The sequence below is a fragment of the Vibrio sp. Vb1574 genome (genome assembly GCF_033338675.1).
In genome coordinates, this window is record NZ_JAWOTC010000041.1 from 1 (window position 1) to 46,528 (window position 46,528).

Consider the following 46,528-nt stretch of genomic DNA (forward strand, 5'->3'; position numbering starts at 1 on the left):
ACTCAGAAGTGAAACGAAATAGCGCCGATGGTAGTGTGGGGCTTCCCCATGTGAGAGTAGGACATCGCCAGGCTTTAGTTTTAAGAAGCCCGCTCGAAAGAGCGGGCTTTTTTGCATCTATAGAGTTTTAAAATTAGCCCACTTTATACCTAAAAAGTGTTCATCTAAGGTGCGATATACTTGCTCTCTGCAACCTTCCAAAAGGCTTTAACAAGCGGATTCTCCAGCTGAGTTTTGTTGCAGCAAACACCAAGTTTAAAAGGTTTAATTGGTAAGACTTTTAAACGATTTATCTTTTCTCTTACCGGACTGTTGTTGATTACAACATCAGGTGCGATACCTACTCCACACCCCAATGCAACCATACTTACGATGGCTTCATGTCCGGAGGTTTGTGCGTAGATCTTTGGCTTTATTTTCATTTGTTTGAGCCAAGTATTGGCCCTGTCCCTTGCCGTTCCTGCTTCTGGGAGTATGAATGGAATGACCGACCAGTCTGGTTTTTCTTTTTGTAGCTCTTCAGCAAACGCACTAACCCCAACAGGTACGATGACAGAAAGTGGGATTTCACTGATCGTTTCAAATGCGATTTTATTTGGCATCTGTTCTGACTTGGCTGATATGGCAATATCGGCTTCATCTGCTAGTATTTTGTCGATCGCTTGAGCTGGATCGCCGGTTGATAGTTTGAACTCAATGAAAGGGTTCTGAATACGAAAGTCAGAGATTAGCTCCGGAAGATGGCTGTAGCTTGCAGTAACAGAACAAAAGAGACGGATTTCTCCTTTCAATTCATCCTCGGTTCCCTTCAGGTGACTCTGATACTGCTGCCATTCGCCAAGAATCTTTAAGGCAACTGGGACTAGCTTTTTACCTTGGATAGTTAAATCAACGCTACGGTTGTCGCGTAAAAACAATTGTTGGCTGGTTTCCTCCTCTAATTTTTGTATCTGTCGGCTTAAGGCTGAAGGGCTAATATGCATTGCCGCTGCGGTCTTGGCGAAACTTTTACTCTCACAGAGATGAATGAAAAGTTGCAGGCTTTTGATATTCATTAAATTTTCATTTCCATGTTGCATAAATTGCAATAACTAATTGTGAATATATCACTTTAAGCAATCTCATGTCTGTTTTAGTATGAAGTTATTCGGTAAGGCAATTACTGACCTCAATGGAAGAATCTCAAAGGAGCACCCAGATGGCTAATTATTTCAATACCCTAAACTTGCGCGAGCAGTTGGACCAATTAGGTCGTTGTCGTTTTATGGACCGCAGTGAGTTCGCTTCAGAAGCGGATTATCTGAAAGGTAAGAAAGTAGTCATTGTAGGTTGTGGTGCTCAAGGTCTTAACCAAGGTCTGAACATGCGCGACTCTGGTCTAGACGTTGCTTATGCGCTTCGCCAAGCCGCGATTGATGAGCAACGCCAGTCATTCAAAAACGCAAAAGACAACGGTTTTGAGGTAGGTAGCTACGAAACGCTAATTCCACAAGCTGATCTAGTAGTAAACCTTACTCCAGATAAGCAGCACACAAACGTTGTTGAGACGGTAATGCCGTTAATGAAAGAAGGCGCAGCACTAGGTTACTCTCACGGTTTCAACGTTGTTGAAGAAGGCATGCAAATCCGTAAAGACCTAACGGTAGTAATGGTTGCACCTAAATGTCCAGGTACGGAAGTTCGTGAAGAATACAAGCGCGGTTTCGGTGTACCGACTCTTATCGCTGTTCACCCAGAGAACGACCCAAAAGGTGAAGGTTGGGATATCGCGAAAGCTTGGGCTGCTGCAACCGGTGGTCACCGTGCTGGCTGTCTAGAGTCTTCTTTTGTTGCTGAGGTGAAATCTGACCTAATGGGTGAGCAAACTATCCTTTGTGGCATGCTACAGGCTGGCTCTATCGTGTGTTACGAGAAGATGATTGCTGATGGTATCGATCCTGGCTACGCAGGCAAGCTTCTTCAATACGGCTGGGAAACGATCACGGAAGCTCTGAAGTTTGGTGGTATCACTCATATGATGGATCGCCTAACTAACCCTGCGAAAGTAAAAGCATTTGAACTTTCTGAAGAGCTAAAAGAGCTGATGCGTCCGCTATACAACAAGCACATGGATGACATCATCACAGGTCACTTCTCTAGCACGATGATGGCTGACTGGGCAAACGACGATGCAAACCTACTAGGCTGGCGTGCAGAAACGGGTGAAACTGCTTTCGAAAACTACCCAGAAACTGACGTAGAAATTTCTGAGCAGGAGTACTTCGATAACGGTATCCTGATGGTTGCTATGGTTCGTGCGGGTGTTGAGCTAGCATTTGAAGCGATGACCGCTTCTGGCATCATCGATGAGTCTGCTTACTACGAGTCTCTACACGAGCTGCCACTTATCGCAAACACTATCGCACGTAAGCGTTTATACGAGATGAACGTGGTTATCTCTGATACGGCTGAATATGGTAACTACCTATTTGCTAATGTAGCAACGCCGCTACTGCGTGAAAAATTCATGCCTTCTGTTAGTACAGACGTCATTGGTAAAGGTCTAGGTGAAACTTCTAACCAAGTGGATAACGCGACTCTTATCGCTGTGAATGAAACAATCCGAAACCACCCTGTAGAATATATCGGTGAAGAACTACGTGGTTATATGACAGATATGAAGCGCATCGCGGTTGGTGGCTAATTTTCTTTGCTTCAAAGTAGAGAAAATATTAAATGAACTCTGGCCAGACTGGAGTGATAAATACAAAATAAAACACAACATCTAATCAAAAGGCTTGGTCGCCGTTGACCAAGCCTTTTTGTTTTTAGCCGATTTATCTGCGCGCCGATAAGAAAAACGCTCCTTTGTGAGGAGCGCTTTGATACTTATTTTTCAGCAAGCTTTTCTTCAAGTTGCGCCAACTTCTGTTCCATTTCTGTTAGCTTTTGACGTGTACGTAGTAAAACTTGAGTTTGAACATCAAACTCTTCGCGACTTACAACATCTAGCTTGTTTAGCTGGCCTTGGATTACTTGACGAACTTTCTGATCGACATCAGAGCCCAATTCTTTTACAGGTTGAGGCATTGAGTCGTGAATCTGTTTAGCAATTTGCTCTAATTTCTTTGGGTCAAACATAGTGGCTAAAACTCCTTTTGATTTGTCCTCATTTTAAGTAAATGATACGTGAAAGTCGCCATTTAGATGGCAAAAAAGAGAGCAGCAATAAAAAAGGCCACCGAAGTGACCTTTTTGAATGCCTTAATAGCTTATCTGTTATCCGCTAATTCACGATGAGCTGCTTTCGCTTCGTCAACTCGCGCTAACTTTTCCAAGTCTTTGTCTTCAACAAATACTGGCAGAGGTTTGTGTTTTTCAGCTAGGTAGCTGTAAATCACAGGTAGTACGAATAGTGTGAACAGTGTACCGATTGCAAGGCCAGCAACGATGACGATACCGATACTGAAACGTTGCGCGGCACCTGCACCTGTTGCGTACATCAACGGGATCAAACCTGCGATCATCGCTGCAGTGGTCATTAGGATAGGGCGAAGACGCACTTTCGCAGCTTCCATCACCGCATCAATACGAGACCGTTTATTATGTAACTGCTCTTCTTTGGCTACTTCACAGATCAAGATACCGTGCTTGGTTATTAGGCCGACCAGCGTGATCAAACCAACCTGCGAGTAGATGTTCATCGAGGCTGTACCCCAGGCCAATGCGATCAAGGCACCACAGATTGCCAGAGGTACAGATACCATGATGACAATAGGGTCGCGGAGTGATTCAAATTGAATCGCCAGAACGAGGAAGATGATCGCAAGTGCAAGACCGAAGGTTGCATACAAGGCACTACCTTCCGTTACAAACTGACGAGATTCGCCCATGTAATCGTGGTTATAGCCTGCAGGCAGCTTGGTTTGTGCAATATTCTCAAACCAGTCGATTGCGTCACCCATAGCAACACTAGGCGATGGTACTGCACCCACAGTCGCTGAGTTTAGCTGGTTGAAGTGTGGCAAAGAGCGAGGCTCAGCCACCACATCGATAGTAATCAGACTGCCTAATGGAACCGCTTTACCATCTACAGAGCGTACATAGTAGTTCTTCATCGATTCTGGGTTTAGACGCCATTTACGCTCAACTTGAGGAATCACCTCATACGAGCGACCATTCAGGTCGATTCGGTTTACATAACCATCTGCCATCATGGTGCTGAGAGTGATGCCAATGTCTTGCATCGTCACACCGTAGGCACCCGCTTTGTCTTTATCGATCTTGATCTTCATCGTTGCTGAATCGTAGTTCAAATCCAGGTCGGAATAGACAAACATTGGGCTACTTGCAACATCGGTTAGAATATCGCTAGCGATAGTAAACAAGCTCTCGAAGCTATTTGGTGTTGTAATTACAAACTGAACAGGTAGACCTGAGCCTGCACCTGGAAGCTCTGGCATTTGGAATGCAGTGACAGACATACCAGGCACACTTGATACTAGGCCACCCACACGTTTCGTGATTTCAGATTGGCTTGCCTCTCGTTCACTCCAAGGCTTCAATGTTGCTAGGCCAAACGCTTGGTTTGAGTTTGGTACACCATTAAAGACCTGTGCGTATTCCACCTCCGGTTGATCTGAGAGTATTTGGTTTACGTCATCCATGGTATTTTGGATATAGTCCAAGTTCGCGTTTGATGGGGCGGTACCCATCAGCATGACCACACCTTTATCTTCAGATGGTGCTAGTTCGCTAGGAATAAACTTGAACAAGACCGGTAAGCTTGCAAATACAATGATTGCAAACGCAATAACAACCGGACGATGAGCCATTACCGCTTTCAACATGCCTTCGTAACGAGTGGTCATGCCATCAAGGATATGGTGAACTTTTTGCTCAAACTTGCTTGGCTTCTCGTTCGCCTTCAGCATCTTCGAACACATCATTGGTGATAGTGTCAAAGCGATGATGCCGGATACGAATACTGAACCTGCCAGTGTCAAAGCGAACTCTTTGAACAATGAACCGGTGATACCACCCATCAATGCGATCGGCGCGTACACTGCACCTAGCGTCAATGTCATCGCGATAACTGGAACCGCAATTTCACGCGTACCAATAATTGCAGCTCGGAATGGCGATTCCCCTTCTTTGATGTGACGGTCAACGTTTTCTAGTACAACGATCGCGTCATCCACCACCAGACCGATGGCAAGCACCATCGCCAGTAGCGTCATCAAGTTCCAAGAGAACCCCATTGCCTGCATCACCATTGCCACACCAATCAATGAAAGTGGAATGGTCACGATAGGAATGATTACCGCGCGGAATGAGCCCAGGAACAGTGTGATAACCACAAGTACGATTACTGCTGCTTCAAGAATCGTTTTCACTACTTCGTGAATCGATTCGTTGATGGCGATAGTTGAGTCGTACATTACGTTCATTTTGATGTTACTTGGTAGGTTGCGCTCAAGCTGAGGCAACAGTTCAAGTACGTCTGCTGCAATGTTGATTGGGTTAGCACTTGGCGCTGCGTTGATCGCTGCAACCACAGCTTCTTGACCGTTTGCACTTGCGCGATAAACGTCGTGACTCTTCTCTAGCGTTACTTTAGCGATATCACCTAGGCGGATGACATCCCCTTCACCAGTTTTCACGACCAATGCTTCAAGTTCAGCAACGTTTGATACCTGAGTATCTGCGCTACCGTTATAAAGCACGAACTCACCCGTCGCTTGACCGGTTGCAGATTGGTAGTTGTTGGCGTTAAGAACGCTCATCACATCGGTTGCGGTCAACTTCAAAGCGCCCATTTTGGCAGGATCTAGCCATACGCGCAGTGCGTACTTCATACCACCATACAGGTCAACTTTGGACACACCGTTTACGGTGAACAACTGCGGGTTGATTACACGTTCAAGGTAGTCAGTGATCTGGCTTGAAGATAACTCGTCACTCGTAAAGCCGATGTACAGTACCGCCGTTGTCGAACCTGTCGACATGGTTACGGTTGGGTCTTCGGCTTCTTTTGGTAGCTGTGAACGTACCGAGTTGGTTTTCGCCAGAATGTCAGACAACGCCGCATTTGGGTCAGTATTCAACTTCATGTTGACAGTAATGGTCGATTTACCCAGTACCGATTGCGAAGTCATGTAATCAATATTATCGGCTTGCGCTACCGCTTGCTCCAATGGCTGAGTAATAAAGCCTTGGATCAAGTTGGCACTTGCACCGTAGTAACTGGTGGTCACGGTTACCACCGTATTCGTCATTTCAGGGTATTCACGAACCTGCATTTTGAACACCGCTTGCAAACCAAGCAATGCAATCAAAAAGCTGATCGATACCGCTAAAACTGGACGTTTTATAAAAACATCTGTAAAGCGCATGATGCCTCCAACTTAAAGCATTGGTGTTTCAGCAGGTGGGGTAGTTGCATCGCTTTCGACAATGCTTACTTTCGCATGGTTACTCAAACGGACTTGACCCGATGTCACCACTATATCACCTGGCTTCACGCCTTCTAGAATGTGTGCGATATCTTTAGAGCGTTCGCCAACTTTTACCACATGCTGCTTAACGCGTTTTTCGCCATCTTCTTCTGTTACGATGTAAACATTGTCGCCATACAGCGTAAATGTGATCGCGGTTTGAGGTAGAGTGACCTGATTTTCTAATTTAGGCAGAATGATGTTTGCACGCGCGAACATACCACTACGCAGTTTGCCGTCACTGTTAGGGATATCCGCTTGAACTTGAATCAAACCACTTTGTACGTTTACAGCTGGTTCAATCGCAGAAATAGACCCTTTGAAAGGTTGGTCTGGATAAGCGTCAACAAAGATATCCACTTCTTGATCGATATTGATACGTGAAATATCGGTTTGTGGCACGGTGAAGCGCAAGCGCATCACGCTGGTATCTTCAAGGCGAACAATGTCGGTGCCCGCCTGTAGGTACTGACCGAGGTACACGTTACGAATACCTACCACACCATCAAATGGCGCTTTGATTTCGCGTCGGTCGATGGTCGCTTTCAGGCTTTCAATGTCTGCTTTTAAGGAGAAGTAGTTTGCTTCTGCTTCGTCATACGCTTCTTTAGAAATAGATCCTTTTTTGAATAGGCCTTGGTAGCGTTTGTATTTCGCTTCTGCCGCTGGCAACTTAGCTTGCGAGCTCTTCAAATTTGCTTTTTCGACTTCAGAATCAAGCAGCACTAATGGCTGACCCGATTTAACTTGAGTACCGGAATCAAATGCGATTTTATCGATAACACCGCTGGTCTCATTTGCTACCGTCACGCCTTGGTTTGGCTCGATAAAACCAATTGCTTCGATGACTGGTACCCAATCCACCGCTTGCACTTCTGTCACGGTTACTGGGAACTCAGGTTCAGGACGGTTTGCCATGTATTCAGCGATCTTTTGTTGCTTAAATAAATTGAAACCTATCACGCTGCCGAACAAGAGAACGGCGATAAGTAACATAAAGAAAGTCCACTTTTTCATTCTATTAAGAACTCCAAGTTAGTGTTTAATAATTGCATCCCAACTGGCTTCAATAGCGGCCTCTAATGCCGTCTTATCCAGTTGATAAAATCCCAAAGCGTGTTTCCGAGCAAGTGCAACACTTGCCTCAAAACTTAATCCAGAAAGTACTTCGTTATCGAGAAGCTTGAATACTCCCTCGTCTTTACCCTGATTAAAAAGAAGATCTACTTGGGCAAACATTTGTCTCTCAAGTTCCCGAGCTTTGCTACTATTTGAACAGGGTAAAGATTCATATTGGACTCGGTTGCTGATCGCACTTAAGTTCGAGCTCGCTAGATTCCAAATATTGAGCCACATGGTTCGATAACGCTGTTTTAAAGGCATCTCTTCACTAACACCTAGTTGCACCGCAGTAGCAACACGCTTAGCAACGTTAAGGCGTAGTTCCTCTAAAAGATGTTCTTTATCTGAGAAATAACGGTAAATCGTCCCTGCTGCGACACCTGCCTCATTGGCGAGCTTTTGCATGGAAAGCCCTTGAAAGCCAGATTCAGCAATGAGTTGTTCAGCAGCGACTAAGATTTGTTCTCGTTTATCTACAGCAGGGTTATCCTTCATAATGTCACCCTTTAGTGAATGAACGTTCATTCATTATAGCTTAAATACCCGCTATTTATGCAACAGAATATTGCACTTAATTGGTGTGAAAATTACAAGAAATCAGCATAGCTTTCACGAGGCCACCCCTTTATCATAGGCGCCACATTCATCACCCGCAGAGAATTTCTATGAAGCTGAACCCTAGTCAAGATGAAGCCGTGAAATACGTGTCTGGTCCATGCCTAGTGCTAGCTGGTGCTGGCTCGGGCAAAACTCGTGTTATTACCAATAAAATCGCTTATCTGGTTCAGCAATGTGGTTACAAAGCGCGTAATATTGCTGCGGTGACGTTTACCAACAAAGCAGCACGTGAAATGAAGGAGCGTGTAGGTCAAACGTTAGGGAAAGGTGAGTCTAAAGGTTTGATGGTATCAACATTCCACACTTTAGGATTGAACATCATCAAGCGTGAGTACAAGCATTTAGGGTTGAAAGCGGGCTTCTCACTGTTTGATGACCAAGACCAGCTAGCGCTGCTCAAAGAACTTACCGAAAAGCAGCTTGATGGTGATAAAGATCTGCTACGTCAGCTTCTGAGTTGTATTTCCAACTGGAAAAACGACATGTTGACGCCAGAGCAAGCCAAAGCGCGTGCGCAAGGTGAACAGCAACAATTGTTTGCGTTCTGTTTTGATATGTACCAAAAGCAAATGAAAGCCTATAACGCGCTCGATTTTGATGACCTAATTTTGATGCCCGTTTTACTCTTACGTAATCATGAAGATGTTCGTCAGCGTTGGCAGAATCGTATCCGTTACCTACTGGTTGACGAGTATCAAGATACCAACACGAGTCAGTATGAGCTGGTCAAATTAATTGTCGGAGAACGTGGGCGATTGACGGTTGTAGGGGATGACGATCAGTCTATTTATTCATGGCGTGGTGCGAAACCTCAGAACCTCGTGTTGCTGGGTGAAGATTATCCAAATTTGCGTTTGATTAAGCTAGAGCAAAACTACCGTTCAACGAGTCGAATCCTGCGTGCGGCCAACATTTTGATAGCTAACAACCCTCACGTCTATGAGAAGTCCTTGTTCTCTGAAATTCCTGACGGTGAAAAACTCAAAGTGTTGTTGGCTAAAAATGAAGAGCATGAAGCAGAGCGCGTAACGGGTGAACTAATTGCGCATAAGTTCCTAAACCGTACCGAATATAAAGATTATGCGATTCTATACCGTGGTAACCACCAATCACGTTTGATTGAAAAGTCTCTGATGCAAAACCGTGTACCGTATAAAATTTCTGGCGGCACCTCGTTTTTTGCGCGCGCAGAGATTAAAGACATCATGGCGTATTTGCGCGTTTTGGTTAATCCGGATGACGACAATGCATTTTTGCGCATTGTGAATACTCCACGACGTGAAATTGGCCCAGTAACGTTAGAGAAGTTAGGCAGTTATGCCAATATGCGAGGGAAGAGCCTGTTTGAGTCGAGCTTTGAAATGGGGCTCGAACAGCACCTAACGGGACGTGGCCTAGAAAACCTGCGTCGTTTCACCCAATGGCTAGTGGCGATTGCTGATCAAGCTGAGCGTGGTGATACCGTCGAAGCGGTTCGTTCGCTAGTTCGTGATATCCATTATGAAGATTGGCTATACGAAACTTCAGCAAGTCCGAAAGCCGCTGAAATGCGAATGAAGAACGTTTCTGATCTTTATTCATGGATAGTGGCGGACCTAGAGGGTGACAACTACGATCAAGAAGAGAAAACGTTAAAAGAAGTCGTTCAACGTTTGACCTTGCGTGACATGATGGAGCGCGGTGAAGAAGATGAAGACAGTGATGCAGTACAACTGATGACCTTGCACGCATCAAAAGGCCTTGAGTTCCCATATGTATACTTAATTGGGTCCGAAGAAGGTATTTTACCGCACCAAACCAGTATTGATGAAGATAACGTGGAAGAAGAGCGTCGCCTGATGTACGTTGGTATTACTCGCGCGCAACGTGAACTGACTTTCACTATGTGCAAAGAGCGTCGGCAGTTCGGCGAGTTGATCAAACCGACTCAAAGCCGCTTTTTGGATGAGTTGCCATTTGATGACGTTGAATGGGAAGTAAACAAAAAGCCAGTATCAGCAGAAGAGCGTATGGCGAAAGGTCAAGCACACATTGCCAATATTCGAGCAATGTTTAAGAAGTAAAGTAACCCTGTTCTCACTGACTAAAAACAAAAAGGCTTGCCAACTGGCAAGCCTTTTTCGTTGATGTCTTTACTTATAGACCTTCAATCATGTGGTCAATTGCTGCGATGATTTCATCGTCAGAACAGTCCATACAGGTTCCTTTGGCTGGCATCGCATTGAAGCCTTCTAATGCGTGCTTCACTAACGTATCTTTGCCTTGTGCAATACGTGGTGCCCAATCATCGGCATTACCTGTTTTAGGTGCGCCGTTTACACCAGATGCGTGACAAGCAATACAAAAAGTACCATAAACTGTGGCGCCATCACGTGGACCGGTTGGCTCTTCTTTCACTGGCTCAGAACCCGCTAGATAAACATCACCGACAGGTTGGATGCGTTCTGCGATCGCATCGTATTCAGTTTGGCTGATGTCAGAAGCTAAAGCTGCCGTAGAAAACGTTAAGGCAGCGAACAAAACGCTAATCATTTGTCGAGACATATCCATTAAACCCACTTCACATTCCCGAGGTAAGTGACTTACCTATTTATATAGTTAGAGTATTAATGCCGAGCAGAGAAATCATTAAATTCCACTGAATGGCATAGAATGATTAGACAACTTGGTTGCAGCTGTTAAATCAATGTAAATAATGGGTGATTATATCCCGATAACTTGTTGCAATAAACAACAAGTTATCCATGACAGGGCGTGAATCACATCAAAAATCCACTTTAACGGAAGATAACTGTCGAAAAAGAGACCAAACGATAAAAAAAGTAAAAAAAGTACTAGACGGCATAGTGTGATATCCGTATTATTCCACTCCGCCGATAGGGCATGCGCCCGTAGCTCAGTTGGATAGAGCGTTGGCCTCCGGAGCCAAAGGTCGAAGGTTCGAATCCTTTCGGGCGTACCATTGCCTCGGAGGATACATCGGTAAAAATCAGTGGTGGCTATAGCTCAGTTGGTAGAGCCCCGGATTGTGATTCCGGTTGTCGCGAGTTCAAGTCTCGTTAGCCACCCCATTCTTTCTTTTTTAGATTGAATGCGGTAGCATTGCTCCCAATCTTGATTCAATCAAGATAAAACATCGTCGGTGAATAGCGCAGCTTGGTAGCGCATCTGGTTTGGGACCAGAGGGTCGGGGGTTCGAATCCCTCTTCACCGACCACTATTTAGTTTATGGCTCTAATAGAGCGGTAAACAGCAAAAATTGATGGTGGCTATAGCTCAGTTGGTAGAGCCCTGGATTGTGATTCCGGTGGTCGCGAGTTCGAATCTCGTTAGCCACCCCATTAATTAAGGTGACTTCTTAGTTGAAGTGTCCTGTCTGATTTGAGAAAATCAGCAAATACAGTTCGGTGAATAGCGCAGCTTGGTAGCGCATCTGGTTTGGGACCAGAGGGTCGGGGGTTCGAATCCCTCTTCACCGACCACTATTTAAAGCCTCAGTCGAAAGACTGGGGCTTTTTTGCATCTCTCCTGAAAAGAATCGGCATTCCATTTCAATTTTTCCCAAAAGTGTACAGCTCTAGGGGCTTTTGACCACCTATGATCCAAATGCTTTTCGAGCTGACAAAATAAACCCCAGAGCAGTGTCTGGGGTTTTGTAGTTTTCTAATCCGCTGCTTTTATTGGGCGAGTGTTTTAAGGATTTCTTTCAGTTCTACCGTTTCTTGGATTTCAAAACTTGGCGTTATATCCGTTGAGTTGCTTGCGCCTGTCGCATTCACCCATACACTCAAAATGCCCATATTGTTAGCGCCAGCAATGTCAGCAGGTAAAGAGTCGCCCACGTGTAGAGCCTCTTCTGGTTTTACTTCGACCAAGTCGAGCGCTTTTTGGAAAATACTTGTAGCAGGTTTCTCTTCTGGCTCTTCTCCTCCCACAATAATATGGTCCACCCAGTTGCTCATTTGTGTCGCGTTTAATTTAGGGTGTTGAGAAAAAATCGGGCCGTTAGTGATCACGACGAGTTTGTAATGTTGACGAAGGTCGCTGAGCATTTCTTTTACACCAGGGAAGAAAGTGAACGCGCCCATACGTGCAGAGTCAAAGTAGTCTTGAGCTTGTTGAGCCTCTTTTGCAGTGATGCTGACGCCTTGCTCCGCCAAGATGTTTTGGATCAGGCCACAACGGAAGGCATTTTCATCGGGTAGCAGAGCAACAAGGTGAGGGAACTCAGCATTCAGCTTTTTGTATACACCCTGTAAGTAGCGCTGCAAAAAAGCTTTTGGCTCAGTCACTTGTGGGTAGGTTTTATGAATCCAAGTTGTAAACGCTTGTCCTGCAACTTTATCGGCTTGTGACGTTGCACATAAAGTCTCGTCCATATCAAAAAAAATCGCTTTAAGCACAGGGGCTCCTTTTATTTACGGCTTGGCTTTGACACTGTTCATCTATTATCCCACTCTCAATTGTGTCGTAAAGGGTTAAAACCGGCGAGTTTTCTTATGACGTACGAATGAAGATAGCGGTACTTTCCTTTGCTTAGTCAATAAACCGCTTAAGTGGCGCATAATCTGCATTGGAGCAGGATTTGTGTGGTTTTGCTGTTTTGTTCACGTTTTGACCTATCCTTTCTCTTCCTAAGTTTGGCTTTTTGTATTTGCCGACTATTTTATTAATAGTTTTTTATGTTGAAAAAACACTTTTTGCATATGATATTGTTTGTTAAATGTTAATAAATGCACATGAATAATATGGTTAATGATCTTGTTTAGCTCATGTTTGCTTTTAGAGCATTTTTCTAGTTTTATTGGTGCATGACGCACAAAAATAGTGTGATATGAAAATGGTTAAATACTTGTTAATGCATTTTTATTCGCTAATTGTGCGTTTATTTAATGTTTTTTCGGCGGAATATACTTTAATTGTTGCTTTTTTGTGTGATTTTTGCCAAATTATTTCCGCATTAAGATTTCAGAGTATTATTCTGAATTTGAACGGATTCATTCAGGTGATGAATGGTGCCTTTGGCATGATTCGATACCACAGACAAGGCAGTAGAGGTCTGAAATGTCACTATTAGAAGTGAAAAACCTTCGTATTGAATACCCATCCCGACACGGCGTTCACGCTGCCGTGAAGTCACTTTCTTTTCATATTGAACGTGGTGAAATCGTGGGTGTTGTTGGCGAATCAGGTGCGGGTAAATCCACCGTTGGTAACGCCGTTATTGATTTGCTTAGCCCTCCAGGTCGCGTTGCTAGCGGCGATGTTTTCTTGGATGGAGAAAAAATTTCTGGCCTATCACCAGAAGCGATGCGTAAGGTTCGCGGCTCGAAAATAGGTTTTATTTTCCAAGATCCGATGACCTCGCTCAATCCACTTTTTACTGTTGAGCAACAGCTGAAAGAGACGATCCACGCCAACATGAAGGTCTCTGATGAAGAGGCGTATCAGCGCGCGCTTTCTCTTATGCAGCAGGTTGGTATTCCGCAACCAGAAAACCGCTTAAAACAGTACCCGCACCAATTCTCTGGTGGTATGCGTCAGCGTGTTGTCATTGCCATTGCTTTGGCTGGTGAGCCTGATCTCATCATTGCGGACGAACCAACTACGGCGTTAGACGTTTCTATCCAAGACCAAATCCTCAACTTGATCCGCGAGCTGTGTATCAAGAACAATGTCGGCTGTATGTTGGTTACTCACGATATGGGTGTCGTCTCCAACGTCACCGATCGCGTGGCGGTAATGTATCGTGGTGACTTGGTGGAGTTTGGACCAACAGCCAAAGTATTGGGCGATCCTGATCACTCTTATACTCGCAGTCTAATTTCAGCGGTACCACGTTCAGACAGAAAGCTAGATCGTTTCCCGTTAGTAAGCTATATCGAAGAAGCGGCGGAAATGGAGCCACTCGATATCAAGAACCACTGGTTAGGACAAAGCCAAGATGAGCGTGAGTACACTGGCCCGCTTTTGGACGTGAAGAACGTCAATCTTCGCTTTGTTACCAAAGACTCTTTGTTCGAGAGCCGCCGAGAATACGTGCAAGCATCTAATAATGTGAGCTTTGAAGTGCACGAAGGCGAAACCTTTGGTTTGGTGGGCGAGTCTGGTTCAGGTAAATCGACCATTGCACGTGTGATTGCTGGTTTATACCAACCTAACTCTGGTCAGGTGAAATTCGAGGGCATTGACCTGACCGCTTTAACCTCTGAGAAAGAGCGCCGCCCGATGCGTCGTCAAATGCAGATGGTGTTCCAAAACCCATATACTTCAATGAACCCTCGTATGAAGGTATTCGATATTATTGCTGAGCCAATCCGTTTCCATAAATTGACGAAAAACGAGTCGGAAACTCGCCAAATCGTGAATGACCTATTGGATCATGTTGGTTTGGGTCGAATGGCTGGGCTTAAGTACCCTCATGAATTCTCCGGTGGTCAGCGTCAGCGTATTTCTATTGCGCGTGCGTTGGCGACTCGTCCTCGACTTTTGATTTGTGATGAACCGACCTCAGCACTGGACGTATCGGTACAGGCACAAATTCTAAACTTGCTGAAAGATCTGCAAAGTGAGCTGAACTTGACTATGTTGTTTATCAGCCACGATTTACCTGTTATTCGTCAGATGTGTGACCGAGTAGGTGTGATGCAAATGGGTACACTTTTAGAAGTGGCACCAACAGAACAGTTATTCACGGCACCTCAACACGAATACAGCAAAAAATTGATTTCTCTGATGCCGGAGTTTACTGGCTTGCGAGAAGAGATCGAAACGGCATAAACCAAGCAATTCGCTTGGCTAACCTTTAGTCATAACAAAGACGCAAACACAACAACAAGGGATCCGTATCCCCGCATGAAGGAGTTATGCAAATGAAAACCATGAAAAGCAAATTAGCAGTGGCGCTAATGGCTGCGGGCCTAAGCTTTAACGCAATGGCAGCAGATATCAAAGTTGGCTATGCAGCTGACCCAGTATCGCTTGACCCACATGAGCAGCTATCAGGTGGCACACTGCAAATGTCACACATGGTATTTGATCCGTTGGTTCGCTTTACTCAAAAAATGGATTTCGAGCCTCGCCTAGCGGAAAGTTGGGAACGTATTAACGATACGACTGTTCGTTTCAAACTGCGTGAAGGTGTGAAATTCCATTCTGGCAATACTCTAACTGCTGACGACGTCGTGTGGACGTTCCAGCGTTTACAAAGCTCTCCTGACTTTAAAAACATCTTCGACCCGTACGAGAAAATCGTCAAAGTGGACGACAACACGTTCGATCTTGTAACTAAAGGTCCTTACCCACTAGTGCTGCAAACCGCAACGTACATTTTCCCAATGGACAGCAAGTTCTACACTGGCAAAACTGCGGACGGCAAAGACAAGTCTGAGCTAGTGAAGCACGGTAACTCATTTGCATCGACTAACGTATCTGGCACGGGTCCATTCATTGTGACTTCACGTGAACAGGGCGTAAAAGTGGAATTTGAACGCTTTAAAGATTACTGGGACAAAGAGTCGAAAGGTAACGTTGATAAGCTAACGCTTGTGCCAATCAAAGAAGACGCAACTCGTGTAGCAGCGCTGCTTTCTGGCGGTGTTGACATGATTCACCCTGTAGCGCCAAACGACCACAAACGCGTTGAAGATGCTGACGGCATCGACCTAGTTACGCTACCTGGTACTCGTATCATCACGTTCCAACTAAACCAAAACAGCAACGAAGCATTGAAAGACGTTCGCGTTCGCCAAGCGATTGTTCACGCAATCAATAACGAAGGTATCGTGAAGAAAATCATGAAAGGCTTCGCAACGGCCGCTGGTCAGCAAAGCCCGGCAGGTTACGTGGGTCACGATGACAAACTGGTTCCTCGCTACGATCTGAAGAAAGCGAAAGAGCTGATGAAAGAAGCGGGTTACGAAAATGGCCTGACGCTAACGATGATCGCACCAAACAACCGTTACGTGAATGATGCGAAAGTAGCACAAGCGGCGGCGGCAATGTTGTCTAAGATCGGTATCAAGGTTGATCTGAAGACCATGCCAAAAGCGCAATACTGGCCAGAGTTCGACAAGTGTGCGGCAGACATGCTGATGATCGGTTGGCACTCAGATACGGAAGATTCGGCGAACTTCAACGAGTTCCTAACCATGACTCGTAACGAAGAAACGGGCCGTGGTCAGTACAACTGTGGTTACTACTCAAACCCAGAAATGGACAAAGTGGTTGAAGCTGCGAACGTAGAAACGGATCCTGCGAAACGTGCAGAAATGCTGAAAGGTGTAGAAGCAACACTATACAACGACGCAGCATTCGTACCGCTACACTGGCAAAGTGAAGCGTGGGGTGCGAAGTCTAACGTGAAAGCGGCAGACATCGTTAACCCAATGGTAATGCCTTACTTCGGTGACCTAGTGGTTGAATAATCACGGTTAGTCGACTTTGAGGAGGGATGGATTTCCCTCCTCAACTTAAAGCACTCGACTCAGTTTTGTTTCAGTCGGATTGAGTTGGTTATTTAGACTGAATTTTCTCTCTAATTTAGAGATCTATGGATAGTTAAGGGGCAAGGAATGTTTTCGTTTCTGGTCAAGCGCCTGTTTCAGGCACTGATAGTGATGTTTGTGATCAGTTTGGTGGCGTTTGCCATTCAGGACAACCTGGGTGATCCGCTGCGTGAGCTTGTAGGTCAGTCGGTTTCGGAATCGGAGCGTCAAGCGCTACGCGACGACTTGGGCCTGAACGATCCCTTTATCACAAAGTACACGCGCTTTGTGGGTAATGCACTGCAAGGTGATTTGGGTACCTCATATTTTTTCAAGCGACCTGCGGTTGAGGTGATTCTCGACAAGCTGGTAGCTACATTAGAGCTCGTGTTTGGCGCGACGCTTATCATCATTGTTTTCTCTATTCCGCTTGGGGTGTACTCTGCGATTCATCCTAAGAGTGTTTTTACCAAATTTGTCATGGCGATGAGCAGTGTCGGTATCTCGATTCCGGTGTTCTTAACCGCAATCATGCTGATGTATGTCTTCTCCATAGAACTCGGTTGGCTGCCTTCCTACGGGCGGGGCGAGACCGCTAATGTGCTCGGTTGGGAATCTGGCTTCTTTACCATTGATGGTATCAAGCACCTCATCCTACCTTGTATTGCGCTAGCGTCTATCATGTTGCCGTTGTTCATCCGCTTGGTGCGTTCAGAAATGCTGGAAGTTCTGAGTTCGGAATACATTAAGTTCGCCAAAGCAAAAGGTTTGAACTTACAAAAGATTTATTACCAACATGCACTTAAGAACACCATGCTACCAGTATTGACAGTAGGTGGTGTGCAGATTGGTACCATGGTGGCCTACACCATTCTTACTGAAACCGTGTTCCAATGGCCGGGCACTGGCTTCCTTTTCCTAGAGGCAATCAACCGTGTAGATACACCGCTGATCACTGCCTACGTTATCTTTGTTGGTCTGATCTTCGTGGTAACCAATACCATCGTTGACTTGCTGTACGGCATCATCAACCCAACTGTGAACCTAACTGGAAAAGGAGCTTAATCATGAGCCAATCAAATTTAACACCAGCTCCTGCTCCATCAGCGTGGCAGCGTTTCAAAGAGTCAGATTTTCTGTATTACTTCAAACGCGACAAAGTGGCGATGGCGAGTTTTACCGTCTTTATGATGTTCTTAGTATTGGCATTGGCTGCACCGATTCTTGCGCCAACAGACCCGTACGATCTGACGTCTATCGACATCATGGATTCTGAGTTGCCACCTTCGTGGATGGAAGATGGCGATGAGCGTTTTGTTCTTGGTACTGATGAGCAAGGCCGTGATATTTTATCGACCATTCTTTACGGTTCTCGTTTGTCTTTGACGATCGGCTTTTTAGCCGTCGGTCTTCAGTTGATTCTGGGTATCATCATTGGTTTGTCGGCGGGTTACTTCGGTGGTCGTATCGATAGCTTCTTGATGCGCTTTGCGGATGTTCAACTATCGTTCTCGACCATGATGGTGGCGATCATCGTCTCTGCAATCTTTAAAGCCAGCTTTGGCAGTGATTTTTACAGCCAATATGCGGTGGTCATGCTGGTGGTGATCATCGGTGTGGCAGAATGGCCGCAATACGCACGGACTATTCGTGCCTCGGTATTGGCAGAGAAGAAGAAAGAATACGTCGAAGCGGCGCGTGTGATGGGCTTTAAAGCTCCGCGAATCATGTTCCGTCACATTCTGCCAAACTGTCTATCGCCAATCTTGGTTATCTCGACGGTACAGGTAGCGAACGCGATCATGTCGGAAGCGGCGCTGTCATTCCTAGGTTTGGGTCTGCCAGTCGATCAGCCGTCACTGGGTGCGCTAATCAGCATCGGCTTTAACTACATCTTCTCTGGTGCATGGTGGATTACTGCTTTCCCTGGCATCGTGCTAGTAACATTGGTTTTGGTTATCAACCTGTTGGGCGACTGGCTACGTGATGTATTCAACCCGAAACTGTACAAAGGATAAGAATTTTCCCACCAAGCGTTGTAAATTCACTTAATTCCTTCCTAAACTGAGAGCCGGATGCAAATTCCGGCTCTTTTTTTGCTAGTTATTCTTTGTTCACATTTTTTTGGCGCTTTTCCGCCATGATGACCTTACCCACTAATTTAGAGTGAAGTGTATGGAAATGAAGAAGGCCCAACGCCCATCTAACGTCTTCCAAGCAAGCCTGGCTTTGGGTTTGTTGCTGGTATGCGCCCAGTTTTCTAATCCAGTTGAGGCGGAGGAGTTCCTTTGCCAAGCCACTCAAGCCAGCGAGAAAGAATTACCGATGCTTGAGAAAACGTGCCCAATTGGTAACGGAGTATGGGGAAAGAAAGTGCCGCAGGGGGGCAACTACCTTTACTGGATTCAATGCGGATTGCTACCCAAGCCTATGTCTCTCGCGAAAGCTAAGCCTCTCTATAGTAAAATCACGACCGACGTATGGATGAAGCCTGAATCCAAAGGCTATCGCTGTTTGATTGGACCTTACAAGGCATTGTCTGATGCGAGGGATGACTTACGAGGAGTCAAAACCTTGTCGAATTACAAAGAGGCGTTCATCCGAGTGGTTGGGAAAGGGACGAAACAACCAGTAACACCACCTACACCTACTGTATCGTCGAAATCAGCCGCATCTTCGGTTAAGCCAACACCGACGGTGACCCCGAAACCCGCGCCAGTTCCTGCTGTGCGAGCTGATACCGACGCCTTTAAAGCGCGGGCAGAGAAGCCAGATACCAAGGCAAAAAGTTCACGTGATAGCTCTTCGTCTACGCCTGTTGCTAAGACCAAAGCGAAGCCAATTGTCACCGGAAATGATGACATTGAAGTTCGCTTGAGTACTTCAGTACAGGGCAAAACGTACGTGGTCCCATATTTACTCGATCACCATAATCAGTTTTACATGGAACATGGTAAGCCGTGGAACCGCCTCAACTACGAAAACTCGCACAAAGTATGTCAGCAACTGGGTATGAACTTAGCTAACCCTGCAGAGTTTAAAGCGCTGAGGGCGTCTGGGGTGATGGAAAAAAATCAATGGCCACTGCAACTGCCGTATTGGGGCAAAGATAAGAAAGGTTTGTTCGCCGATCGTGAGCCCAATCAGCTCACCGGGACCTCATTATTGAACGTGGTGTGCGTGAAATAACGACTCAGATATTGTGGTCAAAATATAGAAGAAAGCCCCGAGTTCGGGGCTTTTTTGCGGTCTCAAATATTATCGCTATTTGAGTGGCGTTTCTTTGTGACAGTTAGAGCAGATATACACTTCTTTGATGCCGACCAATCGTTCCCAAAGTGTTCTGCGTCTTCTGCGCAAATGCACGCTATCACAGCAAGGGTTAACGATGGTTGCTTTAGTCATCATCACCAGGCTCCAAAATCGGTAGTGAACTCGCGATGCTTGTCATGGCTTCTTTGCTGTTAGAGTACAGACCATATTCCGGTGCGGATTCATGACCGTTTTGTTCTTTACTCCAACGAATACCAATATAAAAGTCACCAAAATCGCGGTTGATGTAACGATGACGAGTTTTGTAATCTGACTCTGAGCCTGTTTCTTCTAGAATCAGCAGTTCACGGTCTTCATCATTCTGGATTTCCCAATTACCTGGAGTTTGGAATCCTGTTGGCATGAACGAAGTGTAGTTGTAAGTATCAGTGTCGTATTCGTACGCACCTGACGAGTATTTCAGGACTGTGTCGTCGCCTGTGCCATTACTTTCTACCATCAAGTCATGCTCTACTGTGCCGTGTTTGATGTGTTCTGCAACCGAAAGTGATTCTGCAAATGGGGTATTGCTTGAGTCCATCCAGAACAGCTCATCATCTGATATTTTAACGATCATTTGAGTGCCGTTATGCTCGGTTTTGTGCTGGTACAACATTTCATACTCGTCGCCGTAGCTGTTGTATAGCTTACCGTCTTTCAGCTCAACGTCGTTACAGTCTTTATTGTTGTATTCCGTGTAACCAGTTTGTTGGTCCAGATCGGCAAGAATGGCGTAAGCATCGTGTTCCCATGTGTCTTTTAGGAAGTCACTGATGTTCGCTTTGTACTCTTGATTCATCTCATCGTGGTTTGAACCCCAGCAGAATAGTAGGCCTGCAGAATCTTGCATCAGCATGGCGTAGCCGATTTCACCGTCTTTTTGAGCGAAGCTACCCATTTTCCATTCTTGACCGTTGAAGTGCTCGTGAGTGAAGCCCAAAGTCGGTACTACTGGTGGTGGCGTGACGCCTTCGATAACCGTTGGCATGCTGAGCGCAATTTGTACCGCGGTATGGCCATCTGTTGCGCTAATCGCCAGTACTACTCCAGCTTCACCTGCTTTTGTTGGTGTGCCTTTAATGGTGATAATTGCATTACCATCCTCAGATACTGTTAAACCTTCAATGTCTACATAGTCCGCTGAGTAGTCGGTAATTTGACCGTCTTTATCTTGGAACAAACCAGAAATATCGAGTGTTTGTTCAAACACTTCACCTTGTTGTAGGTACCAACCATCAACGATGGACTGCAGACGCGCTTGTTCTGTTTCTACAACCATTGGTGGTAAGTTTGCCGATTCGATTTCGAACTTAAATACGGTGCTTACCGTACCCAAAACCTTACCTGACGAATCAATGTCTTGCGCCGTTAGAACAATCTCAAAATCACCAGCTTTCTCTACGATTGCAGTTGGATGTAGAACAATCAGGTTGCCAGTTTGCACAACTTCAATGCCTGTGCCTGCAAAGCTGTGCGTCAGTTTGGTTGTCACAAGGTTTTGGTCTTTGTCTGCAAATAGACCTTCAATGTCTAGCTCTAAGCCATCAAAGTCCACGCCTTGTACGATTTTTGGTAGTTTTTCTAGCTTATCTTTAGCTGCCTTTTCGACGATTTTGTTTATGGTTAGCTTGTTATTAACTACCGTTTCAGGTGCTAAGGTGTCGCTGTCTGGGGTCGCGTCAGTGATGATTGGACGTAGATTTGGGTCATTGATGTTTTCGCCAGATGCAACAAGACGTTCCACTTCTTGGTTTGCCGCTTGAGCAAACTCCGTGGCTTTTTTCTCGTAGTTCGTTGGGTTTTGTGCTTTCGAGTCGGTCAGAATCTGAGCGGTTTTATGTAGTTCGGCGTTTTTTGTCGCACCTTCAACAAAATCACTGTACAGATCAATTGGTGCTTCTTCTGAGCCTCCTAGCGCTTGGTTTACTTTCGCTTTCGCATCTTCTTCACTAATGGCTGGATCTTTTGCCATTTCAATCGCCACAAGATCCGTGATAGGTGAAATCACGTTTGACGATGTTGGTGCACGGAATACGATTTCGTGCGCCATAGCTTGGCCTGGATGATCCATATCAACCGTGTATTTGCCAGCGTACTCTTTCGCATCCAAGGCGATGAGCTGTTTCTGCTTTGAACCGTTTGGTGTGATGGTCTGTAGCGCTAGAGTGCTTTCTGGTTTTGCATCCAATTTCAGTTGACCTTTCTCATCGGTCAGACCAAGGAATGTTTCTTGAGTGTCCCATTGGCCGTTGTTGTTCGTATCTTCAAAAACAACGGCATGCTTGAAGTAGCCGTCAAAACCTGTGATCACAACGCCGTCGTTAGCACTGTTTGAACCACCATCTGAACCGCCACAGCCTGTAAGAGCGATAGCCACTGACGCTGCTAGTAAACTCACCTTATTCATTATTTATTTGTCCTTGTTTCGTTTCCGAATGAGAAAGTCGCTTTTTTTATTATTTTTTTCTTTATATCTCACTAGTGAGATATAAGAGAGTGGTGTCTTTTTAATGACTATTGAGCTTAGGTTCAAGACACGAAAATCCGCACAAAACCCGTAAAATTTATTTCTATTTTTTGTCTATGATGGAAAATTTATAATTTGATCACGGTTCCAGTTTTATTTTGGGAATGATTGTTTTGTTAATATAACCACCGGTAAAAAAGGTTTATTGGGTGTCTCTAAGGACAGGGGCGTGATAAATCATGTTGATCTTAAATTCCTCAACGCGATCAGCAAATTGAGGGTGAGGTTTAAGCACATAACTGTAGACTTCGCCTGGAATGAATATGTCGTAATCTGTGTATTCAAGGTTGTAAAACATAAATGTTCGTTGCCAGTAATTATCTGGCCAGTCAGCACAATGTATTGGTGTCACGTTGTCAAAATCCATTGAGCTAGAGATAATATCGGCAAACTCTCCTCGCCCAGCTACGATAGAGCTGTACCAGTAAAATAAATAATCATGACAAAAGAGGTCATGTTGATTTGATTTCATATTGAGATCAGAGTCCAGTTTGTGCACTGGTTCGTTACCCTGAACACTTCTATCAAATATGTAGTTGCTAGCAGTCCCGTTTATGTAACCTCCTCCTGAAATTGGGAAGAGGTAGTCAAACGACGTTCCTTGATATTCGTACTCGCCAGTGTGGACATTGATGCGCTTTTCCATGGACTGCTTGTTCTTTTGCATGGTATAGCTTTCGAATTGTTTACCATCAAACACGGTGATGAAGTAGTTCCGAGTATCTTCATGAACCTGAGATGGGTATTCTTTTTTGATGGTCCAAATTTGGCGTACACCTTGGACATAAACGATCAACGAGTCATCACTGATTTTGTACTTGCCCACTTTTTTCAAGTCTCCCTTTTCAGGACACTGGCGTTTGTTGTGTGAGGCGGCATAACTTACTTCGCCCCCCTCAAACTGAAAGGCCTCGCAATACACCACTTCATACGCGTACGCGATACCTGCAAGATTTTGTGTCGTCTCTAGGCGATAAACTACATCGCCAACTAACGAGTGTTCTGTGTCATTTTGATCGGGTGTGATAACGGGTAACTCAAAGCGCGTTGTGACCCATGCATGATCGCTATTACCGTGATAATCATCGCGCGCTGCTACCGCCAAATATGTGGTGGTTTTTATTTCCTCAGGCGCTCCTTGCACCATCATTTGTCCTTGGTTGAGGACTCTTAACCCATTGGCGTTTTCAAGCCAAATCTGAGTGGTGAGGAGATCGCCATCTGGGTCTTCAAAAAGCTGGTTAAGGTTGAGCGAATAACTCACCGGAGAGTTTTGTTTCAGCTCCCAAGCATAAATAATGGTTTGTAGCTGCTGTTCCACAGTGAGGTTGATGATGGGTTTATTATTCTCTGATGGGTCCTCTTGTGGTCGGCTGTTCTTATCACCCAATGCTGACTCGTAAAACGTGTTGTCTTCTGTGGTATGAAATGGATTCGTAACAGGGCCTGGTTGTCCTAAAAGGGCGGAGTTAAATGCGTCATCTCCCGCTTTTTTATGAGTGCGATCCAACGCAGAACCTGTCAACGCTTGCTTTACTTCAACTAAAGATGTGCGCTCATATTGACGATGTGCTTGCTGGGTTGACTTGTCGGCGTTGTCTGACGAGTCTTCCACAGATGCCAAATTGTGTTTGTTTGAAATGAAGTAAATACCGAACAAACCGACGCATACTGCGCCGATTATCCAAAGCTTTTTGTTCATGATTACGTGTGCGCCATTCGTGATTGTAGCCAACTGCGAGAGAATTTGAGGTCTTTCTCTATCAGGCTTGCGCTGCATTCGAGTAGCTCACTGATTTCTTGGTTTTTCATGCCCATTAAATACTTGAGTTTGAGTGCGCTCGATTGGCGTGGATAGCGGCTACTGAAACTATCCAGAGCTTTATCCATGATAATCAATTGCTCGAAACGATCTTCTTCATCTCTCATCAATGTAATGTGTTGACGCTTTTGTGCTTGGTGCGAGCGTGCGTTGTCGATCAAGATTTGACGCATCACTTTGGCGGCCATCAAAAAGAAATCGCGCTTTGTTTCAATTTCACTCATGTCGCAGTTGGACATTTTCAGGTAAGCATCATGAATTAATGCCGTGGTGCTGTTGACGCTGTCTGCCAGTACTTTGTTGTCGGTGCCGTACTTTTCTGCATTTCGTTCACGCTCGTGCTGGGCGATCTTACGCAACTGTAAATAAGCAAACTGATAGAGCTCGCTCTCAGCTCGTTTATCACCAGATTGCCATTGTTGAATGATTTGTGTCAGTGCTACTGCTGTTGCCATGGTTATACATCCTCGCTCACTTTGACAAATTCAGAAATGGTGTGGGTTTCAATGCGATCGGAACCGTCTTGGTTGCGCAGAACATTTTGTTGATAGCGATATAAAATGCCTTGCTCCCAAGTTGCACCAGCTGGCAAGTATTCCCAGGTGGTGTAATTGATTTCAGATGGGGTTGTTGACCAACGTACCATGACGTTCATTTGCGCGAGTTCGGCTTTGGGGGCGCTATTGTTGACCCACCACATGTCGGCAAATTCGCGGGTAACATCTTGGGTGTACAGGCTTGTATCGGTTGGGCAGGTGTCCGTATTTTGCGGCAGTCGCATGACTTGTTGGTGGCGCATCAATAGGCACGATTGTGTCATGGACTGTTGGTGGTATTCGGTTTGCTGCCACACACCGAGGTAGTCAATGTCGTGTTCGCTAGTATTGGGATACGTAAACCAGAGCATTTCTGTGCGGTTATTGTGTTGGATGTTTTTTTTACGCCCGAGACCTTGTACTTTTTCCATCAATAACTCGGTGCTCGGATCAAAATTGAGGGCAACGGAGCGGTACTTCCAGTCGCCTTCATCATCGAAGTCTTCGAGAGAGAAGCCATTCAAGTCGTTGCGGGTGCACCCTGTGATTGAACAACCAACAATATTAAACCAATCCGCAAACTTGCTTATCGGTTCGACGACATCTTCCGTGATAGGGCGTTTCATCGAGAGGAAGCAGCCTTGAAAATGATCGCCAATGCTTGGGTGTTCAATCAATGAGTCTTTGGTGATGGTGAATCGAGTTTCACCAATAGGAGGACGATATTTGGGATGATGCTGATAGCGTAGATCGTAAGCACAAGCGCGGCCTTGCCAATCCTTCTTTTTGATGACGATGTTTTTGAACGTCATGTCGCGAGGTTCAAAAATGATCTCATCAGAGGAAAAATTTTTTTCAATGTACTGCTGGCTTTCGTTTAGGTGCTCAATCGCCTCATTGACAGATACCCAATCGAGATTGAGGTAGCGTTTAGCGTCATCCAGGTAATTGAGATCAAGGCCTTTGAGCTGGCTTTGAAAGTGAGGATCAGACAGCACACGGTTTGCTAGGACAATTTCCTCACGATTCTCAGGCGTGCTGTCGAGAGAAAGCAGCAGACGCGTCATATTGATGCTGCGGCTAGGTTTGGTTGTCGCCATCGTCGGCGTCAGCACTTCTTGGCTTGATAAGGTCGTCAGCAGATAACCTTTATCATCGTTACCAAGGAAGAAGCTAATTACATCACCGGGTTGGTAATGAAATGCTCCTTGCTGAGTGACGCCAGTGATATTGGAACTGGTTTTGTAATACAGGCCAGTCACTGGGGCGTCGATAAAGTAGCCTTGCTTCAAGGTTGAAGCTGGTGGGTGTGAAGTGGCAACTGAAACGTCTGCTGCCAACGTGGACGTAGCCGTCAATGCAGACAGCCAAAATACCACTGAACGTGTATACATCTTGTTTTAAGCCTTATTGGTTGGTGCTGTCCTTAGACGCACAATTTGGCTGACAACTCATTGGTGTAGTTAGGTGCTTCTCTGGCACCGGTGTCATCATCGCCAACAACATTTTTTGTTTTATATGTTTGGGGATATCTGGGTTAGAGAGTATCCGCCTTCGTGTTAACTCCATCATGGAGTTCACTGAGAGATGTTCGACATTTTGCCCCTTCGCGTGGAAGATGAGGCGAGTCATTTCGTACATCATATCTTCTGCAATCTTCTTCTCTTGTTGCAGCTGGATATTCTTTTGCATCATGGCGCTGCCAAATAACACACCAGAGAGCACAATGATGCCTGACAATACCGAAGCAAGGGGACGTCGTTGTACCAAGCGAAAGGCGCTATACAATGGCCAGTTTTTTTTCTGCTCGATTGGACGGCGTTCGATAATTCGTTCGATATCAATGCGCAATGCTCGAACATTGATATATCGCATTTGAGTGGCAGGACGCGTTGCGCGTCTTATCACCCAGTAAACATCAGACCAAATTGTTGGTGATGGAAACATCAAAGCGAGAATTTTGCCTAAGGAGTACACGTCGCTTTGCTCTGTTAGAACCTGTCCTGCTTGCTGCTCTGGGCTGGCAAAATTTTGGCTAAACGCAATCAGCGCTGAGGGTGAATCTTCTCGGTTGGAGTGCGCTTTTTGAGTCAAGTTGAAGTCAAGCAGCTTGGGACGCTTGCTACGATCAATCAGTATATTTTCTGGTTTTAGATCGGCATGCAAAACCTGGTGCTGATGGGCGTGCTCCATCGCCTGACAGATCTGCTTAAACAGCAGCAGCTTCTCCGTTTTTTCTAGCTTATTTTCAGATAGGTACTCATCCAAAGTTTGACCAAACACCCGCTCCATCACGATGTAAACCGAATCTTGATGGAGACCGCCGTCAAACACTTTCGCGATGTAAGGATGGTTTAGACGCGCGAGAAGTTGAGCTTCATCGAAGAGTGCGCGTTGCCCTAACACATTGCTCAAATTGCTTTGAATAAACTTGATAGCCAGATCTTGCTCGAACGTTTCATCTGCACGTAGAGCTGCGTATACGACACCCATGCCACCACGCCCCAACTCATGAGTTAGGCGGTACTTACTGATGATTTCTCCGCTTAGATCGACGTCTTGGTTCGTTGCCTGATGAGCACCAAAATAAAGTAACTGCGTTAGTTGTTCTTCCGGTGTCTCGTTGGCTAAAAGAGGAACGAGTTGTCGATACAGCTCAGGTTGACTTCGTTGCAATGCTTGGAGGTATTGCTGCTTTTGGGAGTCGTCCAGATCAAGCAGGTGGTAGTAAATCTGGGTTTCGCTAGAGCCTAACTGCACTGTGACTAATGTCTTATTCTTTTAGGTACGGCATTTTATAAGAACTTTGATATAAATGTCATTTATTTATTCGGTTTTGATTCACAATCCATGAAACGCAATTTGATGGCTAATGGAGTAATAACGTCATGATTTTGCGAATTATTTTCACTGAACTTGTCGGCAGAGAGTCTATTCGTCATAATGTTACTTGTAACATTACTGATAAATCACATATTTATGGCTCAACAGAATAAGAAAACTCGTACGACATTGCAGGATGTCGCAGACCAGGTTGGCGTCACGAAGATGACCGTTTCACGCTATATGCGTAACCCTGAATCGGTGGCAGAAAAGACTCGGGCCAAGATTGCGACTGCGATTGAAGAGATGGGTTACATCGAAAACCGTGCACCGGCGATGTTGTCAAAGTCCTCCAGTAAAGCCATTGGTATTTTACTGCCGTCTTTGTCCAACCAAATTTTTGCTTCCTTTGTTCAGGGCATAGAGATGGTGACCAAAGCCAATGGCTATGAGACGCTTTTAGCGCATTTTAGCTACGATGAGCTTGAAGAAGAGCGCAAGATCGCGTCATTACTCTCTTATCAAGTCGATGGACTTATTCTAACTGAAAGCCATCACACGCCGCGTACATTACAGATGATCAAAAATGCGGGCATTCCGGTGGTCGAAACCATGGAACTGCCATCGGAGCCGATTGATATGGCGGTTGGACTCGATCATGAAGATGCGTCGTACACCGTGGTTAAGCAGATGCTAGATACGGGGAAGCGTACAATCGTCTATTTTGGCGCGCGTCTGGATACGCGAACCAAATTGCGGATGCAAGGTTACGATCGCGCGATGACAGAAGCAGGGCTAGAACCCAAACATGTATTAACTGGTGATCATTCTAGTTTTTCTTTAGCGCATGATTTGCTCGAACGCGCACTGGAAACGCACCCAACGCTCGATGGGGTGTTCTGTACCAACGATGACATCGCAATTGGCACCATGCTGAGTGCGCAGCAACGTGGCATTCAAGTTCCACAGCAATTGGCAGTGGCGGGCTATAACGCGCTGGATATCGGTCAAACCATCAGCCCGAAACTGATCAGCGTTGATACGCCGCGTTTCCAAATTGGTGTAAAGAGCGCAGAGCTATTAATTGCGCGCCTGAAAGGCGAAACGCAAGAAGAAAAAGTCTTCGATATGGGGTATCAGATCACGTCGGGAGAGAGTGTTTAACTAATTGTTAACTGCTCTTTGTATTCGCTCATCAATGGTATTGGTAGGTTAGGGTATGGCACATCAGCTGGATGCATTGGATCTCAACTTAATGCGTTTATTAAAAGCCGTGGTGGAAAACCGCAGCATCAAGCTGGCCGCAATGCAGCTTGGCATTTCTCAACCGAGCGCCAGCCGCGGCGTGATGAAGTTGAAGCAAGTGTTTGATGACCCGCTTTTTGTGCGTAAAGCACATGGGGTAGAGCCATCACCCATGGCGATTCGTCTCGCCGCCGAGTTCGACAATATGGTTGCACCACTGGAAAAAGTGGTGCAAGAATTTGAAGTGTTCGACCCACTGCAATACCAAGGGCAGATTGCGATTGTAACTGACCCTTATTTGATGGATGAACAAGGGCAGCGACTGCTCACTGGCTGTCATCGAGCCTTTCCCAAAGCGCACTTTGCCTTTTCCAGCTGGAATACTTACTCGCACGATGAAATGTTAGAAGGCGAGCACGATTACTGCATTCTTGACCAAGAGACCGAGCTGTCGAAAGACATTTACATGCGCCCGTTATTCGTTGAAAAACGAGTGATTTTGGCGCGCAAAAACCACCCAACGTTGTCGAAAGTCAGCAATGATTGGGACACGGTGTCCAAACTACCACTCGTCTCTTTGCCTGCGCCTGCATCATATAAACCGCTTTGTACCGTGGAGTCCGAGTATCGACGTATGGGTTATGAGCCAGTAGTGTTACTGAAGTCCTATAATTTGCGTTTGGCTTGCCAAATGTTGCAAGAAACCGACGCGATTATGTATGCCAGTCAAAGCTCGGCATTGTTGATGCCAGAACTCGCCTCTTACGCAATGCCACCGGTTAATCGTGAGTTCAGTCAGTTTGTGGTCTCTGGCGGTTTCCTTCAAACCAACCGCAACCATCCTTTGCACAGACACCTACATAAAGTGGTGCGACAAACCCTCAATACGCCGCTGATTTTTACGCAGTGACGTCACCTGATGGCATCAGCTGAATGAGAGAGCAGATGCTTTAACCTTATCAATGTTGTGTGATTACATAGACAACTTATTTCTTAAGATATTCAAAAATGAATATCTCAATTACCTGTCTCTTTTTCCTACCCAGCGCTAACCTTATCTCAAATAGTCAGGAGAAGTGGCTCATTTTTATCTTTTTAACTTTTTGAATGTCGATACAGGTACGTGGCATTCACCATTCTCCGTTATGCATTTTTTTAATTTCTGATGGAGGATTAATCATGCTAGTTGCACGTCTATTTTTATTGCTCGCCATCGTTGCCGAAGTGGCTGGCACCAGCACTATGTCTCTTATCGGACAAGGGCACGGGTGGTGGGGCTACATCGTAATGTATGTGCTGATCGCAATCTCTTACTACTTTCTCGCGTTTGCCGCGAAGAAAATATCTATCGGTGTGGCATACGCTGTCTGGGAAGGGTTAGGTATCTCGTTGATCACCGTGGTGTCGATCATCGCCTTTGATGCCAACTTAAACCATCAAGAGTTGTTTGGTTTGATGTTAGCCGTTGTTGGCATTGTGTGTGTGACCTTAGGGGAATCACATGGTCAACCTAACGCCAAGAAAAATGCCGATAAACCGGCAAAAGAACGTTCATTTTCTACTAGTACAAGGTGCGAATCATGAGTCAATTTTTTACGATGTCATTTGGATTTGTCGTGATGGCTGCCTTGGTCGATATCATGGCCAATATGGCGCTGACACGCTCAAAAGGTTTTAAATATAAAGGCTGGGGCATTGCGGCGATTGTGTTGGTACTGACAGCATTCACGCTGTTGGCACAAGCGGTGAAAGAGATCGACTTAGCCATTGCTTATGCCTCTTGGGGTGCGATCGGTATCTTGGGTACCGCAGTGGGTGGAGCCTTGCTGTTTAAGCAGAAACTCAAGCCAATCGGCTGGTTTGGTATCTTTGTGGTGATTGCTGCCGTCGTGGTGATGAAGACCGCTTGATGTAATTTAATGAATGCTAGATATCGTCATTCTGAGTAGCAAGAGACGAGTGTGATTCAGAATCTACCAACAAAAAGTGCTGTGGAAGAGGGGTTTTCTCTGGCTTCACAGCACCTTGATATTAGATTCCTGATCTCGCCTAGGCTCGTCGGAATGACGGACTCATTCATTTTTAAAAAGAACAGAGGCCAATCCTAAAGTTCGTCATTTTGAACAGCAAGAGACGAGTGTGATTCAGAATCTACCAACACAAAAGTGTTTCGGCAGAGGTGTTTTCTCTGACTTCACAGCACGTTGATATTAAATTCCTGATCTTGCTTAGGCTTGTCTAAATGACGAGGTTTTTCTTCTCGCCTTAAACAATGAAGCTTGCGCCTTCTTCTGCGCTAGAGACGTTTTGGCGGATCACGCTAAACAAGCCTCGTCCCCAAGTTTGTTGGGTCGATTCGGTATCGAAATGAATCAACTCGCGACCAGTGGTATCGCTTAAGTTGTTCAGTTCGCCCGTTTGGCAATCCAGATGAATCAAATCACCGTTGCGCACCAAACCAATCGCGCCACCACGAATGGCTTCTGGAGAAACGTGAATCGCAGACGGAATTTTACCGGATGCACCAGATAAACGACCGTCCGTCACTAGCGCGACTTTAAAGCCCGCTTTTTGCACGTTCCCTAAAATTGGCATCAGCTTGTGCAGTTCAGGCATGCCATTTGCCGCTGGGCCGTTGTGTGTGACCACAACGATGCAATCTTTGTTCAGCTCGCCACGTTTGTACGCGGCCTCCACTTCGTGTTGGCATTGGAATACGATCGCTGGTGCAACAATCACGCGTTGCTCTTCTTTCACCGCAGACACTTTCACCACGGCTTTGCCTAAGTTGCCAGTCAGTACGCGAGTGCCGCCAGTGTTTTGGAAAGTGGCGTCCGGTTTGGCGATCACGTCACCGTCTTGGCTGCCTTGGCACGGTGTCCAAGTCAGTTGGCCATCGACAAGACTCGGTAGCGTCATTTGGTCTTCAAATTCACCAAACACGGGTTTCACATCGCGATGCAAAAGCCCGGATTGGTTCAAGCGGTGCAATAACGCTGGCACGCCCCCCGCGTCTTGGAACGCGTTCATATCGGCTGGGCCGTTCGGGTAAACGCGAGCTAACAAAGGAACCACATCCGACAGATCGCTGATGTCTTGCCACGTGAGCAAGATGCCAGCAGCACGTGCCACGGCGATCATATGAATGGTGTGATTGGTGCTGCCGCCAGATGCAAGTAGAGCGATGATGCCGTTGACCAAGCTCTTTTCTGTGACCACCTCGGCCAACGGACGGAAGTGTGCAGAACCCGCCGTCATTGAGGCGATTTTCAGAGCCGCGTGATCGGTTAACGCTTTACGCAGTTGGGTATGGGGATGGATGAATGCCGAACCTGGCAGCATCAAGCCCATGGCTTCGAACACCAACTGGTTGGTATTGGCGGTGCCGTAAAACGTACACGTACCCGCAGAGTGGTAAGCGCGACACTCCATATCCAGCAGAGCGTCTTTGCCGACTTCTCCCGCTGCGTATTTTTGGCGCACGTCGACTTTCTCTTCGTTGCTGATGCCCGTAGCCATCAGACCCGCTGGTACAAACGCAGTCGGTAGATGCGCGTAAGACAGCGCGCCCATCAGTTGCCCCGGGGCGATTTTGTCACAGATACCAAGCAGTAATGTGGCATCAAAGACATTGTGACTCAAAGACAACGCCGTTGATTGCGCAATTAAGTCACGCGAAAACAGCGACATATCCATGCCTGCTTGACCTTGAGTCACCCCATCGCACATCGCTGGCACACAACCTGCGACTTGCGCTGTATGGCCGTAGTCCGCCAGCACTTGTTTGATTTGCACTGGGTAATCTTGGTACGGCTGGTGGGCGCTCAACATGTCGTTGTAGGCGCTGATCAGCGCGACATTGGCATGAGTAAAATCGAGAATATTTTTCTTTTCAGAAGAGCAAGAAGCGGCGACTGCATGGGCTAAGTTACCACAAGATAAACCAACACGGCCTTTGCCAGCTTCGGCTTGCACTTCGGTGCGAGCAAGAAAGGCAGCGCGCGCTTCACGGCTGCGCTCGGTCAAGCGTTGTGTGACCTCAAGAACAACAGAGTGAGTCATTACGCCACCTCGATCGCTTGCATTTTGATTAGCTCAGCGGCAGAGCGTTCCACCACGTCGCTGATGTCTCCGTCGATACTGACGATCAGAGTTTGAGGCTCGTTGTCTGGGCGCTCTAGTGTCTCGAATTGGCTCTTCACCATGTTTTCTTTCATGAAGTGGCCTTTGCGCATACGCATGCGATTAAGGATCAACTCCCTATCGCCATCAAGGAACAGGAAGGTCACGTTGTTGTTGCCTTCGCGGATCTGATCGCGGTAAATCTTTTTCAGTGCTGAACAGACAATAATGCCGTGTTCGTTTTTGCTTTCTAGGCTGTACGCCGCATCACGAATGCGTTCTAGCCATGGCTTGCGATCATCATCGTTCAGAGGCTGGCCCGAAGCCATTTTCTGAATGTTCGCTCGTGGATGAAGATCATCACCATCAATGAATTTACGCCCTAGCTTTTTCGCTAGATGCTCACCAATTGTGCTTTTACCACTAGCACAAACGCCCATAACGATGACACTACTACCAGCCATAACTTATCCTCATAACCAAATTTGCGCGTGATCTCAATTTTTGAATTCACTTTAAAATATGGGTTTATCTTATTCATGTTATCGGTAACATGTTACCGGTAATTGAAATAAATGTGAACCATAACACAAACAATAATTCTTAAAGGTGAACCTATGGAGCAATTAACCCAAGCCCCAGATCCTACGTTCCTACTGACGATTGCAGGCCTTGCCATTGCAGCGTTACTCGTTCTGATCATTAAACTGAAAGTCCATGCTTTTGCTTCCCTTACTATGGTGAGTTTAGGTACGGCAATCGCCACTGGCGTTCCTTCAGAGAAAGTCGTATCGACCATGATGGGCGGCTTCGGCGGCACGCTGGCTTCCGTGGCATTGCTGGTTGGTCTCGGTGCGATGATCGGTAAAATTCTTGAAGTGACTGGCGGTGCGAAAGTGCTGGCAGACACTTTGATTGGTCGCTTTGGTAAAGAGCGCGCACCATTTGCTTTGGGCGTCGCTTCATTACTGTTTGGCTTCCCAATCTTCTTCGATGCTGGCCTTGTAGTGATGATGCCAATCATCCTAAGTGTGGCGGCTCGTTTTGGTGGCTCACCAATTAAATACGCGTTGCCTGCAGCTGGTGCTTTTGCGGTTATGCACGCGTTTGTTCCACCACACCCAGGTCCGGTTGCAGCGGCAGAATTCCTTGGTGCAAACATCGGTCTGTTATTGGTGGTGGGTATTCTGGTGGCTATTCCAACTTGGTACCTTGGCGCTTACCTATTTGGTTTGTACGCGGGCAAAAAATTCGATATCCCACTATCTAAAGCCTTCTTTAATGGCGAAGCAATGGTGGATGAGCGCAACGCACCAAAATTTGGCACGGTTATGACCATCCTTGTGCTGCCAGTCCTGCTAATCTGTTTGGATACGGTATTGAACACACTGACGGTTGCAGGTTTGATTGATGGCAAAACGGCACTGGTTGAGTTCCTACGCATGCTAGGTAAAACCCCAGTTGCGTTGCTGATTACTTTGATTGTCTGTCTGGCTGTGTTTGCCAAAGACTACGGCATGGCAAAACTAGAAAAATTATGTGGTGAGTCATTGGCTCCTATCTGTGGTGTTATCCTAGTCACGGGTGCAGGTGGCATGTTTGGCGGCGTACTGCGCTCAAGCGGTATTGGTGATGCACTGGCTGACGTTCTTACAGACACAGGTATGCCTGTGATTGTGGCGGCGTTTGTGATTTCAACCTGTCTGCGTGTTGCTCAAGGCTCGGCAACCGTAGCGCTAACCACTACGGCGGCTCTTATCGCGCCAGTTGTGGCAGCATCAACAGGTTTGAGTGAACTCGACCTTTGCTTTATCGTAATCGCGATTGCGGGTGGTGCAACGGTACTGTCTCACTTCAATGACTCTGGTTTCTGGTTGGTATCTCGTCTGCTTGAGATGGATGAGAAAACCACATTAAAAACTTGGACGGTAATGGAAACGTTACTTGGCGGTATCGCGTTTATTATCGTCGCAACATTAAGCTTTATTCTTTAGAGGTTCCCCATGACAACACTTGAACAACGATTAAGAGAAATCAAAATCGTCCCAGTTATCGCAATCAACGACGTAGCACATGCTCTGCCACTGGCAAAAGTGTTGGTAGAAAACGGTTTACCATGTGCGGAAGTGACATTCCGCACCGAAGCGGCGGCGGAGTCGATTCGCATCATGCGTGAAGCGTACCCAGAACTGTTGATTGGCGCGGGCACCGTTCTGACCACAGAACAAGTGGATATCGCCATCGAAGCGGGCGTGGACTTTATCGTTAGCCCAGGCTTCAACCCAACCACAGTGAAATACTGTCAGCAACGTGGCGTGACTATCGTACCGGGTGTAAACAACCCAAGCTTGGTTGAGCAAGCGATGGAAATGGGTCTGCGTACGTTGAAGTTCTTCCCTGCTGAGCCATCAGGCGGCGTAAACATGTTGAAAGCACTCACGGCGGTTTACCCAGTTGAATTCATGCCAACAGGTGGCGTAAGCCCATCCAACGTGGAAGATTACCTAGCGCTGAAATCGGTTGTAGCTTGTGGCGGTACTTGGATGGTGCCAACCGCAATGATGGACAACGGCGATTGGGAAGGCATTGCTGAATTGGTTCGCGCAGTTAAGTAAAACGCACAAACGGCCCCGAAATACCCCCGAACGTTAGAAAACGTGATACGAAAAAGGGTCATCAAGTTACTTGATGACCCTTTTGCTTTTGGGAATGAAACGGTTTTAGAAGTGATGCTTCATAAAGCGCTTAATAAAGCGAATGAAATCTGCTTCGGCTAGCTTCGCGCACTTCAATGTTTGGGCGTGAGACAATTCTACATCTCCCAAGCCTTCTGCCATGTTGGTGATCGCACACACTGCCAATACGGGTAAGCCGCAATGCGCCGCAGAAATCACTTCTGGCACGACCGACATGCCCACCACATCACCACCGATGATTTGCATCATGCGGATTTCGGCTGCGGTCTCAAAGTTGGGGCCTGTGTAAGAGACAAACACACCTTCATTCAGGTGAATGCCATTGGCTTTTCCGACTTCAAACGCTTCTGCGCGCAGGTCTTTGTCGTACGCATTGGCGAGGCTGAAGAACCTCGGGCCGTACTCTTCATCATTCGGACCGATCATTGGCGATTCAGGCATGGTATTGATGTGATCATGAAATACCACCAGAGAGCCGACATCAATACGCTCAGGGCGAAGTGAGCCTGCCGCGTTGGTGACGAGCAGAAACTCACAGCCCAGCTTTTTAAAGGTGCGTACGGGCGTGGTCATGACCTTCATTGAGCCGTGTTCGTAGTAGTGACCGCGACCTTTCATGCACACTACGTCTACGCCGCCCATGGTGCCAAGTACCAACTCACCAGAGTGGCCTTGCACGGTGCTAACCGGAAAGCCTTCGAGCTCTTCGTATGGAATGACCACTTTGTCTTGTAGCTCGTCTGCCAATACGCCTAAGCCAGAGCCTAAAATAAACGCCGCTTTAGGTTGGAAGTTTGGTTTGCGTTCGCGAATGGTTTGTAGCGCGCCGATTACTGGATCGTGATTCATGTTAGTCACCTTCTGGTTGTGTGTTGATTCCATTGTGTGACTTTCTGCGCTGGTTATCTTTGCTTTATTCGCTACTATCATCCTTAAAAAGAGGATGATGAAATTCGCTAGGACTCAATGCATGAAGTCAGAACCATTTGAGCGCGTGACGCTGAAGATGCTGCGTTACTTTTACGAGGTCGCACAAACCAAGCATTTCACTAAGGCGGCCGAGAACCTCAATATCACCAATTCGCCGTTGAGCAATCGCATCAAAGAGTTGGAAGAGGTGCTTAACGTCAAACTGTTTGAGCGTGATTCAAGAAACGTCATGCTAACGGAGGCTGGACGATTGTTGGAGTCCAAATGCCAACTGATTTTTCAGACCTTAGATGTCTCGCTCAATCAAGTGCAGCAAGTGGGTTTGAACCAGAGAAATATCTTGCGAGTTGGTGTGGTAAGTAGTGCATTTTGGGGCGGATTTGATCGTTTGTTACAGCGCTTCCATGCTGAGCATAGCACTTATCACGCCGACATTTTTGACCTTAACCCAGAGACGCAAAAGAAGCATCTGAGTGAGAAGAAAATCGACGTGGGCATTGTACGTTTTGCCGATGCACTCAACATTTATCCGTATCAGTCGGTGTCTTTGGGCAAAGATGTGTTTGTGGTGGCGGTGTCGGAGCAACATGAGTTAGCCAGCAAATCTTTGCTGCGACTCCAAGATTTAAAGACGTGTGAGTTTGCGTTTATGAGTTTGGCGAATTCTGCCTCGGCAAACTTCATCATTAATGCCTGTCTGCAAGAAGGCTTTTCACCCCATATTGGCAAACAAGTGGTGGAGCCAAGCACCTTGATGGCGTATGTGGCAAACAGCAATACCGTGACGTTGGTGCCGTCGACGTTTTCTCAGCATCATTGGCATGGGATTCGTTTTATCAAGCTGAAAGAATCACTGCGTGCAGACTTGTGTCTGATTCATGACGGTAAGCAGGAGAGTGCTATCAAAGCCGAGTTTATTCGCACGTTATTGGAGAACGCGAGTTAAGCATGGGCTAACAAAAAAAGGTCACCCTAAGGTGACCTTTTCAAATGATTCGCTGAAATCAGCAATGCGATTAGCGCGTAATTAACGCATCGTTACGAACTCTTCAGAGCCCGTTGGGTGGATAGCCACAACAGAGTCGAAGTCTGCTTTGGTTGCGCCCATCTTCATTGCTACGCCGAAGCCTTGGATCATTTCATCTACCGTGAAACCGATGCCGTGTAGGCCAACAACCGTTTCTTCTTCGCCCGCACATACAAGCTTCATCTTACATGGTTGACGGTGCTTAGTAACAGCGGTGTACATCGCAGTAAAGCCAGATGTGTAGACTTTGATGTTGTCTTTGCCGTACTTCTCTTCTGCTTCTTGCGTTGTTAGACCGATAGTGCCGATTGGTGGGTGGCTAAATACCACAGTTGGTACCAAATCGTAGTCCATCTTCGCGTTTGGTTTGTTGTTGAAAAGACGCTCAGAAAGTTGACGACCCGCTTTCACTGCTACTGGTGTTAGTTCGATACCGCCTTCCATGATGTCACCCACACAGTAGATGCCTTTCACGTTAGTTTCTTGGTATTCGTCTACCTTGATGTAGCCTTTTTCGTTCGTTGCCACGCCGGTTGACGCTAGGTTGATTGCGTCTGTCGCTGGGTGACGACCGATTGCCCAAATCAGTTGGTCAACGTTTTGGCTTTCACCGTTTTCTAGGTGCAGAGTTAGGCTGCCATCGGCTTCTTTTACCACTTCTTTTGGTACAGAGTGGGTGTGCAGTTTTGGACCTTCTGCGTCCATCACTTCAACCAACGTATCGATGATCATTGGATCGAAGCTACGTAGTGGTGACTCTTTACGTACGAACAGGTGTGTTTCTGTACCTAGCGCGTGCAGTACGCCAGCAATTTCAACTGCGATGTAGCCTGCGCCCACAACCGCAACGCGTTTTGGTTGCTCTGCTAGGTCGAAGAAGCCGTTTGAATCGATGCCGTATTCAGCGCCTGGAATGTTTGGAATAGTAGGACGACCACCAACCGCGATCAGGATGTGATCTGCTGTGTAGTGTTCACCGTTTACTTCGACAGTTTTTTCGTCAACAAACTTAGCAAAGCCTTTAATCACGTTTACTTTATTGTTGCCAAGAACGCGATCGTAAGATTGGTGAATACGACCAATGTACGCCTGACGGCTCTCAACCAGTTTGCTCCAGTTGAAACCTTTCACGTCGACATCAAAACCGTAATCTTCTGCGTACAGGTTCATTGCTTCTGCGATTTGCGCGCCATGCCACATCACTTTTTTCGGTACACAACCTACGTTTACACAGGTACCGCCAAGGTCTTGAGCTTCGATTAGCGCAACTTTCGCGCCGTACATCGCCGCACGGTTTGCAGATGCGATGCCGCCACTGCCGCCACCGATACAGATATAGTCAAAATGAGTCGCCATTACTTTCTCCAAGAGCTTATAAATTTTATCTGGTACATAGATAGATTGGGATGACCTTGTCCGAACTCAATGCCACCGTTATCCCACTATCATAAATCGAATTCGACTAATTCCTAAATGGGAAAAAGCGACAATACTTATGACAAATAGCGATGAGAGGCACAAAAAGAAGAATAAGCACGACTGGAGGGAGAAGGTGAGAGCATAAAAAAGCGCAACGAGAATATCGTTGCGCTTGAAGATATCGGTACTGAAGTGCTTACTCTGGCACAATCCAGTCCACTTTCCAGTGGCCAGTTGCTGGTGCAATCGCGTCTTGCAGGAATGGCAGAATCTCTTTCATCTGGCTTTCCAGTTTCCATGGCGGGTTAATCACAATCATGCCGGATGCCGTCATGCCGCGCTCGTTGGTATCTGGTGCAACACCTAACTCGATTTGCAGAATTTTACGAATGCCCAGTGCTTCCAAGCCTTCGATCATATCTTCGATGTCGTGACGGTTTACCACTGGGTACCAAATCGCGTAGATACCGGTTGCCCAACGTTTATGGCTCTGATGAATCGCTCGTACCACATCGCGGTACTCTTTCGCGAGTTCGTATGGTGGGTCAATCAGCACCAAACCACGACGCTCTTGTGGCGGTAAGCTTGCTTTGAGGCGTTGGAATCCGTCTTCTTTGAAGATGCTCACTTGGCGATCACGATGGAATTCTTGCTCTAACAATGGGTGATCGGCCGGGTGCAACTCGGTCAGCACCATGCGATCTTGTGGGCGGATTTGCGCGCGCGCTACACGTGGTGAGCCTGGGTAGTAACGCAGCTTCTCGCCGTTGTTGAGCACTTTAATGGCATCGATGTAGCTTTTGATGTCTTCAGGAGTGCTTGGGTTATCCCAAATACGTGCGATGCCTTGTTTGTATTCGCCCGTTTTTTCAGACCATTCGTGAGTCAGATCGTAACGGCCCACACCCGAGTGGGTATCGTGATAAACGAATGGCTTATCTTTTTGTTTCAGCGCATCAAGAATGAGGCTTTGAACGATGTGTTTGACCACGTCGGCATGGTTGCCAGCGTGGAAGCTGTGGCGGTAACTTAACAAATTAAACTCTCGAAACACTCTTTGGCTGAGTGTGGTCTGTGATTTTCACTCTATGGCGGTATTATACTCAAGTAACTTAAAGATGTAGAACTTCCAATCAAATCTGTTCCTCTGATAAGGGGACGCTATTGAAATTTCTTTAAGTCACCCACACTTACTATTGGTAATCGAATTGAACTAGGTGAGTTTCTCGCACTCAAAAGGGTGTGAAATTTCATTTAGGTATAACAAGACTCAAGGACAGAGTAGCGCTGGTTGACTATATGATGGTCATCGCGGCATAGAGAAAGGGAACGGAGCTCCCCCAATCCATGTTGCTGGCTCGTCTGTACATTGAGTTGGCCTATCTACACAAAATAGACAGGCAATCACAGAGTCAAAACACAAAAGGAATTATTCATGTCTAATCCTCTTCTGACGTTTACGGACCTACCTCCGTTTTCTCAAATTAAACCAGAACACATCAAGCCAGCCGTTGAGCAAGCGATTGCTGACTGCCGAGCAAAAATCGATGAAGTTCTACAAGACAACGCTCACCCAACTTGGGACAGTGTGATTGCGCCAATTGAAGAAGCGGATGATCGCTTAAGCCGCATCTGGTCGCCAGTGGGTCACATGAACTCGGTAGTGAACAGCGAAGAGCTACGTGAAGCTTACGAAAGTTGCCTACCAATTTTGTCAGAGTACGGCACTTGGGTTGGTCAGCATAAAGGGTTGTACGAAGCGTACAAAACCATCAAAGCGAGCGAAGAATTTGCAACGTTAACTCGTGCCCAGCAGAAAACCATCACTGATGCACTGCGTGATTTCGAGTTATCAGGCATTGGTTTGCCATCCGATGAGCAGCACCGTTACGGCGAGATCAGCAAACGTATGTCTGAGCTGAGCTCTAAATTCTCTAACAATGTGCTGGATGCCACCATGGGTTGGACCAAGCACATCACAGACGAGAAAGACCTAGCAGGTATGCCAGAATCGGCGCTGGCAGCAGCGAAAGCCGCTGCAGAAGCAAAAGAGTTAGATGGTTACCTAATTACGCTAGATATCCCATCTTACCTACCTGTCATGACGTACTGCGATAACCAAGAGTTGCGTAAAGAAGTGTACGAAGCGTACGTGACGCGCGCTTCTGATCGAGGTCCAAACGCAGGCAAATGGGATAACTCAGAAATCATTACTGAGCAGCTAAAACTGCGCCATGAAATTTCACGTATGCTAGGTTTCAATACTTACAGTGAAAAGTCGTTAGCAACAAAGATGGCTGAAACGCCGGATCAAGTGCTGGGCTTCCTGAATGACCTAGCGACACGAGCGAAACCGCAAGGTGAACGTGAAGTCGAAGAGTTACGTCAGTTTGCGAAAAGTGAGTTTGGTGTTGAAGAGCTGAACGTTTGGGATATCGCTTACTACAGCGAGAAACAAAAGCAGCACCTGTTCCAAATTTCGGATGAAGAACTGCGCCCATACTTCCCAGAGTCAAAAGTCGTGAGCGGTCTGTTTGAAGTGCTAAACCGCGTGTTTGGCATGACCGTTACTGAGCGCGAAGGCGTAGACACTTGGCATGAGTCCGTGCGCTTTTTCGATATCTTTGATGCTGAAGGCACACTCCGTGGCAGCTTCTACCTAGATCTCTACGCTCGTGAACACAAACGTGGCGGCGCGTGGATGGATGATTGTCGTGGTCGTCGCGTTACGCTATCTGGCGAGCTGCAAACGCCGGTTGCGTATCTAACGTGTAACTTCAACCGTCCTGTAGGCGACAAACCAGCACTGTTCACGCACGATGAAGTCGTGACGCTATTCCATGAGTTTGGTCATGGAATCCACCACATGTTGACGCAAGTTGATACAGGTGCTGTTTCAGGTATTAATGGCGTGCCTTGGGATGCGGTTGAGCTACCAAGTCAGTTCCTAGAAAACTGGTGTTGGGAAGAGGATGCGCTGGCGTTCATTTCTGGTCACTATGAGACAGGTGAGCCGCTACCGAAAGCGATGCTAGACAAAATGCTCGCAGCGAAAAACTTCCAATCTGCGATGGGTATTTTGCGTCAGCTAGAATTCGGCTTGTTCGATTTCACGCTTCACACCGAATATGACCCAGAAGTGGGTGCGCGTGTACTGGAAACTCTGGCGAAAGTGAAAGAGAAAGTCGCGGTAGTTCCTGCGGTTGAGTGGGCGCGTTTTTCACACAGCTTCGGCCATATTTTTGCCGGTGGCTACAGTGCGGGTTACTACAGCTACCTGTGGGCTGAAGTGCTGTCGTCAGACGCGTATTCTCGCTTTGAAGAAGAAGGCATCTTCAACAAAGAGACGGGTCTAAGCTTCCTGAACAACATCCTAGAAATGGGGGGCAGTGAAGAGCCAATGGAGCTGTTTAAGCGCTTCCGTGGCCGCGAGCCACAAATCGATGCACTGTTGCGCCATTCGGGTATTGCGGCGTAAATTGAGCAAAAAACATCAAGGCCAACCGTTCAGTTGGCCTTTTTTGTACATTTTTTATAAAAAATTTTACGGATTTACGTTGCGGTTGATCGGGTTCTGCAACGATATCAATGTCTCTGTGGACTGAACCTCATCAATGGCTTGCAGCTTGTCGATCAGTACAAATTGCAGCTCTTCAATCGATTTGCACATCAATTTGACGAATATGTTATACGCGCCCGTGGTGTAGTAAGCTTCAACGACTTCGTCGAGCGCGTTGAGTTTTTCTAACGCGGAGTGGTAATCACGAGCTGCATTGAGGTTAATACCAATAAAGCAGCACACATCGTAGCCAAGCTTTTTGGTATTGATGATCACCTCCGTTCCCTCGATGATGTCAGCCGACTTCATCTTCTCGATACGCACATGGATAGTGGCAGGGCTGACATCGAACTGCTTTGCCATTTCTGCGTAGGGCGTTCTGGCGTCAGCCATCAGTGTTTTTAATATTGCGCGGTCAAGGTCGTCGAGTTTCGGCAGGCTCGCATTCATACTATGATTTCCGTTAGGGATAGAGTTTTACCTCCCTTTTATACTCATAGCGGATAGGATTCACAAGGTTTGGCAGGAGTAACTGCGGGTTAACTCCGAGCTATGGAGATAATGTGCAGCGTTTTCTGGTTATTGCCGCGCTATGTTGGAGCGCGTTTGCTACGGCCTCAGATCCGAAGGTGTTGGTCGTGCACTCCTATCATCAGGGTTTTTTCTGGACGGACTCCATACAGCGAGGCATCGAGCAACAGCTGGGCGATCGAGCGCTGGACATGCGTGTGCTCTATCTAGACTCGAAACGTAACCAGAGTGAGCAGTTTTTTGCGCAACTAAAATCCTTGTATCTTACGAAATTACGCAAAGAGCGATTCGATGCCATTTTAGTGAGCGATAACAATGCACTTGAACTCATGCAGCGTTTAGCCCCAATCATCAAAGACACCCCAGTTATATTTAACGGCATTAATAACTACCATCCTTCTTTACATCGTTCTCTGAATGCAACCGGAGTCATGGAAGATGTCGATTTGGAAGCGAATCTCGCTCTTATTGAGCGCTTACATCCGAACTACACACAAGTTCTCATCGTCAGTGACCACTCGGTGACCGGTGAGGTGTTGCGTTATCAAATCGACAATTTTGTCCTTAAGTTCCCGCAATATCGAGACAAAATCGTACAAGTTGTCCCAGACAGTATCATCGATCTAAAACAACAAGTCGCAAAACTGAGTTCCGATAAAGTCGTCTTGTTCTGGACCTATTACCGAGATAAACAAGGTATGGTTGGCAGCGAGCGTGACTGGGTTGGTGTCAACAAAGTCTCAAACGCGCCGCTGTTTATGGTGCATGACATTGGTTTGGGTCATGGCGCAGTTGGAGGGGTTATTCAAAGTGGTTATCGGCATGGTATTGAGAGCGCAGAGATGCTTGAGTTCGTTTTGGATAACCCTGATCAGCCTCTGCCTGCAGTGAAAAAAAGTGATTCTGAAATAAAGCTCGATTACCAAGCGGTAGCGCGTTGGGGATTGGGGGCTGAACAAGAGGTTTCTGCGGTATTTTTTAATAAGCCAATGAAGCTTTCTGAACGTTTTGCCAAGGAAATTCGCCTGTTTGGTAGTCTGTTTGTGGTGATGTCGGTGGTCATTTTGCTGATGGGTTATTATTTACAGCGGATGCGTCGCAGTGAGAGCGCTGCGCGAGAAAGCCAGGCTATTCTAGAATCGATTTTCGATCAGAGCATGCAGTATATGGGCATTTTGGATGCCAACGGTGTGCTTAAATCGGGCAACGATCACCTTCAATCCTTACTTTATCACCAAGGACTGCGCTTAGACCGACCACTTTGGTTTCACCCCAACTGGAGTGAAAAAGCACAAGCGTTGCTTGAGGAGTATTTCCACGCGCCTCACCATCAAGTGTCGACGTTTGAAGCTGAAATTTGGAGTAAAGAACACGGCGCATTGGTGTTAGAAGTTTCGCTCAAGCCTTTTTCTCAGCAAGTAGGGAATCATAAGCAATACTTGTTTGAAGCGCGCGATATTACCAGTCGTAAATTGATGGAGGACAAGCTCTACCAACGTGAGTCAACCCTACGCAACTATTACGAGCAGCAGCCCGTGATGATGGTGACGCTTGATAGTAATAACCGAATTCAAGAAGTGAATCGATTTGCTCAACTACTTCTTGGCTACAAACCGATGGACATGCTCGGACATCGCCTGAGGGAGTTCTATTTTGATGACAAAGTGCTGTTCCCTCGCCAAGTGTTATTGCAACCCAACCAGCAAGTGCATGGTGTTTGGCGACGTGAAGTCGAGTATCGTCATGCAAATGGTCATCGTGTTTGGGTGCGCGAGAATATTCGTCCGCTGAGTGAATCTGAGCAACTGCTGATTGTGGGCGAAGATATTACCGAAACCAAACTGCTCTCCGAGAAATTGGAATACCAAGCTCGCTATGACTTACTGACGGGGACTTACAACAGAAACCATTTTGAACTAGAGCTTAAGACCGCACTGTGCGAAGTGGACAGCCATCGTCGAGTCCACGCCATGTTGTACCTCGACTTAGATCAACTAAAAGTCCTCAATGATACGGTTGGGCATGATGCAGGTGATGCGGCGATTCAATTCTGCGCAAGTATGCTGGAAGGCGTTCTGCCGTACAATTCCATCTTGGCTCGAATGGGAGGCGATGAGTTTGCGGTGTTACTCAAAGACTGTGACGAATATGGCGCCATCAATATTGCCAAACTGATCATCTCGACACTAAGCGAACACCTCTTTATTTGGGAAGACACACGCCTGTTCATCAGTTGCTCAATTGGTATCCGTATCATCGATCATACCGCTGATACGCCACAAATGGTGCACGCTCAAGCAGACTCTGCTTGTCACGCCGCTAAAGAGCAAGGCCGTAACCGCTATAATCTATTCAGCTTAGATAACGAAGAGTTGCAGCGTCGTCAGATGGAAATGCAGAGCGTCAATTTGGTGCATGAGGCATTGTCGAATCAACGTTTAGAACTGTTTGCTCAACCGATAAAAAGCTTACAAAAGCACGAGACTCAAATGTATTTTGAGATTTTGGTGCGTATTCGCAATGGGTACGGTGATTATGTTTCTCCTGCGCTGTTTATCCCTGCTTCCGAGCGCTACAACATTGCCCATTGGATTGATAAGCAGGTTATTACTCAAACACTAGAGTGGTTTGAACAGCGTCCTGAGGTGGTTGAACAGCTTGGTCGCTGTTCGATAAACCTTTCAGGTCAATCTATGGGGAATCAAGAGTTTATTGACTTCTTATTGGAGCGATTGGAAAGTTCGACTCTGCCGTGTGAAAAAATCTGCTTAGAAATCACCGAGACAGCGGCGATGAGCAATCTGGATCAAGCCATTGAGTTGTTTACCAAGCTAAAGTCTTTGGGTTGCATGATTGCATTGGATGATTTCGGATCTGGATTGTCTTCATTTGGTTACTTAAAGAAACTTCCTGTCGATATCGTGAAAATTGATGGTCTTTTCGTGCAAGATATCAACGTAAATGAAATGGACCGCGTGATGGTTCGTTCAATCAATGACTTGGCGAAGCAACTAGGCAAAGTGACGGTGGCGGAGTTTGTCGAAAATGACCAGGTCATGCAGCATTTGATAGACCTCGGTGTGGACTACGGCCAAGGCTACGGTATTGGCCATCCTAAGCCGCTTTCTGAGCTAGTGGAGCAACTGACGGCTGTATAACCTCTGCGTAGCAAGCTCAACCTAGCATTAATAGGTAACTTAGGTATACACTCAGCGCCAGTTACCTCGATTTTTATTGGAGCCTCCTTTTGCAACTGCAATTGATCTGTGAAAACCCG

Annotated in this window: 35 protein-coding genes and 5 tRNA genes; 21 read left to right on the forward strand and 19 right to left on the reverse strand. The window is 46.5% G+C overall.

Going from position 1 to position 46,528, the window contains the following annotated elements; all coding sequences use genetic code 11:
- Nucleotides 1-164: 164 nt before the first annotated feature.
- The gene (ilvY, locus tag R7O12_RS19325; protein WP_005379097.1) at nucleotides 165-1,055 is read right to left on the reverse strand and encodes an HTH-type transcriptional activator IlvY; all 891 of its coding nucleotides are present in this window, start codon (nucleotides 1,053-1,055) and stop codon (nucleotides 165-167) included.
- A gap of 143 nt (nucleotides 1,056-1,198) precedes the next feature.
- On the opposite strand from ilvY, the gene ilvC reads away from it, so the two are divergent.
- Nucleotides 1,199-2,683, forward strand: a complete 1,485-nt coding sequence (gene ilvC / locus R7O12_RS19330; protein WP_012841252.1) for a ketol-acid reductoisomerase — start codon at nucleotides 1,199-1,201, stop codon at nucleotides 2,681-2,683.
- A gap of 185 nt (nucleotides 2,684-2,868) precedes the next feature.
- On the opposite strand, the gene ubiK is transcribed toward ilvC, so the two are convergent.
- The 4 genes from ubiK to R7O12_RS19350 all read right to left on the reverse strand — a co-directional run bounded on the left by ubiK (nucleotide 2,869) and on the right by R7O12_RS19350 (nucleotide 8,093).
- Complete coding sequence (ubiK, locus tag R7O12_RS19335) at nucleotides 2,869-3,120, reverse strand: ubiquinone biosynthesis accessory factor UbiK (RefSeq protein ID WP_005379099.1); 252 nt, start codon at nucleotides 3,118-3,120, stop codon at nucleotides 2,869-2,871.
- 131 nt (nucleotides 3,121-3,251) lie between these two features.
- A complete protein-coding gene (gene vmeD, locus R7O12_RS19340; protein WP_005384257.1) occupies nucleotides 3,252-6,374 on the reverse strand; it encodes a multidrug efflux RND transporter permease subunit VmeD in 3,123 nt (1,040 codons plus the stop codon).
- A 12-nt stretch (nucleotides 6,375-6,386) separates the two neighbouring features.
- A complete protein-coding gene (gene vmeC, locus R7O12_RS19345) occupies nucleotides 6,387-7,493 on the reverse strand; it encodes a multidrug efflux RND transporter periplasmic adaptor subunit VmeC (protein WP_238970144.1) in 1,107 nt (368 codons plus the stop codon).
- A gap of 18 nt (nucleotides 7,494-7,511) precedes the next feature.
- Nucleotides 7,512-8,093: a TetR/AcrR family transcriptional regulator gene (locus R7O12_RS19350; RefSeq protein WP_005384254.1), complete on the reverse strand. Its 582-nt coding sequence runs from the start codon at nucleotides 8,091-8,093 to the stop codon at nucleotides 7,512-7,514.
- A gap of 170 nt (nucleotides 8,094-8,263) precedes the next feature.
- Here R7O12_RS19350 and rep point away from each other — a divergent pair, with 170 nt between their 5' ends.
- Nucleotides 8,264-10,279 carry a DNA helicase Rep gene (gene rep, locus R7O12_RS19355; protein ID WP_005379104.1) on the forward strand — a complete coding sequence of 672 codons (2,016 nt, stop codon included), beginning with the start codon at nucleotides 8,264-8,266 and terminating at the stop codon, nucleotides 10,277-10,279.
- A 73-nt stretch (nucleotides 10,280-10,352) separates the two neighbouring features.
- Here the strand turns inward: rep and R7O12_RS19360 are convergent, their stop codons facing one another.
- Entirely contained in the window at nucleotides 10,353-10,766 is a 414-nt protein-coding gene (locus R7O12_RS19360) for a c-type cytochrome (protein ID WP_005384252.1), read from the reverse strand.
- A gap of 335 nt (nucleotides 10,767-11,101) precedes the next feature.
- Between R7O12_RS19360 and R7O12_RS19365 the strand changes: the two genes are divergently transcribed.
- From R7O12_RS19365 to R7O12_RS19385, 5 genes are all read left to right on the forward strand, one after another.
- Nucleotides 11,102-11,178, forward strand: a tRNA-Arg gene (locus R7O12_RS19365).
- 33 nt (nucleotides 11,179-11,211) lie between these two features.
- A tRNA-His gene (locus R7O12_RS19370) sits at nucleotides 11,212-11,287 on the forward strand.
- 69 nt (nucleotides 11,288-11,356) lie between these two features.
- Nucleotides 11,357-11,433, forward strand: a tRNA-Pro gene (locus tag R7O12_RS19375).
- A gap of 48 nt (nucleotides 11,434-11,481) precedes the next feature.
- Nucleotides 11,482-11,557: transfer RNA gene (locus R7O12_RS19380), tRNA-His, on the forward strand.
- A gap of 64 nt (nucleotides 11,558-11,621) precedes the next feature.
- Nucleotides 11,622-11,698 (forward strand) — tRNA-Pro (locus R7O12_RS19385).
- 195 nt (nucleotides 11,699-11,893) lie between these two features.
- Here R7O12_RS19385 and R7O12_RS19390 read toward each other — a convergent pair.
- Nucleotides 11,894-12,619 carry an HAD family hydrolase gene (locus R7O12_RS19390; RefSeq protein WP_005379107.1) on the reverse strand — a complete coding sequence of 242 codons (726 nt, stop codon included), beginning with the start codon at nucleotides 12,617-12,619 and terminating at the stop codon, nucleotides 11,894-11,896.
- 661 nt (nucleotides 12,620-13,280) lie between these two features.
- Between R7O12_RS19390 and R7O12_RS19395 the strand changes: the two genes are divergently transcribed.
- The 5 genes from R7O12_RS19395 (at nucleotide 13,281) to R7O12_RS19415 (ending at nucleotide 19,891) form a co-directional block, all read left to right on the forward strand.
- Nucleotides 13,281-14,996 (forward strand): dipeptide ABC transporter ATP-binding protein, encoded by a 1,716-nt coding sequence (locus R7O12_RS19395; RefSeq protein WP_005379108.1) that lies wholly within the window; start codon nucleotides 13,281-13,283, stop codon nucleotides 14,994-14,996.
- A gap of 92 nt (nucleotides 14,997-15,088) precedes the next feature.
- Nucleotides 15,089-16,642, forward strand: coding sequence for an ABC transporter substrate-binding protein (locus tag R7O12_RS19400; protein ID WP_005379109.1), 1,554 nt, complete (start codon nucleotides 15,089-15,091; stop codon nucleotides 16,640-16,642).
- 147 nt (nucleotides 16,643-16,789) lie between these two features.
- Nucleotides 16,790-17,767, forward strand: coding sequence for an ABC transporter permease (locus tag R7O12_RS19405; RefSeq protein ID WP_005379110.1), 978 nt, complete (start codon nucleotides 16,790-16,792; stop codon nucleotides 17,765-17,767).
- Nucleotides 17,768-17,769: 2 nt separating this feature from the next.
- The gene (locus R7O12_RS19410; protein WP_005384239.1) at nucleotides 17,770-18,720 is read left to right on the forward strand and encodes an ABC transporter permease; all 951 of its coding nucleotides are present in this window, start codon (nucleotides 17,770-17,772) and stop codon (nucleotides 18,718-18,720) included.
- 157 nt (nucleotides 18,721-18,877) lie between these two features.
- A complete protein-coding gene (locus R7O12_RS19415) occupies nucleotides 18,878-19,891 on the forward strand; it encodes an SPOR domain-containing protein (RefSeq protein WP_318126282.1) in 1,014 nt (337 codons plus the stop codon).
- Nucleotides 19,892-19,966: 75 nt separating this feature from the next.
- On the opposite strand, the gene R7O12_RS19420 is transcribed toward R7O12_RS19415, so the two are convergent.
- The 6 genes from R7O12_RS19420 to R7O12_RS19445 all read right to left on the reverse strand — a co-directional run bounded on the left by R7O12_RS19420 (nucleotide 19,967) and on the right by R7O12_RS19445 (nucleotide 27,659).
- Entirely contained in the window at nucleotides 19,967-20,110 is a 144-nt protein-coding gene (locus R7O12_RS19420; protein ID WP_012841245.1) for a hypothetical protein, read from the reverse strand.
- Complete coding sequence (locus R7O12_RS19425; protein ID WP_318126283.1) at nucleotides 20,100-22,421, reverse strand: acid phosphatase; 2,322 nt, start codon at nucleotides 22,419-22,421, stop codon at nucleotides 20,100-20,102. The genes R7O12_RS19420 and R7O12_RS19425 overlap by 11 nt, the downstream gene beginning before the upstream one ends.
- Nucleotides 22,422-22,683: 262 nt before the next feature.
- The gene (locus tag R7O12_RS19430) at nucleotides 22,684-24,243 is read right to left on the reverse strand and encodes a hypothetical protein (RefSeq protein ID WP_182016011.1); all 1,560 of its coding nucleotides are present in this window, start codon (nucleotides 24,241-24,243) and stop codon (nucleotides 22,684-22,686) included.
- A 2-nt stretch (nucleotides 24,244-24,245) separates the two neighbouring features.
- Nucleotides 24,246-24,818: a sigma-70 family RNA polymerase sigma factor gene (locus R7O12_RS19435; RefSeq protein ID WP_005379118.1), complete on the reverse strand. Its 573-nt coding sequence runs from the start codon at nucleotides 24,816-24,818 to the stop codon at nucleotides 24,246-24,248.
- A 2-nt stretch (nucleotides 24,819-24,820) separates the two neighbouring features.
- Entirely contained in the window at nucleotides 24,821-26,293 is a 1,473-nt protein-coding gene (locus tag R7O12_RS19440) for a hypothetical protein (RefSeq protein ID WP_042523863.1), read from the reverse strand.
- Nucleotides 26,294-26,306: 13 nt separating this feature from the next.
- Nucleotides 26,307-27,659, reverse strand: a complete 1,353-nt coding sequence (locus tag R7O12_RS19445; protein ID WP_053349772.1) for a serine/threonine-protein kinase — start codon at nucleotides 27,657-27,659, stop codon at nucleotides 26,307-26,309.
- Nucleotides 27,660-27,878: 219 nt separating this feature from the next.
- On the opposite strand from R7O12_RS19445, the gene R7O12_RS19450 reads away from it, so the two are divergent.
- From R7O12_RS19450 to R7O12_RS19465, 4 genes are all read left to right on the forward strand, one after another.
- Entirely contained in the window at nucleotides 27,879-28,886 is a 1,008-nt protein-coding gene (locus tag R7O12_RS19450) for a substrate-binding domain-containing protein (protein WP_047103689.1), read from the forward strand.
- Between the two features lie 55 nt (nucleotides 28,887-28,941).
- On the forward strand, nucleotides 28,942-29,877 hold the full coding sequence (locus R7O12_RS19455; RefSeq protein ID WP_005379132.1) for a LysR family transcriptional regulator: 936 nt from the start codon (nucleotides 28,942-28,944) through the stop codon (nucleotides 29,875-29,877).
- Between the two features lie 269 nt (nucleotides 29,878-30,146).
- Complete coding sequence (locus R7O12_RS19460; protein ID WP_005379135.1) at nucleotides 30,147-30,551, forward strand: SMR family transporter; 405 nt, start codon at nucleotides 30,147-30,149, stop codon at nucleotides 30,549-30,551.
- Nucleotides 30,548-30,877 carry an SMR family transporter gene (locus R7O12_RS19465; protein WP_005478614.1) on the forward strand — a complete coding sequence of 110 codons (330 nt, stop codon included), beginning with the start codon at nucleotides 30,548-30,550 and terminating at the stop codon, nucleotides 30,875-30,877. Before R7O12_RS19460 ends, R7O12_RS19465 begins: the two co-directional genes overlap by 4 nt.
- A gap of 355 nt (nucleotides 30,878-31,232) precedes the next feature.
- Here the strand turns inward: R7O12_RS19465 and edd are convergent, their stop codons facing one another.
- Entirely contained in the window at nucleotides 31,233-33,029 is a 1,797-nt protein-coding gene (gene edd / locus R7O12_RS19470) for a phosphogluconate dehydratase (protein WP_258479502.1), read from the reverse strand.
- The gene (locus tag R7O12_RS19475) at nucleotides 33,029-33,553 is read right to left on the reverse strand and encodes a gluconokinase (protein ID WP_005379140.1); all 525 of its coding nucleotides are present in this window, start codon (nucleotides 33,551-33,553) and stop codon (nucleotides 33,029-33,031) included. Before R7O12_RS19475 ends, edd begins: the two co-directional genes overlap by 1 nt.
- 153 nt (nucleotides 33,554-33,706) lie before the next feature.
- Here R7O12_RS19475 and R7O12_RS19480 point away from each other — a divergent pair, with 153 nt between their 5' ends.
- Both R7O12_RS19480 and R7O12_RS19485 read left to right on the forward strand, forming a co-directional pair.
- Nucleotides 33,707-35,083 carry a GntP family permease gene (locus R7O12_RS19480; RefSeq protein ID WP_275115098.1) on the forward strand — a complete coding sequence of 459 codons (1,377 nt, stop codon included), beginning with the start codon at nucleotides 33,707-33,709 and terminating at the stop codon, nucleotides 35,081-35,083.
- Between the two features lie 9 nt (nucleotides 35,084-35,092).
- Entirely contained in the window at nucleotides 35,093-35,704 is a 612-nt protein-coding gene (locus tag R7O12_RS19485; protein ID WP_005394384.1) for a bifunctional 4-hydroxy-2-oxoglutarate aldolase/2-dehydro-3-deoxy-phosphogluconate aldolase, read from the forward strand.
- Between the two features lie 105 nt (nucleotides 35,705-35,809).
- On the opposite strand, the gene xapA is transcribed toward R7O12_RS19485, so the two are convergent.
- Nucleotides 35,810-36,634 carry a xanthosine phosphorylase gene (gene xapA / locus R7O12_RS19490; protein ID WP_005379149.1) on the reverse strand — a complete coding sequence of 275 codons (825 nt, stop codon included), beginning with the start codon at nucleotides 36,632-36,634 and terminating at the stop codon, nucleotides 35,810-35,812.
- 121 nt (nucleotides 36,635-36,755) lie between these two features.
- Here xapA and R7O12_RS19495 point away from each other — a divergent pair, with 121 nt between their 5' ends.
- On the forward strand, nucleotides 36,756-37,661 hold the full coding sequence (locus tag R7O12_RS19495) for a LysR family transcriptional regulator (RefSeq protein WP_062730780.1): 906 nt from the start codon (nucleotides 36,756-36,758) through the stop codon (nucleotides 37,659-37,661).
- Nucleotides 37,662-37,742: 81 nt separating this feature from the next.
- Here R7O12_RS19495 and gorA read toward each other — a convergent pair whose 3' ends face one another.
- Complete coding sequence (gene gorA / locus R7O12_RS19500; RefSeq protein WP_054579538.1) at nucleotides 37,743-39,098, reverse strand: glutathione-disulfide reductase; 1,356 nt, start codon at nucleotides 39,096-39,098, stop codon at nucleotides 37,743-37,745.
- Nucleotides 39,099-39,357: 259 nt separating this feature from the next.
- The gene (locus R7O12_RS19505) at nucleotides 39,358-40,197 is read right to left on the reverse strand and encodes a 23S rRNA (adenine(2030)-N(6))-methyltransferase RlmJ (protein ID WP_205391070.1); all 840 of its coding nucleotides are present in this window, start codon (nucleotides 40,195-40,197) and stop codon (nucleotides 39,358-39,360) included.
- A gap of 399 nt (nucleotides 40,198-40,596) precedes the next feature.
- Here R7O12_RS19505 and prlC point away from each other — a divergent pair, with 399 nt between their 5' ends.
- Nucleotides 40,597-42,639 (forward strand): oligopeptidase A, encoded by a 2,043-nt coding sequence (gene prlC, locus R7O12_RS19510; protein ID WP_017635033.1) that lies wholly within the window; start codon nucleotides 40,597-40,599, stop codon nucleotides 42,637-42,639.
- Between the two features lie 66 nt (nucleotides 42,640-42,705).
- Here prlC and asnC read toward each other — a convergent pair whose 3' ends face one another.
- A complete protein-coding gene (gene asnC / locus R7O12_RS19515; RefSeq protein ID WP_005389595.1) occupies nucleotides 42,706-43,170 on the reverse strand; it encodes a transcriptional regulator AsnC in 465 nt (154 codons plus the stop codon).
- Between the two features lie 113 nt (nucleotides 43,171-43,283).
- On the opposite strand from asnC, the gene R7O12_RS19520 reads away from it, so the two are divergent.
- The gene (locus R7O12_RS19520; RefSeq protein WP_213891690.1) at nucleotides 43,284-46,409 is read left to right on the forward strand and encodes an EAL domain-containing protein; all 3,126 of its coding nucleotides are present in this window, start codon (nucleotides 43,284-43,286) and stop codon (nucleotides 46,407-46,409) included.
- Nucleotides 46,410-46,528: the final 119 nt, after the last annotated feature.

Bases quoted from the DNA above. Each gene is read 5' to 3' on its own strand.
- ilvY (WP_005379097.1), bottom strand. From the start codon at position 1,055: ATGAATATCAAAAGCCTGCAACTTTTCATTCATCTCTGTGAGAGTAAA.
- ilvC (WP_012841252.1), top strand. From the start codon at position 1,199: ATGGCTAATTATTTCAATACCCTAAACTTGCGCGAGCAGTTGGACCAA.
- ubiK (WP_005379099.1), bottom strand. From the start codon at position 3,120: ATGTTTGACCCAAAGAAATTAGAGCAAATTGCTAAACAGATTCACGAC.
- vmeD (WP_005384257.1), bottom strand. From the start codon at position 6,374: ATGCGCTTTACAGATGTTTTTATAAAACGTCCAGTTTTAGCGGTATCG.
- vmeC (WP_238970144.1), bottom strand. From the start codon at position 7,493: ATGAAAAAGTGGACTTTCTTTATGTTACTTATCGCCGTTCTCTTGTTC.
- R7O12_RS19350 (WP_005384254.1), bottom strand. From the start codon at position 8,093: ATGAAGGATAACCCTGCTGTAGATAAACGAGAACAAATCTTAGTCGCT.
- rep (WP_005379104.1), top strand. From the start codon at position 8,264: ATGAAGCTGAACCCTAGTCAAGATGAAGCCGTGAAATACGTGTCTGGT.
- R7O12_RS19360 (WP_005384252.1), bottom strand. From the start codon at position 10,766: ATGGATATGTCTCGACAAATGATTAGCGTTTTGTTCGCTGCCTTAACG.
- R7O12_RS19395 (WP_005379108.1), top strand. From the start codon at position 13,281: ATGTCACTATTAGAAGTGAAAAACCTTCGTATTGAATACCCATCCCGA.
- R7O12_RS19400 (WP_005379109.1), top strand. From the start codon at position 15,089: ATGAAAACCATGAAAAGCAAATTAGCAGTGGCGCTAATGGCTGCGGGC.
- R7O12_RS19405 (WP_005379110.1), top strand. From the start codon at position 16,790: ATGTTTTCGTTTCTGGTCAAGCGCCTGTTTCAGGCACTGATAGTGATG.
- R7O12_RS19410 (WP_005384239.1), top strand. From the start codon at position 17,770: ATGAGCCAATCAAATTTAACACCAGCTCCTGCTCCATCAGCGTGGCAG.
- R7O12_RS19415 (WP_318126282.1), top strand. From the start codon at position 18,878: ATGGAAATGAAGAAGGCCCAACGCCCATCTAACGTCTTCCAAGCAAGC.
- R7O12_RS19420 (WP_012841245.1), bottom strand. From the start codon at position 20,110: ATGATGACTAAAGCAACCATCGTTAACCCTTGCTGTGATAGCGTGCAT.
- R7O12_RS19425 (WP_318126283.1), bottom strand. From the start codon at position 22,421: ATGAATAAGGTGAGTTTACTAGCAGCGTCAGTGGCTATCGCTCTTACA.
- R7O12_RS19430 (WP_182016011.1), bottom strand. From the start codon at position 24,243: ATGAACAAAAAGCTTTGGATAATCGGCGCAGTATGCGTCGGTTTGTTC.
- R7O12_RS19435 (WP_005379118.1), bottom strand. From the start codon at position 24,818: ATGGCAACAGCAGTAGCACTGACACAAATCATTCAACAATGGCAATCT.
- R7O12_RS19440 (WP_042523863.1), bottom strand. From the start codon at position 26,293: ATGTATACACGTTCAGTGGTATTTTGGCTGTCTGCATTGACGGCTACG.
- R7O12_RS19450 (WP_047103689.1), top strand. From the start codon at position 27,879: ATGGCTCAACAGAATAAGAAAACTCGTACGACATTGCAGGATGTCGCA.
- R7O12_RS19455 (WP_005379132.1), top strand. From the start codon at position 28,942: ATGGCACATCAGCTGGATGCATTGGATCTCAACTTAATGCGTTTATTA.
- R7O12_RS19460 (WP_005379135.1), top strand. From the start codon at position 30,147: ATGCTAGTTGCACGTCTATTTTTATTGCTCGCCATCGTTGCCGAAGTG.
- R7O12_RS19465 (WP_005478614.1), top strand. From the start codon at position 30,548: ATGAGTCAATTTTTTACGATGTCATTTGGATTTGTCGTGATGGCTGCC.
- edd (WP_258479502.1), bottom strand. From the start codon at position 33,029: ATGACTCACTCTGTTGTTCTTGAGGTCACACAACGCTTGACCGAGCGC.
- R7O12_RS19475 (WP_005379140.1), bottom strand. From the start codon at position 33,553: ATGGCTGGTAGTAGTGTCATCGTTATGGGCGTTTGTGCTAGTGGTAAA.
- R7O12_RS19480 (WP_275115098.1), top strand. From the start codon at position 33,707: ATGGAGCAATTAACCCAAGCCCCAGATCCTACGTTCCTACTGACGATT.
- R7O12_RS19485 (WP_005394384.1), top strand. From the start codon at position 35,093: ATGACAACACTTGAACAACGATTAAGAGAAATCAAAATCGTCCCAGTT.
- xapA (WP_005379149.1), bottom strand. From the start codon at position 36,634: ATGAATCACGATCCAGTAATCGGCGCGCTACAAACCATTCGCGAACGC.
- R7O12_RS19495 (WP_062730780.1), top strand. From the start codon at position 36,756: ATGAAGTCAGAACCATTTGAGCGCGTGACGCTGAAGATGCTGCGTTAC.
- gorA (WP_054579538.1), bottom strand. From the start codon at position 39,098: ATGGCGACTCATTTTGACTATATCTGTATCGGTGGCGGCAGTGGCGGC.
- prlC (WP_017635033.1), top strand. From the start codon at position 40,597: ATGTCTAATCCTCTTCTGACGTTTACGGACCTACCTCCGTTTTCTCAA.
- asnC (WP_005389595.1), bottom strand. From the start codon at position 43,170: ATGAATGCGAGCCTGCCGAAACTCGACGACCTTGACCGCGCAATATTA.